The 57,671-nt window shown below is 54.0% G+C and carries 45 protein-coding genes, 1 pseudogene and 2 CRISPR repeat arrays (1 of these 48 only partly in view); of the genes and pseudogenes, 35 read left to right on the top strand and 11 right to left on the bottom strand.

Going from position 1 to position 57,671, the window contains the following annotated elements; all coding sequences use genetic code 11:
* From BM063_RS00480 to BM063_RS00455, 7 genes are all read left to right on the top strand, one after another.
* A protein-coding gene (locus BM063_RS00480; RefSeq protein WP_092035366.1) for a fumarylacetoacetate hydrolase family protein crosses the window boundary here: on the top strand, positions 1-365 show its 3' portion. It extends 523 nt beyond the left edge of the window; the window shows 365 of its 888 coding nt (coding positions 524-888); its start codon lies beyond the left edge, outside the window; it ends in the stop codon at positions 363-365.
* 21 nt (positions 366-386) lie between these two features.
* Positions 387-701: a UxaA family hydrolase gene (locus BM063_RS00475; RefSeq protein ID WP_092035365.1), complete on the top strand. Its 315-nt coding sequence runs from the start codon at positions 387-389 to the stop codon at positions 699-701.
* A gap of 4 nt (positions 702-705) precedes the next feature.
* Entirely contained in the window at positions 706-1,854 is a 1,149-nt protein-coding gene (locus tag BM063_RS00470; RefSeq protein WP_177198909.1) for a UxaA family hydrolase, read from the top strand.
* A 69-nt stretch (positions 1,855-1,923) separates the two neighbouring features.
* Positions 1,924-3,384, top strand: coding sequence for an alpha-ketoglutaric semialdehyde dehydrogenase GucD (gene gucD / locus BM063_RS00465; RefSeq protein ID WP_092035363.1), 1,461 nt, complete (start codon positions 1,924-1,926; stop codon positions 3,382-3,384).
* Positions 3,385-4,096: 712 nt separating this feature from the next.
* A CRISPR array of direct repeats spans positions 4,097-4,424; the repeat unit is 37 nt; unit sequence GTCACAATAAGAACACCTCAATAAAGAGGATTGAAAC.
* 169 nt (positions 4,425-4,593) lie between these two features.
* A complete protein-coding gene (locus BM063_RS17470) occupies positions 4,594-4,740 on the top strand; it encodes a hypothetical protein (RefSeq protein WP_177198901.1) in 147 nt (48 codons plus the stop codon).
* 150 nt (positions 4,741-4,890) lie between these two features.
* Complete coding sequence (locus BM063_RS00460; RefSeq protein ID WP_092035362.1) at positions 4,891-6,057, top strand: Gfo/Idh/MocA family protein; 1,167 nt, start codon at positions 4,891-4,893, stop codon at positions 6,055-6,057.
* Positions 6,058-6,188: 131 nt separating this feature from the next.
* Positions 6,189-7,259, top strand: coding sequence for an AbrB family transcriptional regulator (locus BM063_RS00455; protein ID WP_177198900.1), 1,071 nt, complete (start codon positions 6,189-6,191; stop codon positions 7,257-7,259).
* Positions 7,260-7,276: 17 nt separating this feature from the next.
* On the opposite strand, the gene BM063_RS00450 is transcribed toward BM063_RS00455, so the two are convergent.
* Positions 7,277-7,804 (bottom strand): hemerythrin domain-containing protein, encoded by a 528-nt coding sequence (locus BM063_RS00450; RefSeq protein WP_092035360.1) that lies wholly within the window; start codon positions 7,802-7,804, stop codon positions 7,277-7,279.
* Positions 7,805-8,024: 220 nt separating this feature from the next.
* On the opposite strand from BM063_RS00450, the gene BM063_RS00445 reads away from it, so the two are divergent.
* The 16 genes from BM063_RS00445 to BM063_RS00365 all read left to right on the top strand — a co-directional run bounded on the left by BM063_RS00445 (position 8,025) and on the right by BM063_RS00365 (position 28,226).
* Positions 8,025-9,065, top strand: a complete 1,041-nt coding sequence (locus BM063_RS00445; RefSeq protein ID WP_092035359.1) for an oxidoreductase — start codon at positions 8,025-8,027, stop codon at positions 9,063-9,065.
* A 92-nt stretch (positions 9,066-9,157) separates the two neighbouring features.
* Positions 9,158-9,931, top strand: coding sequence for an HpcH/HpaI aldolase family protein (locus tag BM063_RS00440; protein WP_177198899.1), 774 nt, complete (start codon positions 9,158-9,160; stop codon positions 9,929-9,931).
* A gap of 607 nt (positions 9,932-10,538) precedes the next feature.
* Entirely contained in the window at positions 10,539-11,942 is a 1,404-nt protein-coding gene (locus BM063_RS00435) for an FAD-binding oxidoreductase (RefSeq protein ID WP_092035357.1), read from the top strand.
* Entirely contained in the window at positions 11,939-13,246 is a 1,308-nt protein-coding gene (locus BM063_RS00430; RefSeq protein ID WP_092035356.1) for a (Fe-S)-binding protein, read from the top strand. Before BM063_RS00435 ends, BM063_RS00430 begins: the two co-directional genes overlap by 4 nt.
* A 691-nt stretch (positions 13,247-13,937) precedes the next feature.
* Complete coding sequence (locus tag BM063_RS00420) at positions 13,938-14,624, top strand: hypothetical protein (protein WP_092035354.1); 687 nt, start codon at positions 13,938-13,940, stop codon at positions 14,622-14,624.
* Between the two features lie 1,015 nt (positions 14,625-15,639).
* Positions 15,640-16,680: a helix-turn-helix transcriptional regulator gene (locus tag BM063_RS00415; RefSeq protein ID WP_092035353.1), complete on the top strand. Its 1,041-nt coding sequence runs from the start codon at positions 15,640-15,642 to the stop codon at positions 16,678-16,680.
* A gap of 162 nt (positions 16,681-16,842) precedes the next feature.
* Positions 16,843-19,821 carry a type I-D CRISPR-associated protein Cas10d/Csc3 gene (cas10d, locus tag BM063_RS00410; protein ID WP_092035352.1) on the top strand — a complete coding sequence of 993 codons (2,979 nt, stop codon included), beginning with the start codon at positions 16,843-16,845 and terminating at the stop codon, positions 19,819-19,821.
* Positions 19,818-20,795: a type I-D CRISPR-associated protein Cas7/Csc2 gene (gene cas7d / locus BM063_RS00405; protein ID WP_092035351.1), complete on the top strand. Its 978-nt coding sequence runs from the start codon at positions 19,818-19,820 to the stop codon at positions 20,793-20,795. The genes cas10d and cas7d overlap by 4 nt, the downstream gene beginning before the upstream one ends.
* The gene (cas5d, locus tag BM063_RS00400) at positions 20,792-21,466 is read left to right on the top strand and encodes a type I-D CRISPR-associated protein Cas5/Csc1 (protein ID WP_092035350.1); all 675 of its coding nucleotides are present in this window, start codon (positions 20,792-20,794) and stop codon (positions 21,464-21,466) included. The genes cas7d and cas5d overlap by 4 nt, the downstream gene beginning before the upstream one ends.
* 4 nt (positions 21,467-21,470) lie before the next feature.
* Complete coding sequence (cas3, locus tag BM063_RS00395; protein ID WP_092035349.1) at positions 21,471-23,591, top strand: type I-D CRISPR-associated helicase Cas3'; 2,121 nt, start codon at positions 21,471-21,473, stop codon at positions 23,589-23,591.
* Position 23,592: 1 nt separating this feature from the next.
* Positions 23,593-24,192, top strand: coding sequence for a CRISPR-associated protein Cas4 (gene cas4 / locus BM063_RS00390; protein WP_092035348.1), 600 nt, complete (start codon positions 23,593-23,595; stop codon positions 24,190-24,192).
* Complete coding sequence (gene cas1 / locus BM063_RS00385; RefSeq protein ID WP_092035347.1) at positions 24,174-25,166, top strand: CRISPR-associated endonuclease Cas1; 993 nt, start codon at positions 24,174-24,176, stop codon at positions 25,164-25,166. The genes cas4 and cas1 overlap by 19 nt, the downstream gene beginning before the upstream one ends.
* A 17-nt stretch (positions 25,167-25,183) precedes the next feature.
* Entirely contained in the window at positions 25,184-25,459 is a 276-nt protein-coding gene (gene cas2, locus BM063_RS00380; RefSeq protein ID WP_177198898.1) for a CRISPR-associated endonuclease Cas2, read from the top strand.
* A 9-nt stretch (positions 25,460-25,468) separates the two neighbouring features.
* On the top strand, positions 25,469-26,233 hold the full coding sequence (gene cas6, locus BM063_RS00375) for a CRISPR system precrRNA processing endoribonuclease RAMP protein Cas6 (RefSeq protein WP_092035345.1): 765 nt from the start codon (positions 25,469-25,471) through the stop codon (positions 26,231-26,233).
* Between the two features lie 230 nt (positions 26,234-26,463).
* Complete coding sequence (locus tag BM063_RS00370; protein ID WP_092035344.1) at positions 26,464-27,057, top strand: NUDIX hydrolase; 594 nt, start codon at positions 26,464-26,466, stop codon at positions 27,055-27,057.
* A 950-nt stretch (positions 27,058-28,007) separates the two neighbouring features.
* Entirely contained in the window at positions 28,008-28,226 is a 219-nt protein-coding gene (locus BM063_RS00365) for a hypothetical protein (RefSeq protein ID WP_092035343.1), read from the top strand.
* Positions 28,227-28,427: 201 nt separating this feature from the next.
* On the opposite strand, the gene BM063_RS00360 is transcribed toward BM063_RS00365, so the two are convergent.
* Positions 28,428-28,769 carry a hypothetical protein gene (locus BM063_RS00360; RefSeq protein WP_143085182.1) on the bottom strand — a complete coding sequence of 114 codons (342 nt, stop codon included), beginning with the start codon at positions 28,767-28,769 and terminating at the stop codon, positions 28,428-28,430.
* Positions 28,770-30,060: 1,291 nt separating this feature from the next.
* Between BM063_RS00360 and BM063_RS00355 the strand changes: the two genes are divergently transcribed.
* Entirely contained in the window at positions 30,061-31,425 is a 1,365-nt protein-coding gene (locus BM063_RS00355) for an amidohydrolase family protein (protein ID WP_092035341.1), read from the top strand.
* Between the two features lie 381 nt (positions 31,426-31,806).
* Here the strand turns inward: BM063_RS00355 and cmr6 are convergent, their stop codons facing one another.
* The 8 genes from cmr6 to BM063_RS00315 all read right to left on the bottom strand — a co-directional run bounded on the left by cmr6 (position 31,807) and on the right by BM063_RS00315 (position 40,774).
* Positions 31,807-33,123: a type III-B CRISPR module RAMP protein Cmr6 gene (gene cmr6 / locus BM063_RS00350; RefSeq protein WP_092035340.1), complete on the bottom strand. Its 1,317-nt coding sequence runs from the start codon at positions 33,121-33,123 to the stop codon at positions 31,807-31,809.
* Positions 33,101-33,508 carry a type III-B CRISPR module-associated protein Cmr5 gene (cmr5, locus tag BM063_RS00345; protein ID WP_092035339.1) on the bottom strand — a complete coding sequence of 136 codons (408 nt, stop codon included), beginning with the start codon at positions 33,506-33,508 and terminating at the stop codon, positions 33,101-33,103. Before cmr5 ends, cmr6 begins: the two co-directional genes overlap by 23 nt.
* Before the next feature lie 15 nt (positions 33,509-33,523).
* Positions 33,524-34,465, bottom strand: a complete 942-nt coding sequence (cmr4, locus tag BM063_RS00340; RefSeq protein ID WP_092035441.1) for a type III-B CRISPR module RAMP protein Cmr4 — start codon at positions 34,463-34,465, stop codon at positions 33,524-33,526.
* 28 nt (positions 34,466-34,493) lie between these two features.
* A complete protein-coding gene (gene cmr3, locus BM063_RS00335) occupies positions 34,494-35,630 on the bottom strand; it encodes a type III-B CRISPR module-associated protein Cmr3 (RefSeq protein WP_092035338.1) in 1,137 nt (378 codons plus the stop codon).
* A complete protein-coding gene (cas10, locus tag BM063_RS00330) occupies positions 35,602-37,338 on the bottom strand; it encodes a type III-B CRISPR-associated protein Cas10/Cmr2 (protein WP_177198897.1) in 1,737 nt (578 codons plus the stop codon). Before cas10 ends, cmr3 begins: the two co-directional genes overlap by 29 nt.
* Positions 37,335-38,258 (bottom strand): type III-B CRISPR module RAMP protein Cmr1, encoded by a 924-nt coding sequence (cmr1, locus tag BM063_RS00325; RefSeq protein WP_092035336.1) that lies wholly within the window; start codon positions 38,256-38,258, stop codon positions 37,335-37,337. The genes cas10 and cmr1 overlap by 4 nt, the downstream gene beginning before the upstream one ends.
* The gene (csx2, locus tag BM063_RS00320; protein WP_092035335.1) at positions 38,255-39,607 is read right to left on the bottom strand and encodes a TIGR02221 family CRISPR-associated protein; all 1,353 of its coding nucleotides are present in this window, start codon (positions 39,605-39,607) and stop codon (positions 38,255-38,257) included. The genes cmr1 and csx2 overlap by 4 nt, the downstream gene beginning before the upstream one ends.
* A gap of 678 nt (positions 39,608-40,285) precedes the next feature.
* Positions 40,286-40,774: a DinB family protein gene (locus BM063_RS00315; RefSeq protein ID WP_092035334.1), complete on the bottom strand. Its 489-nt coding sequence runs from the start codon at positions 40,772-40,774 to the stop codon at positions 40,286-40,288.
* 573 nt (positions 40,775-41,347) lie between these two features.
* Positions 41,348-41,894: direct repeats of the CRISPR family, unit length 37 nt; unit sequence GTCACAAAAAGAACACCTCAGTAAAGAGGATTGAAAC.
* Between the two features lie 328 nt (positions 41,895-42,222).
* Between BM063_RS00315 and BM063_RS00310 the strand changes: the two genes are divergently transcribed.
* The 11 genes and pseudogenes from BM063_RS00310 to BM063_RS00260 all read left to right on the top strand — a co-directional run bounded on the left by BM063_RS00310 (position 42,223) and on the right by BM063_RS00260 (position 55,300).
* The gene (locus BM063_RS00310) at positions 42,223-42,627 is read left to right on the top strand and encodes a CDI toxin immunity protein (protein WP_092035333.1); all 405 of its coding nucleotides are present in this window, start codon (positions 42,223-42,225) and stop codon (positions 42,625-42,627) included.
* A 789-nt stretch (positions 42,628-43,416) separates the two neighbouring features.
* Entirely contained in the window at positions 43,417-44,625 is a 1,209-nt protein-coding gene (locus BM063_RS00305; protein ID WP_092035332.1) for a TcaA 3rd/4th domain-containing protein, read from the top strand.
* Between the two features lie 444 nt (positions 44,626-45,069).
* Entirely contained in the window at positions 45,070-47,745 is a 2,676-nt protein-coding gene (locus BM063_RS00300) for a sigma-54-dependent transcriptional regulator (protein WP_092035331.1), read from the top strand.
* A gap of 116 nt (positions 47,746-47,861) precedes the next feature.
* Positions 47,862-48,170, top strand: coding sequence for a PTS sugar transporter subunit IIB (locus BM063_RS00295; protein WP_425439099.1), 309 nt, complete (start codon positions 47,862-47,864; stop codon positions 48,168-48,170).
* A gap of 12 nt (positions 48,171-48,182) precedes the next feature.
* Positions 48,183-48,359 (top strand): hypothetical protein, encoded by a 177-nt coding sequence (locus tag BM063_RS17815; protein WP_218154389.1) that lies wholly within the window; start codon positions 48,183-48,185, stop codon positions 48,357-48,359.
* 23 nt (positions 48,360-48,382) lie between these two features.
* Positions 48,383-49,521, top strand: a pseudogene (locus tag BM063_RS00290) (PTS sugar transporter subunit IIC).
* 99 nt (positions 49,522-49,620) lie between these two features.
* Positions 49,621-49,950 (top strand): PTS lactose/cellobiose transporter subunit IIA, encoded by a 330-nt coding sequence (locus BM063_RS00285; RefSeq protein ID WP_092035329.1) that lies wholly within the window; start codon positions 49,621-49,623, stop codon positions 49,948-49,950.
* Entirely contained in the window at positions 49,947-51,284 is a 1,338-nt protein-coding gene (locus BM063_RS00280; protein WP_092035328.1) for a 6-phospho-beta-glucosidase, read from the top strand. Before BM063_RS00285 ends, BM063_RS00280 begins: the two co-directional genes overlap by 4 nt.
* 30 nt (positions 51,285-51,314) lie before the next feature.
* Positions 51,315-52,589, top strand: a complete 1,275-nt coding sequence (locus tag BM063_RS00275; RefSeq protein WP_092035327.1) for a PTS sugar transporter subunit IIC — start codon at positions 51,315-51,317, stop codon at positions 52,587-52,589.
* Positions 52,590-53,111: 522 nt separating this feature from the next.
* Positions 53,112-53,708, top strand: coding sequence for a TetR/AcrR family transcriptional regulator (locus tag BM063_RS00265; protein ID WP_092035325.1), 597 nt, complete (start codon positions 53,112-53,114; stop codon positions 53,706-53,708).
* Between the two features lie 248 nt (positions 53,709-53,956).
* Complete coding sequence (locus BM063_RS00260; protein ID WP_092035324.1) at positions 53,957-55,300, top strand: TcaA 3rd/4th domain-containing protein; 1,344 nt, start codon at positions 53,957-53,959, stop codon at positions 55,298-55,300.
* 296 nt (positions 55,301-55,596) lie between these two features.
* Here BM063_RS00260 and BM063_RS00255 read toward each other — a convergent pair whose 3' ends face one another.
* Entirely contained in the window at positions 55,597-56,976 is a 1,380-nt protein-coding gene (locus BM063_RS00255) for a tryptophanase (protein WP_092035323.1), read from the bottom strand.
* Between the last annotated feature and the right edge of the window lie 695 nt (positions 56,977-57,671).

Here is a 57,671-nt window from a genome sequence, read left to right as displayed (position 1 = left end):
AGAACCCTCTCTACCTGCCCCAGGCAAAAATATGGAGACATTCCTGCTCCATCGGGCCGTCGATCCGACTGGCGGAAACGGTGGAGGACCCGTATCGGTTCGAGATCTCCTGCCGCATCTATCGCGGCGGACGGAAAGTGTTTGAGGAGTCGGCGACCACGGGGCGGATGAAGCGGAAAATGGAGGAATTGGTGTCCTTCTTGATCCGGGACAACCCGATTTTTGACGGGACCGTGCTTTTGACCGGAACCTGCATTGTGCCTCCCGACAATTTCACCTTGCGGGAGGGAGACCGGATCGAGATCGAAATTTCCGGTATCGGAACCCTGATTAACTATGTCAAAGCACCGGTCCCGCAGTACTGACGGACGGGAGGGGAGATCCGGATGGAAGAGGGATACAGGGCGGTAATGTTGAACCCGGAAGATTCGGTGGCCGTCGCCCTGTCCCTGATTCCCGCAGGCGCCGCCGTGGAGGTCTCGTGCAGGGGAAGCCGGTTTACGGTGGTGTTGCGGGATGCCGTCGAATTCGGACATAAATTTGCCGTGGTGCCGATCCGAAAGGGGCAGGATGTGCGGAAGTACGGCGAGGTGATCGGCGCGGCCACCCGCAACATCCGGGTCGGGGAGCACGTCCACGTCCACAATGTGGAGGGAAAGAGGGGAAGGGGTGATCGGGTTGTGCGCGGAGAGTCTTCCTGAGCTGATGGGCTACCGGAGGCCTGATGGACGGATGGGCGTCCGCAACCACGTGCTGATCCTGCCCACCATCACCTGTGCGACGCAGGCTGCCCAACGGGTGACGGAGCTGGTTCACGGCACTGTCTCCTTTATTCACCAGCACGGCTGTGCCCAGGTGGGCGCCGATTATGAGCAAACCTTCCGTACCTATGTGGGGATGGGTACCCATCCCAACGTGTACGGCGTGGTGGTGATGGGGCTGGGGTGCGAAACCCACCAGGCTAGAAGCGTAGCCGACGAGATCGCGAAGAGCGGAAAACCGGTGGAAGTAGTCTCGATCCAGGATCACGGAGGGACGCTGGGGGCGATCGCGCAGGCGGCCCGGATCGCCTCCCGGATGGTGCAGGACGCTTCCGCCCTGACCCGGGAGCCCTTCGGCTTCGAGGAACTGATCGTGGGAACCGAGTGCGGCGGATCGGACGCCTGCTCGGGCCTGTCCGCCAACCCGGCCGTCGGGGTGGTCAGCGACATGATCGTAGACCGGGGTGGAACAGCCATCTTGGCGGAGACGACGGAGCTGATCGGCGCCGAACACCTGCTGGCCGAGCGGGCGGTGGACGATCGGGTGGCCAAGCGGGTGTATGAAGTCATCGAGGCGATGGAAAACCGGGCGATCGCGATGGGGGTCGATATCCGGACCGGCAATCCGAGCCCCGGCAACGTCCGCGGCGGCCTCACCACGCTGGAGGAAAAATCGCTGGGAGCGGCGGCGAAGGCGGGCACGCGCCCACTGCAGGAACTGGTGGAATACGCGCAGCGGCCGACGAAAAAAGGGCTGGTCTGGATGGACACGCCGGGCCACGATATCGAGCAGTTGACCGGCATGGTGGCCGGCGGCGCCCAGCTGGTCCTGTTCACCAGCGGCCGCGGGACGCCGACGGGATCGCCGATCGCGCCCGTGATCAAGATCGCCAGCAACACTCGGATGTTCGAGACGATGCAGGAGAACATGGACCTCAACGCTGGAACGGTCATCGACGGGACGGAGTCGGTGGAATCGGTGGGGAAGAGGATTTTTGAAGAAATCCTGCAGGTTTGCTCCGGCAAGCTGACCAAGTCGGAAATCCTGAGACAGCACGATTTCGGCATCTGGAGAATCGGCCCCACGTTTTGACGCCTGCGAAAGGCCGGGGTCGCAACGGATTTCCGGAAAAGATGAAAGGCGGGTGAAGCTTCCTTGACGATGACAACGGGGATTCAAACCTATCTCAACTATATCGGTGGAAAATGGGTTCCCGCTTCCACCGGAGAGGTGGAGGCATCCATCAATCCGGCGAATCGCCACGACGTGGTCGGTTATGTGCAGATTTCGGGCCGGGACGATCTGGAGAAGGCGGTGGCCGCCGCCAAAAACGCCTTGTCTTTTTGGCGGAAGCGGTCCGGACCGGAAAGGGGAGAATTTCTGCACCGCATGGCGAACATTCTGGAGCGCCGGGCGGATGAGATCGCGAAGACGATGACCCGGGAAATGGGCAAGACGCTTCCCGAAGCCAAGGGGGAGACGGCCCGTGGCGTCGCCCTTCTCCGATATTATGCGGGGGAAGGGATGCGGAAGGTGGGGGATGTGATCCCTTCCACCGACAGCGGGGGGCTGATGTTTACCACCCGTGTGCCCCTCGGCGTGGTTGGGGTGATCACCCCGTGGAATTTTCCTGTGGCGATCCCCCTTTGGAAAATGGCGCCGGCGCTGGCATACGGAAACACGGTGGTTTTCAAGCCGGCGGAGGAAGCGGCGGTCACCGCTACCAAGTTGGTGGAATGCATGGAGGAAGCGGGGCTGCCGGCCGGGGTGGTCAATCTGGTGATGGGCAGCGGCTTGGTTATTGGGCAGGGCATCGTGGACCATCCGGACATCAGCGGCATCACCTTCACCGGTTCCAATGAGGTGGGAAGGCGGGTCGGCCAAAGGGCGGTGGCCCGCGGCGCCAAATATCAGCTGGAGATGGGCGGGAAAAACCCGGTGATCGTCCTGGAAGACGCCGATTTGGACCGGGCGGTCGAGGCGACCGTCAGCGGCGGCCTGCGCACCTCCGGGCAAAAGTGCACGGCGACCAGCCGGGTGTTTGTGCAGGGCGCCGTGTACGATCCGTTCAAGGAGAAGCTGCTGAGCCGGGTGAAGGAGATCCAGGTGGGAGACGGGATGGATCCGAGAACCTGGATGGGACCGCTCGTCAGCGAGGAGCAGTTGCAAAGGGTTCTCTCCTACATCCGGAAGGGAGTGGAGGAGGGAGCAACTTTGCTCTGCGGCGGACGCAGACTGGAGGAAGGACATCTGAAGGACGGATTTTTTGTGGAACCGACCGTGTTTGAAGACGTGACGCCGGACATGACGATCGCCCGGGAGGAGATCTTCGGGCCGGTGTTGGCCCTGATCCGGGTGGAAACCCTGGAAGAAGCATTGAGGCTGGCAAACGATGTTCCCTATGGGCTGAGCGCCTCGATCTTTACGAGGGATATCGGCAATATGCTGTCCTTTATCGACGAAGTGGATGCAGGCCTGGTCCGGGTCAACGCGGAGACCGCCGGCGTCGAGCTGCAGGCCCCCTTCGGCGGCATGAAACAGTCCAGTTCTCATTCGCGGGAACAAGGGCGGGCTGCCATCGAATTTTTCACCTCGATCAAGACCGTGTTCGTCAAAGGGTAAACAGGGACATCGGCCCTATCCTCATGGAGGCGAACCGACTCATCATGCACGGCTCATCCGTCATTCCTTCCGGAAGGAAGAATGGGATGGGCCGCGGAGTGTCTTTGCCGTTGCAACCAAACGAAGCGGCACATGGCGGGGCATCGGTGGGATTTGGACAAAGCCGTAAGGGAAGTGCCTGGACCGTAACCAGATGACACGAAGGACATCTATTTCCAGTTACTTAGACGAATGCTGCCTGATGTAAGGGCTGATGCACGCAAGCTCACGTACCGTTTTTTCGCTTTGGATGCAAACAGGGGAGTCATCCCTGGTTTTTTTGTTCTTTCTCGTATCCGAAATGTAAAACCAAGTGCATGGGGAGCCGTTTTTTCAATTGACGGAATTGTCCTCGAGAGTTATAGTGTAAATACAGCGCATGGCGTTGTCGTCGGGTTACGGGCCTTCTCTTTAGAATAAAATTGTCTTGCTGTGGTGCCCCTATCATTTTATCCGGGGTTTTGACTATAAAAAAATGGATTTTGCGAACACCGGGAGCTTCGGTAAAAACCCCGGTGTTGTTCGCAAACGCGAAAACCCGCATCATATAAGGAAAAATAGCACTTTGATCATTCTTAAACAAGCGAGAAATCAACTAAATTATGGTTATTCGGAGGAGGTGTTCGCAAAACGGCGTAGAAGTCCAAGCATATCAAGGGATTCAGCGTCCGCTGTCACAATAAGAACACCTCAATAAAGAGGATTGAAACGGCAATGGCCAACATTCCGCCCTTTAACTGGATGGTCACAATAAGAACACCTCAATAAAGAGGATTGAAACGCTGATGGCGAAAAGCGCAAACCCGAATATTCCCGTCACAATAAGAACACCTCAATAAAGAGGATTGAAACATGGGAAGTCCTCGAAGAGAATGGGCTTCCCATAACTGTCACAATAAGAACACCTCAATAAAGAGGATTGAAACTGCTCCTGTGGGATTTCATACAGAGCCCAGACGTTGCTGTCACAATAAGAACACCTCAGTAAAGTGGATCTAAAATGAAAGAGGGCTGGGTATTACACCCGGCCTTCATCATGTCTGGTGGATTGATCTCGGTTTGTCTTTTTTGCAAACGGAACTGCAAACGAACTTCATATACACGAACATTGTTTTAAAGCCGTTTTAAAGATAAACACCGACTCTCCATGAGGAGACGGGGGAGAGGATTTTGGCGCTGGTCAATGTGTCCGATCAGAGGATTTCGTTGAAGGTGGACGCCTCCGGAACGGATGTGATCGGCAATCGGCATGTCGACGGCCAGGCGGATCTCGCCCCCTACCAGATCATGTGGATCCGGATGGAGGGAAGGGGTTGAGCGGGAGCGGCAGGCATGGGATCCGGACCTGTAGCAAAGAGGGGTTATTTGAAGTCTTGGGAAGGGAAAGTTTCTTGGTGGGAAAGGAAGTTTTCCCTTCCGTTCCGGTGAAATCATTCATCAGAACATTTCAAAAAGGGGAGAAGGGCATTGGGCATCAAAGTCGGGATTATCGGGACGGGTTTTTCCGCCAAGTCTCATTTGGAGGCGCTGAGGCGGTTGAATCAGGTGGAAGTGGTGGCGATCGCCTCAAGCCGTCAGGAACGGGCGGAACAGGTGGCAAAGGAATTCGGCATTCCCAAGGCGTACGGGGATGCCCGTCAGCTGATCCACGATCCGGAGGTGGAAGCGGTTCACAACTGCACCCCCAATCACCTTCATTTTCCGCTCAACCGCGAGGTGCTGGAGGCGGGCAAGCACCTTTTGTCGGAAAAACCTTTGGCGCTGAACAGCCGGGAATCCCGGCAGCTGATGGAATGGGCGCAGAAGAGCGAGGGAGTGAGCGGCGTCTGTTTCAACTACCGCCATTATCCGATGGTGGCCGAGGCCCGGGCCGCGATCGCCGGGGGCGAATGCGGCGAGGTTTATCTGGTTCAGGGAGGTTATCTGCAGGATTGGTTGCTTTACAACACGGATTATAACTGGCGGCTCGATCCGGAGCAGAGCGGAAGCACCCGCGCCGTCGCCGATATCGGATCCCACTGGTGCGACACGGTCCAGCATGTGCTGGGACGCCGGATCGTGGAGGTGTTCGCCGATTTGAAGACGGTGCATCCCGTCCGTTACAAGCCGAAGGGACCGGTGACCACCTTTGCGAAAAGCGAGGATGGGGACCGGGAGGAGGTTCCGATCCACACCGAGGATTGCGGTATCGTGATGGTTCATTTCGAGGGAGGAATCCAAGGGGTCTTCACCGTGTCCCAGGTGAGCGCCGGGCGAAAAAACCGCCTCTACTTCGAAATTTCCGCCGAAAAAGCGAGTTTGGCCTGGGACCAGGAGGAGCCGAACCGCCTGTGGATCGGAAAGCGGGATGAGGCCAACCGGGAGCTGCTCCGGGATCCGTCGATCCTTTCGGAGCCGGCCGCGTCGATGGCCCATTATCCCGGAGGACATCAGGAAGGGTGGCCGGACGGTTTGAAAAATCTGTTGATCGACTTCTATAAAGAAGTGAGAAGAAAGAAAGAGGGACGCGCGGCGGAGGAAGGAGGGCGATTCCCGTCCTTCGCGACTTTTGAAGACGGCCACCGGATCATGGTGTTGATCGACGCGATTCTGGAAAGCCACCGGACGAAGAGATGGGTGGAAGTGAAGGAGTGAAAGAAAGAGAAGACGCTTCCCGGGAAGCAAAGGCGGGCAAAGAGAAAGGACAGGTTGACTCCTTTTCCCGTCATCGATTAGGATGTGGGAAAAAGCACCCCGGTGATCCGATCCGAAGAAGGAATGGGAGAATGATCACTGCAAGGCGTCTTCTATTCACAGGAACAGTTGCCGCCATCGGCGGGGTTTCCTTTTTTTTGTTGGGACTTCCTCTTCCGTTTCTTTTGGGGTCCATGTTGGCGACGGCTCTCCTGCAAACCCTTCGTTCCGATACCTTGCCCGTTCCGCAGGGCGTCACCCAATTGGCCCAGGCCTTGATCGGCGTAAGCATCGGCTTTTCCTTTTCCCTCTCTTTTCATCAGTCGCTGATCGGCCTGGCGGTGCCGCTGATCGTTTATCTTCTGGCGATCATGGTCCTGGGGTTCGTATCGGGGTATTTGCTTTTCAAATTGTCCGATCTGGACGGAATGACCGCCCTTTTTTGCTGCGTTCCCGGAGGGGCTTCCGAAATGATCAGCTACTCGGAGGCGTACGGGGCGGATTCCCGGATCGTCGCCACTTACCATACGGCGCGGATCGTGCTCATCATCGTTTCCATGTCGTTTTTGGCCCCCTGGTTGGCGGGTGGCCCGGGCGGGGAGGCCATTTCCGGCGGAGCGGAACCCTCCATTGGGCTCGGGGCTTCCTGGACTCCGCTGCTTTTGTTGATCGGTACGCTCGCCTGGTGGCTGTCCACCCGGATCCGGTTCCGCGCCGCTTCCTTTTTGTTGGCCGTTTTGCTGGGGGTCATCGGCAACGGAGTGTGGTTTCATTTGGATAAGGCGCCGCTGTCGTATACCATGATCGGCCAGATGCTCCTGGGCGTCTCGGTCGGGTCGAAATTCGACCGCGCCACCTGGATCCGGATTGTCCGGTTGGGGAAGACGATGATGCTCGTCATGATATTTACGCTGCTGATCTCCCTGGGCCTCGGCTATCTGTTTTACCGGGTCACTTCCGTCGGATTGGTGACCAGCCTGTTGGCCACCATCCCCGGCGGTGCCGCAGAGATGGCCACCATCGCGCTCACCCTCGGCCGCGATGTGACACTGGTTGCCGCCATCCAAATGATCCGGCTGTTCACCATGTTTCTGGTCGCGCCCGGAATGACGATCTGGCTGGGGAGGCGCCTCGCCGCCAGGGGAACGGAAGGGAAGGGCTGACATCCGGCAACGCACATTTACAAGGGCCGATTGACGTCTCTGGCGATCGCCTTCTTCTCATCCTCGGTTAAAATCACGCTGAACAGGGGAAACAGGTAGTGGTCTTCCTTTTCAATGTGTTTTTTCAGCAGGTAGGCAAGCAGTCCCATTTTCTGAATCAGTTCCTGGGAGGGGTTTTCGGGATCGTGGCCTTCAAACATGTCCAACGCCTCCCTGTGATGTTTCCGGATGACGTCGTGTTCGCTTTTTAATTTGGCGATGGGTCCCACTTCCGTCTCCGGAATGTGGTTTTCCAGGCGGGAGAGAATGTACTTTTCTTCAAAAAGGAAGTGATGTTCCAACTCGTGACCGATTTGATTCAAAGCCTCCCGGTAGATTTCGGCGTCGTAACCCTCCCGGACCCGGTCCATCAACCGGCTCAGAGAGGCGTGCTCTTCGATGAAGGAATGCAACTCGGGAGCGACGATCGCCATGATTTTGTCCACTTCCTGCGCGCTCGTCCGCTTCCAGTCCGTAAGATCCAGTCTGGGTTGATATTTTGCCATTTCGATGCCTCCTCACGGCTTGCGGATTTCGTTGTCGGACGCGGGCAGCATCCGTGACGGGACGGCAGCGGTTGTGAAGCCCCGTTCATGGTCAGCATATCACACCTTTCATCGTTTCCAATCACAGAGAAACCAGCGATTTGTGACAAAGGGAGAACAATCTTTTCAAAATGGGATGAACGTCCGATGGCGCTGGAGAGAGAATGGGAGGAGATAAGGCATGACCATTCAGGTGGGCCTGATCGGCTACGGCATGTCCGGCGCGGTGTTTCACGCTCCGCTGATCCGGCATGTGGAGGGGATGGAACTGGCGGCGGTCGTCTCCAGCAAGCCCGATAAGGTGCTGCGGGATCATCCGGGGGTGGAGGTGCTCGCCACCTCGGAGGAATTGTTCGCCCGAAGGGATGTCTCCCTCGTCGTCGTCACGACTCCCAACACCCTCCATTACCCTTTGGCCAAGGCGGCCATCGCCGCCGGCAAGCACGTGGTCGTCGAGAAACCCTTTACCGTCACCTCCGAAGAGGCGGAAGAGCTGATCGATCTGGCGCGCAGGCAAGGGGTTTTGCTCAGCGTGTACCACAACCGGCGGTGGGACGGCGATTTTCTCACCGTGCGCCGCCTGGTGGAATCCGGTTGCCTGGGTGAACTTTCCCTGTACGAATCCCACTACGACCGTTACCGTCCGAAAGTCCGCGACCGCTGGCGGGAATGGGATCTGCCGGGCTCGGGGACCCTGTACGATCTGGGTTCTCATCTGATCGACCAGGCTTTGGTGTTGTTCGGCCCGCCCCGGAGGGTCTGGGCCGATTTGGAGGCGCAGCGCCCCGGGGCGAAGGCCGTCGACTATTTTCATCTGGTGTTGGACTACGGGCGGATGAAGGCGGTTTTGCATTCGGGTTCCCTGGTGCGCAGTCCGGGGCCGCGATTTCAAATTCACGGGGAGCGGGGGAGCTTTGTCAAATACGGGATGGATCCTCAGGAGGATCAGCTGAAGCGGGGAGCATCTCCCGCGGATCCGGGATACGGAAGGGACCGGGAGGAGAACCACGGGGAGATTAGCATCAATTGGAACGGACTTTCGGTAAGGGGGCGGGTGGAAACCCTGCCGGGAGATTACGCTTCCTTTTACGAGAAAATGGCGGAGGCGATTGCCTCGAACCGCCCGGTGCCCGTCGCCCCCGAAGATGCCCGGGACGTGATCCGGGTGATCGAATGCGCCATCCGCAGCGACCGGGAAAAGAAGGCGGTGGCGTTTGAGTGATCTGCAGCGGGCGCTTTCGCCCCGCCGCCCGAGGGATCTGAAAAGACCGATTTGGAGGAATGATTCAATCCGTGAGGGGAGGAGGGCGGAGAATGCTGAAGGAAAAATTGGCCTCGAAAGGTGCGGTTTTCGGCACCTGGATTCGGATTCCCCATCCGATGGTGGTGGAGGCGATCGCCGCCGCCGGGTTCGATTTTGTCCACCTCGATCAGGAGCACGGTCCGATCGGGACGGCGGAGCTGGACCAGTTGATCCTCGCCGCCAAGGCGAGCGGCATTCCGGCTGTTGTCCGGGTTCCCGGCAAGGACGGCACCCGGATCGGCCAGGCCTTGGATCTGGGAGCGGAGGGGGTGATCATCCCCCATGTGGCAAGCGGGGAGGATGTCAGGTCCGTCGTCCGGGCCGGCCGTTTTCATCCGAGGGGGATGAGGGGGGTGGCCGGCGGGTGCCGGGCGGACGGCTACGGAACGCTCCCCTTTGCCGAGGTGTCCGAAGCGGCAGACCGGCGATTGATCCTCGTCCAGATCGAATCCAAAGAGGCGGTGGAGCGGCTGGACGAAATCCTGGACGCCTCCGGCGATTCGGTGGATGTCTACTACATCGGGCCCGCCGACCTGTCCCAGTCCCTGGGCATCCCCTGCCAGTTTGACCATCCTCTCCTTGGCGAAACCATCCGCCGAATCACTGAGCGCCTTCGCGCCCGCGGGAAGACGGTGGGGATTCATGCTCCCACGGCGGACCACGTCGTGGAATACGCCGAGATGGGAATCCGGTACATCACCTGTTCCATGGACATCGTCCTGCTCGCTTCCAGGGCCCAAGCGTTGGCCGCCGAGTGGCGGGAGGCGCTGAAGGGTCTCCGCTGAATCCGTTGTGACCTGTCCGTCTTGCATACGAGGCGCCGCCTGGAAAGGGGCGGTGGCGATCTGCTCTCCGGTTTGCTCCAGGGCATCGGGAATCGTTTTTTCTCGATGCTCTCCAATTTTTCCGGCAGGAATTGAATCGGAAGGGAGCGACGTTCGTCGAAGAGCGATCCGGTTTTGTCGGGCGGTTCTTTTGACAAGGGATTCCGCCGAGTTCGATCCGCTCGGGAGACCATTTGTTGTCCAAAAAGGGTTCGATCAGACGGATGCTTTCTTCTTGCTTCCGCAAGGCCCATCGTACCGGGAAGGCAGTGACGCCCATGAGAAAGGCCCATCGCAGAGCGTTACTCCTTCATCCCTCGCAGGGAAAACCCCCAACCGGTTTGTCGGATCGCCCGGTGCGGCTTTTCCGATGAGGAGATCCGGCCCGCAACCCCCGGTTGCCGCTGGACATCGACTGAAAAGTGACAGCCCGGGGAGGGAATCGGTTGGCTCCCCCCTCCGGTTTTTTCCGCGATGTTTCGGCGAGTTCCAGGGTGGGAAGGGGATTTACGCCGCGGGGTTTTCTTCCGGGGCCTTGTTCGGATATCTGTTTCGAGGAGGTTTGCGGATGGATCCGAAAATCCTTCGGGAAATCGAGGCGATTTTTCCTGGGGACCGAATCCTGACCGGATTGGGTGACCGGTACACCTACGGCTTTGATGCCTCCTTCGGGCAGTATTTGCCGGAGTTGGTGGTGCAGCCTCAAACGGCGGAGCAGATCGCCCGGCTGGTCCGTCTGGCCAATAAGCACCTGATTCCCCTCTATCCCCGCGGTTCGGCCACCTCCTTGAGCGGAGGCCCCCTTCCGGTCAAGGGCGGCATCGTGATCGACATGTCGCAATATCCCAAGCGCTTGGAAGTGGATCGGGAGAATTTGCTGGCGGTCGTGACCCCGAGCGTGATCACGGCGGAGATTCACCGGGAGGCGGAGGCGGTTGGCCTCTTCTATCCGCCGGATCCGAGCAGCTCCCACGTTTCCACCATCGGGGGCAACCTGCTGGAAAATTCCAGCGGTCCCCGGGGGCTGAAGTACGGAACGACCAAGGAGTATGTGATCGGAATGGAAGTGGTGACGCCGACGGGGGAGGTGATCCGGGTCGGGGGAAAGACGGTCAAAAACGTCACGGGCTACGATTTGACCCGGTTGATCGTCGGTTCGGAGGGAACCCTGGGCATCGTCACCGAGGCGATCCTCCGGCTGATTCCCAAGCCTCCCGCCCGCAGGACGTTGTTGGCTCATTTTCCGCGGCTGAAGGATGCCGGCTGCGCCGTCACCCGGATTTTGTCCTCGGGCATCCTGCCGGCGGCGATGGAATTGATGGACAATGCCTGCATCCGCGCGGTGGAAAGTTACCGCCCCCACGGATTGCCCACCGATGCGGAAGCGATTCTGATCATCGAGGTGGACGGGCATCCTTTGGCGGTGGATGAGGAGATTCATCGCTGTAAGGAGCTGTGCCTCCTGCAGGGAGCAGGGGGGTGCAGGGTGGCGGAGAGTGAGGAAGAGCGGGAGAAGATCTGGATGTCGAGGAAGATGGTCTCCCCGGCGATCACCCGATTGGGTCCGACGAAGATCTCCGAGGACGCCACGGTCCCCCGCGAGAAAATTCCGGAGATGATGGAGCATCTGAAGCGGATCCGGGAGAAGTACCGGCTGCAGCTGGTGGTGTTCGGACACGCGGGGGACGGAAACCTGCATCCCAACATCATCACCGATGAGCGGAACCGGGAGGAGATGGAACGGGTGGAAAAGGCGGTGGGAGAAATCTTCGAAGCGGCCGTTTCCCTGGGGGGAACCCTGTCCGGGGAGCACGGGATCGGGATCTTGAAGGCCCCCTACATGGAGATGGAGCTGGGGCGGGAAGGCGTGATGATGATGAAAAAGATCAAAGAGGCCTGGGACCCGAACAACATCCTCAATCCGGGCAAAATATTTCCCGCCCCGGGTCAGACCAAGGTGGTCCTGCGATGAGGGGAAGGGATCTGCTTAAGGAAAAGGCGTGGGATTCCGCCCTCCGGTGCGTGCAATGCGGATATTGCCTACCGGTCTGTCCCACTTATCAATCGATGGGGAAGGAGTCGGCTTCCCCCCGGGGAAGAATCAACCTGGTCAAGTTGGCCGCCGAAGGAAAAACGGACGTGATCCGGGATCTGGCGGAGCCGATCGACCTGTGCCTGGGGTGTCGGGCCTGCGAAGCCGCCTGTCCGGTGGGGGTACCCTACGGGCAGATCCTGGAGGAGGCGAAGGAGGCAGTGGCCGAGGAGCGAAGGGGTGCGCCCTCCCCGCTGGGGGAGAGGATGAAGGAGGCGCTGCTCCGCCATCTCCTTCCCCATCCGGGAAGGTTGCGGATGGCGGGGACGCTGTTGTGGCTGTCTCAAAAAACCGGCCTGCAATCCCTAATGCTGCGTTCGGGATTTTTGCGGCGGAGGTCCGTCGCCTTCCATCAGCTGGGGAAGGTGCTGCCCCGGGTGGAGGCGCCTTATTCGCGGCTTCGGCGGGGTGCGCTCCTGCCTGCCCAGGGGCGGAAAAAGGGACGGGCGGCCCTTTTTTCAGGGTGCATCATGGATGAAGTCTTTCACGGGATCAACCGCTTGACTGTCGAACTGCTTCGGCAAACGGGGTGGGAGGTGATCATCCCGGAGAACCAGCGCTGTTGCGGGGCCCTGCACGCCCACCAGGGAATGCGGGAGGAGGCCAAACAGCTGGCGAAGGCCAACATCCGCGTCTTTGAAGCGTCGGGGGCGGAGATTTATGTCAGCAACGCCGGCGGATGCGGGGCGATGCTCCGGGAATACGACCGCCTTTTCCAGGATGAGCCAAAGTGGCGGGAGCGCGCCGCCCGTTTGGCGGAAAGAACCCGGGATATTTCGGAGGTGCTGGTCCGGTTCGGCCTGCCCGCCTTTCGGAGGGAGTGGGAAGGGGTCATCGTCTACCAGGATTCCTGCCACCTGCGCCATGTCCAGAAGGTGGTCGAGGAACCCAGGGAACTGCTTCGCTCCATTCCGGGGGCCGTCTATGTGGAGATGGAGGGGGCCGACCGCTGCTGCGGGTCCGGCGGCATCTACAATCTCCTTCACTTTGAAGAGTCCATGAAGATCCTGGACGACAAGATGAAAGAGGCGGCGAAAACCGGCGCCGCCACCATCGTCACCGCCAATCCCGGCTGTCACCTGCAGATGAGGCTGGGGGTGGAGCGGATGGGAGAGGCCGGCCGCATTCGCGTTTTGCATCTGGTTGAGGTGCTGGCGGAGGTGTGTCTGGAACAAAATACTTGACCGAAAAGGGATCATGACCCGGTCCAAAGACTTGGCATAGAAATCGCAACATTACAGGCGGTGGAGCTGTGCAAAGTCCCATTGCATCCCCGGATAGTTGAATGGGGTTGGGAGCCCGTCCAGCGGGCGGGGATGTCTGTGGGCGCGGCGATCCTGACCGCCGTTCTCTTCGGGATCTGCATCACCCGGCGGAAATGGGCCATGCTGGTTCCGGGCGCGACCGGCATGTCATGATCATCCCGAGCATCGCCCTGTCCGGGATACGATCCCGATGTTTTTTCATCAACCGGAAACCAGATTTGTCCCGGCCTTCACGACGGCGGTCTTATACTTCCCCAGTTGCCCGTCATCCGGAACACACACATGGCTGTGAAAGGCGTGGCCCCGGTCCGCGATCGACCGGGATGGGGATGGCACTTCTTCAGAGGAATCGGCATATGCCCATCGTCCCACCCATGATTATGGACGGGGTGCGGACCGCCGTCGTTCACAACCGCATGTCCCGCGATGCCGCCTACATCGACGCCGGCGGATGGAGGAATACAACTCCCGCGGCATTTCAACATTTATGGGATTATCACAAACAAACGGTACAAAGGTGGGAATGGCGGTATTCCGCTCGCATCCAAGCAACCGGGAACCGGTTCAGTAAGCCAGAAGGAAGTGTGAGCCATTGCAGGAGGAGGATCCTATGAAGAAAAAGTTTATTCCTTTGGTCGTGGGGGCCGCCATCATCGGTACAACTATTGCATTTGCAAGCACTCAAACAGAGTCAGACACAAAAGAACAGGAGGAGAAGATAGAATCGGCTCTTGTTAACCAGTTAGACAAAGTAAAAGGCATAGGCGAAAAATGGATTAGTAGAGTTGACAACAATAAAGAAGTATATGCCCAAATCACTCTGAATAAGAAAATGACCGCTAAAGAGGTCGTCGATTTTGCAAAAAAGAATGATTTGGAGATCAAGGGTTGGAGTTACATGATCGACATTGGAGACCACACTGCAGTTGGTGCATATTCTCTTAATCCGAAGGAATCCATGATAGAGTCAGAGAAAAGATTCATCCAAATAATGAAATCAACTCTGAGCAGACAAATTGAGGTATTGAAGGAATTTGAAAAAAACGAGGGATTGTCTGAGAAGGCAAGAAACAATGCTCTGGCCAAACGCCGGGCGATTGAAATGAAATTAGAAGAGCTTTCAAATCATGATACCCGAATTATTTACGGGATAAAGGTTAAAGGAAGGGCTGGAACTATAGAAAATTTGCTTAAAAATAATCAAATCCATTCCGTAAAACAATCCAGTGAAGAAGACGAAAATACAGCACTCTTCAGAAGTGTTCCGGAAAACTGGTTGAAAGAAGCTGTGAAATAATGGCCAAGAAGACCATATTGCTCATGATGGTGAACAGTTTATTCTGCAGATCACTGTCAGGGTATGAATTGATTGCTTATGTATAGGCACAAAGAATTCTGCTCGTGTTATTTCAGCGTATAAGCATGTAAATGCATCTATAGGCCTTGTTCCAAGCGGCGTTGAGAATCTAAGTTTTTTACGGATATGACGGATTAGTGGCAGGGAGCATTTTCAGAAAAAGTCCATCTTGGTACATTCATTTTTTCAATTGACGAAATTGTTTCCGGAAGTTATAGTGAAAATGCAACATTATTGATTTAGGGACTTGTAGTTAATGACAAAATTGATTTTCCGAACACCGGGAGCTTTGGCAAAAACCCCGGAGATGTTCGGAAACGTGCAAACCCGTGTCAGACAAGGGAAAACAGCACTTTGATCATTTTTGAACAAGAATAGCATTTCCTAAAAAATGGTCATTTTAAGGAGGTGTTCGGAAAATCGCTTAGGAAACCAGTTCTACCAAGAAACTCCGCGCCCGCCGTCACAATGAAAACACCTCAATAAAGAGGATTGAAACGTACGTCCGGAAATTGAACTCACTCGCCTTGCTCTGTCACAATGAAAACACCTCAATAAAGAGGATTGAAACATGAACGAAATAAAAGCGCTGGCTATAGCGCTCCAGGTCACAATGAAAACACCTCAATAAAGAGGATTGAAACTTGGAAAAAAAGCATCCAACGCGCTTTGAATTTCTGCGTCACAATGGAAACACCTAAAGGGATTGCAACACAGGTTTACGGTATCCAGACAGCGAGCCATTTTACCGTCACAATTAAAAATTCCTTAGTGAAGAAGATTGAAGGTGACTAATGTTGCACCATCTTCGTTTGCAAAATGTTACTATATGAGAACACTTTGATCATGTGAAAGCCGGTTACACCCTGTCGATATGAGAACACTTCGGCAAGAGGATGGCTTCGTCGAGGTCGACCGTTGCCGTCAGTAGATTGCTCCAGCGAGGAGATGGCGGATGTCAAAGGTACACCGTGCCCATGTGAGGCATCGTGAGCGTTTGTTGTCGATGTTGGCCGAGATGTTGCTGGATTCCCGACGGCATTGGATCCGGGATGCGGCGGAAAGGTACGGGGTGTCCCAGGAGAAAATACGCAGAGATATCAAATATCTCGAAAAAATGTTTAATCAACGGAATCAAAGGGAGTATATTATCCGGGGACATGGCTATTATCAGGGCAATTTTGCCCGGGCGGTGGCGAATTTGTCGCCGGAGGTGCGGCTGTATCTCTTTCTGGCCCTGAGGCAGGTGCAGCCCCTGTTGAAGGGCGAAGGGGAACGGGCGTATCAGGAGTTGTTGGAGCATACCTATTCGGTGTTGCGGGAGGAGGATGTGCGCCGCCTGAAGGAATGGTCCGGTTTTTATTTTGTAAGCGAGTATGGCTTCCCGAGGAACCGCACCCATTTTTATCGTGCCCTGCAGGATGTGTTTGAGGCGATCCGATATGATCAAATTTTGCAATTTGAGCACAGAGGGGGGCGCAAATATTTTGATCCTTACGGTGTTTATTATGCGAAACATCTTTTTTATCTGATCGGAAAAATAGTCAAATGGCCGGATGGGCCGGATCTTCCGCTGATTCATCTCCGGTTGGATCGAATCCGCGATATTTCGCGCATCTCTCGTCCGTCTTCTTTGGGAAGAAGAAAGAAAGCGGATATATGGGAATACAAACGGAATCACGCCGAAAAATATATCAAGCAGATGTTGGAGGCGGAGCACAGTAAAGTTAAGCAGGATTATGTGATAAGGATCTATGATCCGAACGTCTTTGAAAGGATACGGGAAAAGCAGTGGCATCCGGACCAAAGAATCCGGGAAATTCGAGAAAGGGGAGCGGTGGGGGAGATCGTGTTTCCCAAGATTACCAGCTGGATGGAGATCAAGAAATGGGTGCTGGGATGGGGAAGTGCCGTCGAATTGGTGAAACCGGCGGAGAAACGAAGGGAATTGCGGGATGAGATACAAACGATGTTTTATAAGCGGTACCAAAGTTAACCTAAAGGTGCCGCTTTTCTCGTTTTTGGCAACAAGGATTTCTATCGGAAGCAGTAATAAATCGGAACTCTTTACGATTCCGATTTTTTTGTTTATACGATTTTTGATGATTGTCTTCCAAATAATGTCCGTACGATAATGAACTCGGGGAGGTGAAAGGGGTTGGATTTGAAGTCTTTCAGCGAGCGCTTGCTCTTGGAGTTTCAAAAAATGGATCTGTCCGAGAGAATTGCCAAGTCGTATAACTGGGCGAACCAGTCCAAGTCGTACAGGCAGGGACGCAATCTACTGGACCAGTCCATGTGGGATCACATCCGCACCGGGGTGGAGGCCTGTCTGGCTCTGCTGAGCCACCTTGAATCGATCGGCTTTGAGCCCCCCGAAGAGGAACTAAAAATCGCCCTGGTCGCCTTTGTGCTGCACGATCTGCACAAAGATTCGGCTGTTGAAAAAAAGGGATCCAGCGAGTACGCCCTGTCGCTGGAAGAGCTGGAGCGGGTCGCAGGGGAGCTCAGCCGGGCGGTGGGGGAGGATCTGCCTCCCGCTGCGTTTCTGCGGGCGGCGGGGGTTTCCAATTTTTCTCCCAAATTGGGGGACTTGGGATCCTTGTCCAATCGATATTCCTGGACCGGCATTCGGGATTGGGTGAAACTGATGGATCAGACCGCATCCATCATCGGCATCGCCGAGTGCATGGAACACCGGACGATTTATTCCCTCGAGGAAAAACTCCGGAGGGTTTTGCCTCCCAAGTTGACGGAACACCTGCGGATCGTCTGCCATCGCGTCCAAGAGATGCGCGGCATGATCACCACGCAATTGCACAACGGGATGGCTCTTCTGATGAAACGGTACGGCTATTACCCCTGGCTCCGTTTCGGGGACGGCACGCTGTACATCACCTTCGACGGGAGAGAATTGCCGGACAAGGATTCGCTGATGGCAGAGTTGACGCACCTGTTTTTCCGTTCCATCAGAGAGGCGGATCAGGTGGATTGGGAAAAGTTGTTCAATCGGCCCACCTTGCAGTGTCAACCCTTGGCGTTTTTGGTAAATCAGACACCCGGGGAATTTGCGTGGATGTTTCATGAGCTGTTTATGAAATCTTCTTCAGGAAGTAAGACATTCCCCGAGAAGAATTTCAAGGAGAGCCAACTTGCCGCCTACAAAGCGAGGAATCTGGACGAACTTTACCGGATTTTCGGGGTCGATTCCTCCTTCGACGAGGAGTTTCGTGAAAAGTGGTTCTACACTTCCCGGTATTTGGCAGCACTTCAGCGTCTGGTTCAGCGGCTGGAGAAAATTTCGGCGGTGGACGCGCTGCTTCAATTGGCAAATTTTCTCGGACTACCGGCTGAGGACATTGCAAACCGGGTTCCGGATCCGCTGCACACCAACAACAAACGGTTCGACGGAGCAATTTGGTTGGCTTATCGTTTTCTTCAGGAGACCGAAGTGGACGGAAAACCGGCCCGCCATCTGCCGATTGAGGATTGGCGGGTGACCGTGCGAAAAAAAGCGGCGGATTTTCTCGAGGGAAAGATCACGCCCGAAAAGATGATGGAAATTGTCGATGAGGAATTGAAGATTGGAGACGATCTTCAGAACTATTTCCGGGAACAGCTCATTGTTTCCTGGGAGACCGTCCGCAACTTAAACCTTCTGGATATGAAGGAGTTGCTCAAGAAGAAGACACGGTCGCAAAAGCGCATCTGCAATCTTTGTAACCGTAAAATCTTGTCGGGAAGCGAACCCAAGGTGAAGGCGCAGGTGATCCAGGACAACGTCAATGTGTTCAGCAACCGGATTCTGCCGAAAGGATGGGATCCCGGTAAGAGGGGGGATGTGGCGGCTCTGCATTGGTGCGGCGTCTGCTTTTTTGAGTTTATTCTGCGGCAAGTGTTTTCCATGGACAGTTTTTCGGGAGGGGATCAGTCGCGGCAGATTAACTTGTTTGCCTTTCCCTCCTTTCAGATCACCGAAGAGAGGTTGCTGGATCTGCAGTATGATCTGAAGAACTTCTTCGGCACCATTTATGTCCACCGTCGCGGGGAGATCAATCACGTTTGGCAGGATCCTTGGGTGGAGGAGAAACAGGAGAAGCTTCGGAAGCATCTGCGTGATCATTTCCAATTGTACAAGGATTATTTTGAACAGGAAATGGAAGAACGGGGGCGTCCTCCCAAGAACGGAGACGTGCTGAAAGCCAGTCCGCCCGGTAACGTGTTATTGTTCACCTACGACTACTACAACAATTCTTCGGATCGAACGCGGGAGGAGATTTGGTTGAAGGCCCTGTCGGCGGCACTTTCCCTTCACAAATTGTATGGCTTTCGCCTCTGGGTGACGGAGAAGCCCTTCTTGATGATGTCGGATGTGCGGGAGGTGCGACATGCGATCCATCTGGACGCCCCTCCCTACAAAGTGGCCCGGCTGTTGGAGGGGCCTGAGCGGCGCGGAACGACGGATTTTGTCGTGCCGATCGGACAAGTGAACGATCTGCTGAAACGCCTGGCCTGTGTCTGGGAAATTCATCAAACGGTGAACCCCCTCGATTTTTCCAAACCGACGGACAAAAACGTATCTATCATTTTACACCAACTGGATGTGCATCCGATGGCCGGTGCCCATTTCTTCAAGCGGCACTTGACGGAACATGCCTATGCGGCCGACCCCTTTGTGCGGGCCTGCCGCGCAATCGATCAAATGCGGGGAGGGATGGAAGTGAGTCTGGCCCGGGAAATCGCCTTGGCTTCGCTCAAGTTGTACAAGCCCGACATTTCGCAGGAAGGTAGGGCCCACCGCTATGAAAACCTGTTCCGTCTGGTCGTCAAGGGCATCAAGGAGAGGAGGGAGAAAAGCGAGATCTGCGGGCTGCTTTTCAAACGGCTGGAACGGTTGGCCAAACAGTCGTCGAAGAGAGAGTATGTGCGAGTTGAAGAAAAGGCTGTGCAGGAGTTTGTGGATCTCATTTATGACCGGTTTTACATGGATGCGTGCGGCGGCAACATCGCCAAGCTGAACCAAAGGCAAAACCAGTTGGCCGACGGGATTTTTTTTGAGACCCATCTCGAACGGCTCAAGGAGATTCGGGAAAGACAGGCGGCGAAAAACCAAACCGATAGGAGGGAAACGGTATGAGCCAAACGATCAGCTGGCAGGAATCCCCGGTGAAAAAACGTCTCGAGGCGCATCTTCCCTCAGAAATTCCGATTTATCCGATGCGACGGTACGTTTCCGTGGTGATCCTGAGGGAGTTTGACTCGACGGCCGTATTGACGACCGAAGGGCAGACCATGGATGTGGAGATGGTGCGAAGCGGCAGGAAATATTCGGAGCCGATTTCCCGGGTGCTTCTGCAAAAGCGCAAGCAAATCGCACCGGAGCGGCGGACCGGCCGGGCCTTCAACCGGGATCGGGGTCTCGGGGAAAAATGTGTTTTCTTGAACGATATGTGCGGAGTGTGCCCTGATTGCCTGATTTACGGGTTTGCGGCAACCAAAAAGGAAGGTGCTCACCGTTCCCGGGTGTTGACGGATTCCGGCTTTGCGATCCGTCCCTATGAGGCCATGCAGCGTTCGATCACCCTCAACGCCATCGATGATTCCACCCGGGGAGGGGTTTCCGGCAGCGCCTTCGCCGAGCGGGAACACATCCGGCCCCAGGTCTTTTTCCCCACCGTTGAAACGGCGGTGGACGTGACGCCTGCCGAGTTTCTTTACGTGCTGCGCAACATTCTGACCACGACCCGTTACGGCGCCGAAAGCAACCGGCAGGGCTTTGTCAACAATCACGTGGTGGCTCTGATATTTGGACAAAACGAACTGATTTCCAATCTGTCCCTGACCCAGGGGGTGTACGACCGGCTGCGGGAAAAAGGAGGGGAGAGGTTCCATGAGTTTCCGCTGGAGCGGTCCGATGTGCAGGCGGCGGTGATGGATGTGCTGGAGGAGGAGGCGAAACGCTCGTATCTTCCCGTTGATGTGTGTGCCGGGGAGGAGTTGGCGGCGTTTCTCGACGGTGTCCGCGAGCTGTGGCGCAACGAGGAGGCGAATGAGGAGTGGCTGCAAGAGCTGGAAAACGATCAAAAGGCTTATCTCGCAAAATTAAAGTGAAACGGTTTGCGTACCGGATTCGGATCGAGCTGGAGGATTATCTGTTCTTTGCCAGCATGGAGAAGGGGAAGGTCGCCGAGACCGCTCCCCTTATCCACAATTACGCCCTGGCCTACGCCTTGTCCTGGGCGATTTCCCCCTACTATCAGGAACAACAGGCTCCGGGATATGAGAAACAACTGCAGCCGCTGAATGAGGAAGGGATTTACATTTTTCCCGCGTCTCCTCTTAAGGTGACGCATCGGCTTATGCAGTACAACACGACACCGGAGGCCCTGTGGATGGTGCGTCACCAGAGCCTGGGTTATCCCAACTGGGGATTTATCAAATGCCTGCGGCCGGGTTCCTGTTTTGAGACCTACGCCTTGAGCCACAATCCCCTTTCGTTTCCCCCGCGCGTCCGGCTCGGGAAATGGATGAGCCAGGCACGGCTGGAAGCGGAGGAGGTCGCCTTGGAGCGGGGGAAGGGCAAAAGTTCCTCCATAATGGTCAATGTGCAGGATCTGCCGCAACTTCCCGTCACCTTCACCTCCATGTACAATATTTTGCCCACTCGATTGGTGAAGGAAGCGGAATGGGGAGAAGCGGTGGAGGGATACCGGATCAAAAAGATGGAGGGGCAGCAGGTAGAGGAAGAGTTTTTGCCGGAATCCGCTTTCTGGTGGAGGTGAGGGGATGATCCGCCTGTTGGAGGAGAGGGGGAAAACCTACGATCTGCCCTTTGTCGGTAACCTTCGCCCCTACGCCCATCAAGCGGTGCAACTCAAATTGGTGGAGCGGGCGCTCAAGGAAAATCGGCAGGTGGTCCTCTGGAACCGGGCGCGGACCGGTGCGGGAAAAACCTTGGCCAATTTCGGATACTTGACAAAGGCTTCATGGGTACGGGCGCTCGGGGTATATCCGGTCAACGAACTCGTCAAGGATCAATTTCAATCCCTCAAAAAGGGATTGCCTCTGAAAGATTGGGACGAGATTGCCCTATGGACCGCGGAAGAATTGCGAAAAAGTCGTTTGCCCGGAGAAAGCAAACTTGAACAGTTGCAGCGATTGTCCACCCGATATCACCGGGCGATTTTGACCAATCCGGACCACTTGGTGCTGGTGGCCCAGGAGCGCCTGTACACTCCCCGGAAGGAAGGGTATGATCCCCGCCTGGGAAAGGCGGTGGAGGTTTTTTACCGCCTCGGCGAATATGTGTTGCAGGCCTTTGATGAATTTCACCTTTACAATATCGCCCAGGTGAATGTGCTGGCCCAATGGATCGCCCTCATGGCGGCCTCCTTCCCGAAAAAAGGCATGGTTTTCCTTTTGTCATCGGCGACGCCCCGGCCGGAGGTGTTCCGTCTGATCGAAGGAACCGGCCTGCCGATTTGGAATGTGCAGGAAGAGGCCCGGTGCTGGCTGGAGGAGGAGAAACCCTCCGTGTACGAGGAGCGAATCTTCCTGGAGCCGGTCCATCTCCACGTCGTTTCCGCTTATCTGCCGGCCTGGAACACCGGTGAGCGCATTTTGGAGAGGTGGGATGAGATCGAGGATTATTTGTCGGAATGGCCGAAAGCCAAGGGATTGATCATTCTCGATTCCATCCACGAGGCCCAGCAGTTGGCGGCGGCGCTCCGGGAAAAGGGATACGATGTGGGGGAGGTGCACGGTTTGTCTGACCGCAGCCGGAGCCGGGAGGCCCTGGCCAAGCCCATTACCGTGGCCACCGCCACGGTGGAGGTGGGGGTGGATTTTCAGGGGGAGATCTGGAAGGATTTTCTCGTGTTCGAAGCGCGCAACGCCGGCAGCTTCATGCAGCGCTTAGGCCGGATTGGCCGGGGGAGCAGGTCCAATCCAGAGCCGCCCCTTCACGTGTGGGCTTACGTGCCGGGACATGTGGCCGGACAGATTCAGGATCGGGGAAATGCGGAGATGACCCGATCGGAATTGGAAGAGATCGTCACAAGAGCGTATCGATATTATCAGGATTTTTCCCCTTACATTGAAAAGGTTGGGGGCATGAACCTGGTCCACGGGTATCATCTTCAGAAAAAGCATCACGTGGACCGGGAGCAGTCCCCCGCCCTTAAGCAGATCCGAATCCTTTGCGAGCGCATGTATGGTTTGGGTTTTGAGGAGCAGGAGAGGCAATATCGGGAGTGGAAGCAAAAGAAACTGCTGGAGCCGGTGTTGAGCTTCCGCGGGCAAAATGAGTTGGAATTTCAGCTTTACAGATGGGGAGAAGAGGAATCCGAGACTTTCCATCCTGATCTTTGGTTTTGGGATGAAACGGCTCCCGACAGCCCACTCAAACGTTATGATTTCCACTTCGTTCTCCGTCGGCGACGGGTGCGGTTTGTGGATCGGGAAGAGATGGTCCGTCGGGTGAAGGAGCATCTGTCCGGACCGGAGCAGGAAGAATACCTTGAGGCGCTTTCCCGGGACCGTGTGCTGGGGTATGCGGTGGCTGTGGGGGTACGGGACAAGCCGGCGAAATTGGTCTGGCGGCTTCCCGCCAAAGCGGGGCGTTGCGCCGAAGAGCTGGTACGCCTGGATCGCCTGCGACTGGAATCGGACGACTCCGGGCTGAATGAACAGTTGAATCTGTTGTTCCAATCCATTAGGCGCACTTCCTGGATTGTATACATCATCAAACGGTCCGTCGGCGAATTGACCGATCTCCTGCGCCTGCCGCCGATGTTCCGGCTGTATCCTGCCAAATCCCTGCAGGGGGCGGATTGGAGTATCGCCTTCAATTCGGAGGCGTTTCAGCTGTGGAGCGTGTGGGAAACCGTCCGGAGCGAGGTGTTGTGACATGGATGTCTTGGTGGAGGCCCATGCCATTAATGCCTATGCCTACTGTCCCCGGCGTTGTTACTACGAATATGTGGAAGGCGTGTTTTACCACAACGCGTACACTATCCACGGAAAACTGCTCCACGAACGCGTCGACCGCTTCGGAAGGGAACTGCGGGGGGAACGGCAAATTCACCGTTCCCTCCACTTGCGATCGGAACGGCTGTGGATTTCGGTGCGGTGCGATGTGATCGAGGAGGCGGACGGGATGATTTACCCCGTCGAATACAAGCGGGGAAGTCAGGCAGGATGGGAGAACAATCACCTGCAGCTTTGCGCCCAGGGAATGGCTTTGGAGGAGCGGATCGAAAAGGCCGTCCCCTTTGGCTACCTTTTTTACTACGGCTCCTTTCGGCGCGAAAAGGTGATGTTGGATGAGGAGCTAAGGGAACGGACCCGGCAAACCATCGAAGCCATCCGGAGCCTTTATGAACTGGAGCGGCCGCCTGCCGGAATCGACGAAGGACATCGGTGCCAAAAGTGCAGCATGGTGGACTATTGCTTGCCGCAGGAACGAGGCCGCCTGAAGGGGAGGGTGGCATGGGAACGTTTTATTTGAGCGAGCCTCATTGCTTTGTCCGGAAGGAATCGGAACGACTCAAAATATATAAAAACCGTTCCCTGCTCAAGGAAGTTCGGGTTCAGGAATATTCCCGCTTTTTCATTCATGAATCTTCGACCTTGACCACCGATGCCCTGATGCTCATGGCCGAAAAGGGGATTGATGTGGTGTATTTTTCGGGAAACCGCATGATCGGCCGGTTTGTCGGGCCGGAAAATCGAAATGTCCGGTTAAGAATCGCCCAGGTCCAGGCTCATTTGTCGGAAGAGACGAGCTTGCGGATTGCGCGGAATCTGGTTTTGGCCAAATTGAAAAACACCCGGACCAGTCTGCAGCGTTTTGCCAGGCGCAAGGAGCTGGACTTCGAGTCTGTGATTGGATCTTTAAAACAAGCGATGGAACAGGCGTTGCAGGCGAAAGATTTGGATGAATTGCGGGGTATCGAGGGGATGGCCGCCAAACGCTATTTTGAAGCATTTCCGGAGTTGATCCGGGAAAGCGGCTTTGATTTTCACGGTCGCAGCCGGCGCCCGGCCAAAGATCCCGTCAACGCCCTGCTGAATTACGGCTACGCCCTGTTGCGGGCGGAAATCACGGGTGCTCTGCAGGCGGCGGGCCTGGATCCGTATATCGGCTTTCTCCATCGCGAACGGTACGGCCGGGAATCTTTGTCCTTTGATTTGATGGAAGAGTTTCGCTCCATTTTGGTGGACAATCTGGTCGTCAAGGTGATTAACCAGGGGATGATTCAGCCTACGGATTTCACCTTCGAACTGGGGGAGCCGCGCCTCAAGGATTCCGCCCGAAAGCGCTTTTTACAGGCCTTTGACCGCCGCAGGAAGGATGAGGTGTTTCATCGGCTGTTGCAGCGGAAGATGAGCTATCGGGAAATATTCCACAAACAGGCGATCCTGCTCGCCAAATTCCTCAAAGGGGAAATGGAAGATTACTATCCCTTCCTGGCCAAGTGAGGATAGGAGGCGGTGACGTGAAACGGGTGGTTTGTTATGATGTTGTCGACGACCGCAGGAGAAATCGGATCTTCAAATTGCTGAAGGATTACGGCCGGCGGGTTCAATATTCCGTGTTTGAAGTGGAATGCGATGAAAAGAGCTGGATTCAGCTGCAGTTTCGCCTGTTCGACCTGATGTCGGAGGAGGATTCCCTCTGCGTGTATACGCTGTGTCGGTCCTGTGCAGATCGCGCCTTTTACAGGGGAAATTTCACCCAGTGGCTGATGGAGGAACAAAATCCGATTTTATAGGGGGATTGTATGTACCGGTTATGTTTGAAAGTGGATTCTCCCGCGCCCTTTCGGGGAAACCCGGTCGGAGTGTTGTCCCGGAGATTTCATGCCTTTGTGTTGAAGGCCCTGCAGCGGGAGTCGCCGGAATTGTCGAAGGAACTTCACGATCGTAGGGATCGGCAGGTTTTTTCCACCCATTTGATGCTCAAGAAGGGGGAAATCCGGATCCACACGCCGGACCGGGAGGTTGTCTCCTGCCTTCAGCGCCATTTTTTGCGGGAGGCGGAGATCGATTTGTTGGACTGGAGAGGCACCGTGCGGGAGGTGCATTGCCAGACCTTCGATCCGGCATGGATCGATGAGCGGTTTTCGGCCGCCTTTACTCTGCATTTCTTGACTCCGACCACCTTTTATCAGCGGAATAACTACTATCCGCTGCCGGAGTTGAAGCGCCTGTTTTCCAGTGCCGCCAAGGCCGGCGAAATTGTCACCGGGCGGCGCGTTGAATGGGAGACGCTCGAGCCGCTGATTTATCCCGTTCGGATCGAGGATCTCCATGTGAGGACCGAGCGGGTGCGTTTCGGAGAATTTAACATCATCGGCTTCAAGGGAAGGATGGCCATGAGTCTGAAGGCCCTGCCGGAGGAGTCGCAGCGCATGATGTGGCGGCTGCTTGCCTACGGCTCCCTGATGGGCTTTGGATACAAAACGGCCTGGGGTCTGGGACAAACCCTCCTCGATCCCCTGGAGGACGCCCGTGCTTTTTTCCAAACACCGAAAGCTCCGGCTTAACCAGCAGAGGCGTTCGCGGACGCGCATGCCCGCATGAAAACAGGGAATATGCGTTTGGAGGGCGAGCAGGAAAAAGAACAGCGGTTCGAAAAGGGGCAAATGGCGGAGAAATATAGGAATGGAAGAAGATGGCTGATCTGCCCGCAATATGATAAGCGTTTTCTTATATCCACAGGTTAAGAGTTTTTTGTTATGGAACAACAAATCCATGGTCAGGGAGATTTGAACGGATGAATAAAGATCTTTATTTCAAATATGAATGGAAATATAAGAAAGAGGACCTGAAATTTTGTCCGCGATGCGGGCATCGTTTATCATTGGAAGATCTGCACATACCCAACCAGCCCCAGCTATTGTGTCACCATTGTCATTTTATTTTCTATTTGGATCCGAAGTTGGCCGTGACAGCGGTGGTATTCAATAAGAATAAAAACAAAGTATTGCTTCTTCAGCGAAATGAGGATCCCGGGAAAGGTTTGTGGGCTTTTCCGGGGGGATATGTGGAGCGCGGTCAGGATCCTTTTGAAACGATTAAAAACGAGGTGAGAGAGGAAACGGGACTTGTTGTGGAAGTCGGTGAGATTATCGGTACTTTTTCTTTTCCTGAAGATGGGTTGATCCAATTAGCCTATGAAGCGATCGCTGATCGCGAGGAAGTTCATGTCAACTTGGAAAGTAAAAAAGGCCGATTTTTCGCATTTGACGAGATTCCCTGGGATGAGCTCGCATTTTCCACAACGGAGGAGCTGTTGTGTTCATATGTAAAAAAAGCAAACTTGGAAATAGGTACAAGGGTGGGACAACCATTTCTCAGAAACACCTGAGAAACTGACAAAAAGAGGCTCTCGCCATTTTAATTCGATTTGTTTCCGAGGGTTACGAATGACGCGATTGATTCTTTGTTAGCACCGGGAGCTTCGGCTCAGATTTGGGGGTTGTTCACACATTGAAAAATCCGTGTTCCATAAGGGAAGACGTCGTTTTGCGCATTGCACCGCTTGTGGTCCGTAGTTCTGGTTCCACTTCCTGTCTATTTGAAGAAAAAGAAAGGGCGATCAATTGGTTAGTTGGTAGGGTTTGCCGCCTTCTACGCCCTGGTTTGATGACCTTGACCTAAGATATACCATCCCGCTTTTTGGTCTTGATTCAGAAATGATCGAATTACCTGCCGATATAAACTTCGGGATATGTCCGTTGTCGGTCATCCTTGGAAATGTTGGCCCTGGGATTCCGTTTGGATTCGGGCTATCGTTTCTTGGATGATTTATTACGTTTTCAATAGAGCTTCGGCTGGTGATTTCCTGCTGTACAGATTCTCTTACAGAACCGTTTATCGGCGATGTGATATTAAACCTTTCGGGGATAATGATTGGATTTGCGCTGTTTTTTGCTTTTTTTGGGTGTATTGCAGATTTAGTGATATGCAATGCTAGAGAAGGGTGTTGCCCGGAACAAGCCGGGAAAATACAGGAGGGATAAAGAAAAAACCACGACCCGCTTTTCCTCTCGGAAGGGTTGTGTCACAATAGTTGGGTGAGAATATCTCTTTGTCGGTCAAGCTGTTTGCGTCAGCATCAGGAGCGAGATTCATGGAGAGGGGTTGATCACTATCGCCACCGCTTTTGCTGTTTTTATGATTATCTGGCTATTTTTTTGATATTCCTTTTCAGGACCCTTTTGCGAAAATACGGAAACTCCTGTCTGGGTGCCATTTTGTTTTTATTCCTGTTTATGCTGCCCATCGGCATCGTTATATTGGATGGCAAGCGGTTGGATGCTGGAACCGGAAACGGATTGGATGGTCAATGTCTATATCAATCTTTTCCTGATAGCAGTAGGAGCCATTGTCTTATTGCCGGGTCTTGTCTTGTATTTCATCGCGTGGAAATCACAGGATCAAACGCGGAAAAGCAGGTCTGAAAATATCTTGCTGTTCGGCGGAACTGGCATCACTCTCGGATTTATATTGTTGATGAAGACCTTGTCGGAATAAAATGCAAGGGGGCAGCGTGAGCTGTCTCCTTGGCCGATTTCAACATTGGTTTTGACCAATGAAAGCGGTGAGAAATGGAATCGTCCTTCTCCGTGATTCAAAATGAAAAAAGAGCCGATTTCAAAATCCGTGCCGGATTGAAATGGCTCTATCCCCTGTTGGAGATGAAAAAACTTTTGAGTAATAGTCAGGCTGAAGACATCAGACCTTGTGGGATGCGACGCTGATATAATCCACAAACAATGTGCCCTTGGCCAGCAAGAAAACGACAGAAAGCATCGCCGTTCCCCGGGGAGGCGTCGGCACGATGGAGAAGTAGGGGTACCAGCTTTTGGTTTGGCGGGGAGGTCTGACAAGCAAGGGGGTGGAGTTGAGGATCCGGCGGTTTTTATCCAGATAAGCGACGGTTGCATAAATTTCCGCCCTGCTTGATGGGGGCGTCACGTTGAGAAGGCGAAAGTAGAGGTAATAGGCGCACCCCCGTTCAAAAGGACCGGAAACCGTTTGTTTCAACGCGGCGGGTAATCTTGGCGATGCGCTCATGAAAAGGGAATAATCCCCCGGGCGTAACGGGTTTTTCATCCGGCGAATCCGGGACCCCGTCCAAGGGGCGATTCCCCTTGTGAATCCCCCGTTTTTGAGCAAATTCCTACCGGAACAAGCCATGTTCCTTCCCCTTTCCTATTCAGTTCCTATATTTTATGGTTCAAACATGTCGCCTGTATAAGCACATGTAGGGGCACACACAAATAAGTCATTAAAATACTCCATTGAAGAGGACATTAGAATTGAACAGTAAGTCATCTCGTATTTAACAACGAGTGGTACTGTAAGAACAAAGGGGGCGATAAATTGTAAAAAGCAAGGCCTTAGACAGGTGTTAATGACAATTGGTCGTAGTTGCTCAGACGTTTTTCAATTGGCGAAATGATCTTCAAGGATTATAGTAAAAATGTAAACGCGTGATTCAGGATTTAATATTAACTATAAGGGATGAAACAGGCCTTAGTTCCAAATTGTTTTTCAGCTTTATTTGTAGGTTCCTCAAGGGGAATTGATTTTGCGAACACCGGGAGCTTCGGCGCAACCCCGGGGGATGTTCGCAAATTCGAAAACCCGCGTCAAATAAGGAAAAACAGCGATTTTCGATTTTAGGTGCAGGCGCCGGATCACCTAAAAAATGGATAAATGAAGGAGGTGTTCGCAAAATGGTGCAGAGATCCAGGCATATCAAGGGATTTAGCACCCGCCGTCACAAAAAGAACACCTCAATAAAGAGGATTGAAACTGGCAATGGCTGTTGAAAACGCGATCTTGAACGGTACGGTCACAAAAAGAACACCTCAATAAAGAGGATTGAAACCCTTGGTCGTATCAATCGGGGAGGTGATGAAGTCCCGGTCACAAAAAGAACACCTCAATAAAGAGGATTGAAACGCCGTGCTTCCGTCCACTCCCTCTGGCCCGCCATTGAGGGGTCACAAAAAGAACACCTCAATAAAGAGGATTGAAATTGCCTTGCCAGCGGGTCGTCGCCTGATGTTACACCACCCTTAGCGTTACAAAAAGAACACCGTAAAGAGAGTGAATTCAAAGGATTTCAAGCTCCGGGACATGGTGGTGTCAAAGGACGCCTCAATTTAGGCCGTCCCAGAAGTAAACGGCATTTCTTTTCGAGTACGCCTCACGGGAGGCGCAAACAATTTTTCAGCCCTTTTCCGTATGTAAAGATCCGTCTCGGATGGAGTGCAGAAAGGGGTTTATTTTTTATGATGTCTGATATATTTTAAAATTGAAAGCAAACCCTCCTCACCGATGGAAAGGGGCTGGAAGCATGTCGAACAGAAAGCTTTTTAAGGGCGGCTGTGTGCTCACGCTCGACAAGTCCCTGGGGGATTTTAAAAAAGCGGATGTGTTGGTGGAAAAAAGTAAAATCGTCGAGGTGAAACCCTCCATCGAAGGTGTGGAGGACTGTGAAGTGATCGATGCCTCCAACATGATTGTGATGCCCGGTTTTGTGGATACGCACCGGCATACTTGGGAATCGGTGGTGCGGAATGTCGGTGCGGATTGGTCGTTGACCAAATATTTGAACAGCATCTATTTCGGCAACATCGGTGCGAAATTGCGTCCGGAGGACGGGTATATTGCCAATCTGTTGGGGGCGCTCGAAGCTTTGGATGCGGGTGTGACCACACTGTTGGACTGGTCGATGGTTATCTCGCAGGAGCACACCGACGAGTTGATCAGGGGGTTGAAAGAATCCGGGATTCGGGCGGTTTTTGCCCACGGAATTCCCGGTGACAGGGATTATTGGTCCAGGGACAGCCGGCTGAATCACACCGAGGACAGCAAGCGGATCAGAAGCCGATATTTTTCCTCCGATGACCAGCTCCTGACGATGGCTCTGGCCATCCGGGGGCCGGAGTTCAGTTCGTGGAGTGCGACCGTTCACGATATTCAACTGGCGCGGGAGCTCGATGTGCTTTGCAGCATGCATCTCGGTTTTGGGACCTGGGGGCCCGTCGATCGTTCCATTGAAAAAATCCGGCGGGAAAAGCTGCTGGGGCCGGATTTGAATTTTGTTCACAGCAACACGATTCGGGAGGAAGAATTCAAGGCCATAGCGGATGCGGGGGCTTCCGTGACCGTGACACCTGAAATCGAAATGATGATGGGACATGGCTATCCGGCCACGGGATTGATTCTGGCAAACGGCGGAAGGCCCGCGCTGGGCGTTGATGTGGTGACGTCCACGGGTGGAGACATGTTTGCCCAAATGAAGTTTGCGTTGCAGGCGGAGCGGGCCCGCGTGAATGCCCGGTTGTTGATGGAAGGGGAGATGCCTGAGCGATTGTCTCTCTCGGCGAGAGATGTGCTGGAGTTTGCCACGATCGAGGGGGCCAGGGCGTTGAAGCTGGATCACAAGATCGGCTCTCTCACCCCCGGAAAAGAGGCGGATATCATCATGATTCGCGCCACGGATTTAAACCTTTTCCCCATGAATGATCCGGTGGGAGCGGTGGTGCAGTGTGCCCACGCCGGCAATGTGGATTCGGTTTTTGTCGCCGGGAGGGCGGTGAAACGAGGCGGGAAGATGCTTTACAAAAATATGGATCGCGTGCTCCGATTAGCCCGGGAAGCAAGGGATCACATCTTTTCTCAGTATGGGAATCCGGACGGCTTGTGGCTTTTATAGGGATTTTGGAATTGTCCTGGCTGGAAGCATTCTATGGGGGTACGTTTGGCGGCTGAAGCCGCGGGAAAGCTCGGATTGGCAGCGACGTGTTCTCGGCGCATATGGACCGTAATGGAGGAAGGCGTGGCCAGGATCTGAGGGCAAGAACCTCCGGCAGGCAAACGTGAGTACACCCCCGTTTCGCGGAAGGAGAAAGGAGGCATTCGTCCGACGGGGCGCTGAAATCGACGGACTGAAGTCCAAAAAAATCTGTGACCTCCGAAACTGGAGGTCCACAGATGGCAAAGGATTATCGTTGACGGGACCGGTGTGTCCCGTTTTTTTGGATTTGCATCACGCAAGCGGGGAAGTGCCATCCACCTGTTCCTGAGATCCGGCTTGTCAGGATTCGCCCAGCAGCCGCAGGAGGGTTTGAACCTTTTCATACTGCTTTTTCTTCTTTTTCTTCACATTCCAGTCACCGGTTTCTTCCCAGTATTTTCTCAATTCCTTTGCGGGCTCCAAGTTGCCCTGTTCGGCTTGCGCCACCACCCGTTCGAACAGCTCTCCTTTGCTCTTTTCCCGATCCTCCTCTTTTTCCTTGGACAATTGTCTAATTTCATAGAGCAGCCTTTCCTCTTCGGGCATTTCCGCCCATTTCTTCGCCCAAGCTTCCTGCCGCTTCCGTTCTTCCCTTTCCCGTCGTAGCGCCTCTTCTTGGGCCTTTTGTTTTTCCTCCCGATTTTTCAGCCTTTGGAATGCAACCTCCAGTATTTCCTCCGTTTTGTCCTGAAAGGATTCAAAACTGCCGTATCCGGAGGTGGTTTTGGCACCGATTCCCATCTCGGTCAGCGCCTGTTGCAGCCATGTTCCGGCCACCTCCAGCAATTCCTCGTCGGACAGGGAGGAGTTCCGATAGTTTTGGCCGGTTAGGGTGATGACAAATTCGAAATAGGGTGTCTCCACCCCGTAAAATTCGGTGGGGATCGGATTCATGTCATCTGTGGGCGGTTTTTTTTCTTGATAATAATCTTTGAAATGCACTGTCAGGACATCGGGCTTGAGACAGACGTCTTCACAGACGAAGGCGTCATGGAATTGGACGGCGCCGGAATGCTCCTGATCGCCGAAAATGTCGCGGATCGCACGGGCGTGATGCGCCTGCGCTTCCCCGGCTTCCCCCTTCAGGGCCGTCTCATACGTCTTCTCGCTCCCCTGGAAAAAAGCTTCAAGGGCCCAGTGGCGGACCACGCCCTTAATGGAGGAGCCGGGGAGATAGGGAACGCCGTACACGGGGTGAATCGTCAGCGATGCTTCCCGGACGTGGGCGGCCCCCAGGCCGGGAAATGTTTTCCCCATCGGTCTGCCGTGCAGGATTTTGATTCGTTGGTCTCGACTTAGAAGGGCCAAGGCTTCCCGGCGCTGCTCTAGCACCTGACGATAAGTTTCCCGTTGCTCGTTGGAGAGGGCGATTTCTTTCTTCAGCAGGTATAGACGATCCTTCGATTCCTTTTTTTTATAGGTTTTTTGTTGACGATAGTGTACATCGTACCACAAATGGTCTATTTGCTTGTGGGGATCTCCTTTCTTTGATGACTGTCTTCTGCCGGAGGACTGATTGACTGCAAACAGGTTGCGGTAAATATTCGCCGTGTCACGCGGATGGAAAATCATCCATTTTTCTTTTTCATTCTTCTTATCGGGCTGATTCCTTGACATCGATCATTCCCTCCGCAAAACGGTGCATCCAGTTGAGAAGGGCCAGCACTTCCATTGTCACCAGACGGTATTCGGGGCTTTTCATGTTCACCAGGATTTCAATAAATTCTTTGCTTTTTTCTTTCTCATCGATCAACGATCCCATGCTTTTTTTGATCCACTCGGCGATTTGTTCGTAAATCACCCTGTAGGCCCCGTCCTTTGCGTAGTAGAAGGCGAGGGTTTCCCCCAGTCCGTTCACCTGCACCATGGCAGGCATTTTTTTCAGGTAGGAGCGGTATTCCCTCTGCTTTTGCGGGCTTTTTTCCGCGTCGACAAACCCTTTGACCTTTTCAAAGGCGTACGCGGCTCTTTCGTTGGCGATGGCCCTGACCTTGTCCCCCATAAAAGAATCCCTCCCTTACAACCAGATCCTTCGCAAGATGCCCCGTCCGATGGTTGAGTTTCCACCCAGTTGAAAGACGGAGGGAAAGTTGTCATCATTCATCAGATAGTTCAAAACGTCCTCGTCAGTTCGGAAAGAATCTCCGTCATTTTGGGTGGAATCTTCGTTTTTGATCCGGACGTGACCGGTGAACAGAAAGCTGTACAGCACCGATTCCGGCGGAAGGTTTTCCTCGTACCACAGGGCTTTGTTGACGACCGTTCCCTTTTCCGATTCGATTCGAATCCGGGCGTTTACTTCCGTGGACAGGGTGACGAAATCGCGGAAGGTGTCGTCATCCAGGATAACAAGGCGTTTTTCCAACTCCATATCGTGGAGAGACAAAAGTCGTTCCAGGGCTTGTCCCAGTTCGGAGGTCTCTTCCGCGGGGGTTACATCCAGGGTATATTCCCCCAGCACGATGGTAGGCTTGTCTTTCTGTCCGCCCAGTTGGATCAGCAATTTGCTGTCAGGGGCGACCGTATTGACGTCCGGTACCGGGAATTTTTCGTATGATCCGTTTCCGAAGAGTTCCAGTTCATAATTCCACCGATTCAGTACGTAGGGACAGGTGACCCAAGCGAAAACTCCTCGCATCGACTTCACCGGAAAGAGGAGTAGACGGGCATCGGCGAGGGAGATCGTCCCCGCTTGCAGTTCACGGGAACCGTCACCTTCGGTTTCGTTGGGATCGCTCCCGAAGATGAGTCGAAGTCGCCGTTTGGCTTCCTCGTCATCCCGGGCCTGATGGGAGCAAGCCGCACGGATCGCCCCTTTCAGGGATGAACTTTCGATTTTCGGAAAACCGGTATGCTGTTCCCGCTGGATCGGCAGATCGACCAATCCCACTTCACTGCCGCTTCCGGCGTGGACGGAGGAGACGGCGTAGAGCAGGAAAGGTTTGGCTTTGGTGAACATGTCTGACTCATCTCCTTTGCTGAATTGTTCATAGGGCGCCGCATACGGCGCATCCATACCCTTCGTGTTCCAGCTCATCGGTCAGTTTCATGGAGTGAACGGTCCGTACCAGTTGTTCCGCTTGTTCTTTATTGACTTTGACTATCAGCACCGATCCCGCAGGAACAGCATATTGCCGTTTCTTCGGACGGTTTTTCTTCATGTCCCAGCCCCCGATGACGAGAGGCCGTCCGACGGCGGCCGTCAAGAGTTTCACCCGGAGATTGTTGCCGAGGTCCAACTCCTGTGTCTCTCTGTCGTAACACGCCGGACGTGTGCCCTGTTTCCAGATGGCGGGGGTGAGCAGGATGATGCGGGCCCTTTCCCGTTCCCGGATCTGTTGAATCAGTTTCTCTTCTTCCTCTTTGGAATACAAAAGATGATCCCGCCTGAGGGTGGTGAGATGCCAGGGTCTTCCTTCGCCGCCCAACAGCACATAGCGGACATCGTCGAAGGAGGGGGCTTGATCGCAGAGGACGAGCAAGCCGGTGGTTCCTTTTCCCTGTTCCTCTTTGAACCGGTGCATCGGCAACTGATACAGCATCCCTTCCCTGACCCGCATCGTCAGGTTGTCCCGTGCGATTCCGATTTTCGGTTCCCTCGCAAGCCACCGGTCGACCCGGGCGATGGAGGGAATCTCCTGGTGGAAGGCCGCCCTTTCCCTCCACTCGTTTTCTCCCAGGTAGGCATCGGCGGGGGATGCGGATTTTTTATTCTCCGAGGCGTACAACCGCCATTCCGAGCCGTCCGACGCCCAATCCCCCTTTTCCTTTTCGTGGCAAAGAACCAACGGAAGGGCCTGTTCCCCCTTTTCCGTCTTTACCACCTGATAATCGAGAGGAAGGGGAAGCACGGCTCCCTGCGCGTCATAGAGCCAAACGGCGCGGATGGAGAAGTCCCCGGGTTTTTCCGGTGTACCCATCCACCGCTTGATTTCCGGGTCCTTTCCCTCGTAAAAGGTGTGAAAATCGCTGTGCCGGTGGATGTATCCGCTGCGCAGGGCACCGTACACCGTGCCGGGGCGGGGAGGGAACCATCCGGTCGCTTTGGAGACTTCACCCATGGAAAAGGGTTTGTGATCCCGGAAGAAGAAGGTGTCAACCGGCCTTAGCAGAAGCGCCCTCATGTTTTTTCACCCCCAGGATGCGGAGGATTTCCATCAATTGAATAAACTGAAAGCTGGCGGGAACCAACCGGTGCAGTATGACGAGGCTTTTCGCCAGGGATTCCGCCTTGGCCGATTGGTCCGATTCCTTCAATGCCCTGCGAAGCAACCGTTTCAGTTCCACTTCCAACAATTCCTCATTCCGGGGATCATCCTTTCCAAAGACGGCCAGCTTTCCTTCCTCCTGATTTGCTTCCCTGGGAAGCAGGGGCAGGAAGGATTGGGAGAAGGTGAACAGGAAAGTGGAGGAAACCTCGCTTTTGATGGAGTCGATCAGGTAATTGAGATGGGAGACGGTCCATTCTCCCGGATTTTGCGGATCTACAAGCCACGGCAAAACCACTTCCCGCTGTTCCCCGCTGCGGGCCAAATAGGCGAGGGCAAAGGCATCCTTGGAGGTTCCGTCCTCCCGCCGGAAGCTTTTGGCCTTCTTTTCCAGGCTCCGCACCCGGTTCAGCATGCGATACAGCGGATCCTTGCAGTAGGCGATGATGATGCCCATGGAGGCCGTCGCCTTTCTGTCCAAACCCCGTTTGGGATCACTGAAGGCTTTGCGCAATTCCCGGGCGAGGGAAAGCACGTTTTTAACCGGGGCAAAGGCAAGGACATCGTCTCCGCCGGCGTATACCAGTTCGCCTTCGTATTCCTGTACAATTTGCGGCACTGTTTGTTTTGCAAAACGACTGAGGCGCCGGCTGATTTCCCGGTAAGTGTCCAGCTGAGTCATGGCATGTCCGGGTGCATCCTCTTCATCGTTCCGGTCCGGCCTTTTCTCTCCGGAGACCCATTTGCCCATATCATCGCCGTCCATCATCAGAATGGCGTAATATTTTTCGTCTTGGGCGATCTCCAGGACGGAGGGAAACGGCTTTTTTCCGAACAACTCCCGCGATGCCCGTTTGCAGAGGCACAGGGCGCACAGGTACTCCCCGTCCTGAATCCGACCTTCCCCCTCCTGCTCTCCTTCGTATTTGAGGAAGGAACCTTTCCGTTTCTTCCAAGTTTTCTCGAGCTTTTGCCTCAGCTTGCCGATCGGGTCATTGTCATCCAGTTTTTCATTGCAAAGGGCATCCCGTTCTCCGCAAATGGTGCAGATCAACCCGTTTTGTCCGTGCGGGGGGTAGGTACGGTTGTTTTTGACCGCCGCCAACCGTCTTTCCACTTTGGACCGCGCCTCTTCGAAGGATCGATCGTCGGGCAGTTTCTCCAACGCCCAGAAAAATTCCAGGCTGGAATCTACTTGCCTTTCTGCCTGTTGATACATCTGTTGATATAATGGTTTATCTTCCGGCTTTATTGAGAAAACGTGGTTGATGGCTCCGCGGCACAGATCGATCAATTCCTTACGGACCGCTTCTTTGGTTTCCCGTGCCAGTTCGGCCACTTCACCGGCTTCCCCCGTGATCAGGGCGACAAAGCGGTTGGGGAGGGAGGCTGCGTCACGTTCCGTGACGGGTGCGCTTTTTTTCAGTTCATCCTCTGTCACCGCCGGATAGACCATCTCCACCTGCCGGTGTTGTTCCTCACCCTTTTGAAAGAGGAACTCGATCGCCTTCCGGGCCAAATGGGACAGGAGGTGGCTTCCGCTCCATAGATCTTCCGTTTTCCGCGCCGCAGCGATAAAGGATTGGACGGGTCCGATGCTGATGACGAGCAGTTGACGGTTCACACGTTCACCCCCAGTGTCTGGAGAAAGCGATTCCGTGCATCGAGGTAGTGGTCTTTTCCCATGTCGCGGGAAGTGACTTCGGTGATGACCGGCACGTAGCCCTGCCCCACCCGGCGCACCGTGCAGTGCAGGGGAGAAGCGAAGCGGGGGTCGGAGGATCCGAGAGGGCCTCCCCCCGAATTGGCGCGATGTCCCGCCCGGCTGATTCTTTCGCGGACCTTTTCCGCGGAAAGGCTCGGTTCTCCAACCCATACGGCGTTGATTTGCGGATGTATATTTTCCGGCTTTTCTTTCCGCCGCAGCAGGCATCCCGATTCCGGCGGGGGAAATTGAAAGGCGCCCTCCCGCTTCAACCGGGTGAGGAGATCGCGGAGGGTGTTCTGGATGTCGGAGCTTGTCCGCCACTGAAACCCTTCATATTGGACCGCTCCGGCCCCCCGCCTCGCCCGCTGGCCGAAGCCGCTCAGGAGGAGCATCCAACGCACGTACAGCGAATGCTCCTCCTTCAGGGTCAATCCATCCTCACCGGCGGATTCGGCATCCCTTTTCAGGTGCACCATGAAGAGGCGGAGGGATTGATGGGCGCCGATGGCGCGGCTATATCCTTTTTTACTGGAGCGATGGGGCAGAAGAGGGGACGAGTCCATTTTGGTTTCGGACAGCTCCAGCCGGAAACGGACGGGGGAGCGGCATCCCTGATCCCCCGTAATTCCGCCGAACTTGGCCGTTTCCCGTTTGATGAGTTTTTTCGAAGGAGAATCCTGCAGAGTGCGCCACCAATACCGGAGCACACCCTTGATGGAAGGGACCCGGACCTCCAGGTTCCTGCGATTTCCGTGCATAAAGAGAGGGGTCAGGGTTTCCAGGGTAAACCCTTCCGTTTCAATGGCCGACGCTGTGAGCAAATCCCGCTGCGTCATCGGGTGGACGCTCCTTCCTGCTTCTCTTGATAGAGCTGATCCATCTTTTCGAAGAAGGTGCGGAAGTCTTTGAGGTAGTTTTCGAGTTTCGGACGAAATCTCTGATGAGGAATGTTATCCCGATTTCTGCCGGCGTGGTTGATGCTGTTGCGATATCTGGTTAATCCTGCATAAGATTTTAAGAGATCCTTGTACGGGTTTAAGAAAGCGATGACCGTCTTCATAAAGGACTTTTCATCCTCTGTTCCTTCCCATTCTTCAGTGGTTTTTTCACTCAACCATACGCTTATGGCTGCAGATACCAATTTTCTTTTATTGACATCGTCTAATTCCATCCCCATCACTCGGCAGATTGCGGTAATAATCCCCTCCTGTAGCAAGGTGTATCCTTGTTGAATGAGACCGTTATCATGGCACCATTTTGCCGCCCAGTAATCATCCATGATTGGCCGATCTGTGAGGTATTCGATCTTTTCTTCCATTTTTCCAAACAGCTTTTCGAAGGGACGGAACCCTCGTATTTCCATGGTTTTCGCCTGTTCCAGCGCTTTTCTGAGATTATTCAGCTTTTGAGGAATTTCCGGAGCGCGGCATGTTTGCATTATTTGGTGAAATTCGTGGGCACAGTTGGCAAGTGTGCGCAGGGCGTTTGCTTCGGTTCGTCTCATGTCGTCGGAGGATTGTCCTGTTTGAAAGACACTAGCCACTTCTTGATTCGTAAGGGTTTTGATTACGGAGGCGTTACCCGTTTGTTTATAGCTGTCCACACCGTAAGCCCAATCGAGCAGGGAAATCATTTCCGTCATATCGATGATGGGAGCAGTGGGAGGCTGTCCCTTATCTCTCATTTCCCAACAACCATAGAGCAGATTTTTCAGTGAGGCGTTTTTCAGAATCCGCGCGTAGTTTAGGATAATCAAAGCCATGATGGGGAAGGAGCGGAAGCTGTGGGTGATATCGAAGATAATCTCGTCCCCTTCGTCGATCTCGTTGAGGATGATCTCAAATAACTCCCAATTGTGCTCTTCATCTTGTTGGCTGGGAATCCGGACTTTTCGGATTTGGTTTTGTTGAAGGAGTTTAGGGTTGATTTTTTTCCATGCGTTTTCCATTCCCTCTAATTTTTTGCCCTTATTTTTACCAGATTCGCCGATGCTGTCTTTCCAGTTTTTCGACTCTGCTTCTTCAGTCAGGAAGATGATGATTTGATCTTTATCAGTAAATTTTTCGCAAAATAGTTCGTAAATAGCCGTTTGGACGAAGCGGCTTTTTGTCGCTTTTCGGCCTCTGTAAGTGTAGATGCCTTCATCATACTCGCCATTTCCCAGAAAGGTGAGCAGTTTTTTCAATGTTGTCTCTCTCCTCCTCTATTTATAATTTCATTTTGGTTTCCGATTGATCTATCAAAAATATTTGATGGATATCAGCATGTGAAAACAAATAATAACCTGTGTCCGAATCAATAAGCTTTGATGCATCTCAGGGGATGGCCATCAATAAATCAATGAAATTTGATAAATAATCCTTTTAGTATCAGACATTTTTCGGATTCGACAAATCCTGAACATATCCTTCTGAAACCGGATCGAATCGACTGTTTTCGTTTTTTTGACACACTTTGAGTTAGTGGTTCATGTGGACAATTGCATTGAGTATGATCAGCCGTTTTTTCCACGGCACAATGGAAAATCGGCTTTTTAAAATAGGAGTGCACGCAAGGGTGAAAAATGCATGGCATAAGTGGAGGGGATGAAAACCGTTTTTTATTAGGCTTTGTCCTTTAAAAAAGTCCGTTCAAAGAGAATAACATTTCAGACTTTAAGGTTGGCGGAGCTTTCGAGTTAAAGAATTGAGTGAGAGAGGATGGGGAGCGGTATGGATCAAAAGTTCCCATTGGAGGAGATGTTGAAGGTCGGATGATCCGAGGCATACGTGATTTGGGGTAGTGACAGAGAGAGGCTCCGATCCGGAAGATCAACATCGGCTGACCAACGTTTGGCCAGCCGATGCTCCTGTGGGTTGACCATTCATCGGGACCATGTTCCTTGTAGACGACGAAGAAGAAGAATTTGGCCTGTATGGTAGCTGGTGTGTGCGAGCAGTCCATGAATTTCATACAGTACGGAAGGGCTGTTTGCTCCCTGGGTCGGACTCAGGAGCTGCTCAGGCCTGAGGCTTTTTACCACATCCGACAACTTTGCCATTGCCCGGGCGAGTTCTGTTTGAAGAGAAGACCAGGAAGCGTTATCCGGAGAGTCCGGGACCGGCCAGTCCGTTTCTGACCGATTGGATGGTTCCTCTCCCCGGCGGATCGCCTCAAACACTTCCGTCATCCGCATCGTCCAATAATGGATGTGGGCTGCTAATTCCCATATGCAAGGAATACCGGGAGAAGGTCGCCAAAGGGCCTGTTCCGCAGTCAAATCCGCAATTGACTGAACGACTGTTGTATACCAACCATTATTCTCACCACTGTTCAACCGTTTCAGATGGTCCGCAAGCATCAGCGGATCCATATTGTCCCACCTCGGACTCAATGATGTGGCCGGTTTAAGCAATACGACAGGTGCGTTCCATTTCCTCTTGTCAGCTTTTTTTCTTTGCAATTTTTTGGGAAAGTAGACATCGAAGTCCTTACGAAACAAAAGTGCAAGATCAATTGTTTTCCTAGGCAACTATCTGGTGGATGGCTGTTTGGGTTGGATGCCCTCAAACTGTCGTCGATTTCTAATGGGGCAATCGATCTGAATAATTGATGTGAAGGGGGAAAAGATGATTTTTAATTGACGAAATTGTAGTCAAGGATTATAGTAAAAGGTGCCCCTGTCGTCGCTTTTTTAGGTTGTGGGTTTCTCTGAAAGGGATTGTAATTTGATCCATCTGTCAATGGAGATGATTTTGCGAACACCGGGAGCTTCGGCGCAACCCCGGGGGTTGTTCGCAAACGCGCAAACCCGCATCAAATAAGGAAAATCAGCGTTTTTCGATTTTTGAATCAGGTGTCGGATTACCTAAAAAATGATTAAATGAAGAAGGTGTTCGCAAAACGGCGAACAGATCCAGGCATATCAAGGGATTTAGCGCCCGCTGTCACAAAAAGAACACCTCAGTAAAGAGGATTGAAACTTTTAGTCAAACCCTTATTCCCTTTCATTTATATGTGTCACAAAAAGAACACCTCAGTAAAGAGGATTGAAACGCCCCTCCTTCCACGATCTTATTATACCACATAAAAGTCACAAAAAGAACACCTCAGTAAAGAGGATTGAAACATTTTTACGCGATTGCTCACGAGGTTCCCCCTTCGTCACAAAAAGAACACCTCAGTAAAGAGGATTGAAACGATGCTGATGAAGGAACTCCGAACCTATAACTCCGTCGTCACAAAAAGAACACCTCAGTAAAGAGGATTGAAACGGTTCTGGGAAGGCGGGACGAGGGTCCATCAGTTCGTCACAAAAAGAACACCTCAGTAAAGAGGATTGAAACCCTCGTCGCCGTCACGCAACGGCGTGGTGAGCTTCGCCGTCACAAAAAGAACACCTCAGTAAAGAGGATTGAAACGGTTCTGGGAAGGCGGGACGAGGGTCCATCAGTTCGTCACAAAAAGAACACCTCAGTAAAGAGGATTGAAACTGGTGAAAGGCTAAAATCCCTTCGCTGATCAGCACCAAGTCAAGCACACCTTAATAAAAAACATTGAATCCGCCTTATATAACATGGGGTTAAATCAGTCAGGGGTGACGCTGACGTCACCCCTCTTGTTATGTTATGTTGCTGTTACTGACATGGATAGGTGGACTGGATGGGTTTCTTACCTTAAACACCATCTGGCAAACCGTTCCAGAATGCAGAGTCCGTTTTTTCCGGCGAATCACCCTCCGATGCCGCAGCATCCCTGATCTTGGCGGATGGTGGGGATTATCTCAGATGAAGCGCCCGCTTTGGAAGGGAGAAATAGACAATGACTCTTTTTGAAGAATGTATCGAGGCGTTAAAGAGAGAAGGAGAGGTAATGGTTTTATCTGAGGAGGAATCAAGGGAAGTAAAAAGGGAATTTAAAGAAAACGTTCCGTTGGATCGGTTTGTTGGCAGAGTGGATTTCAGTCAGGTATCGCGGAAGAAAGAGATTGTGATGGATGAGGACATATTGGAGGAGTTATATAAAAATAACGTCAATGTAAATGAGCCGGTGTATGTATTCTGGTTCAACGCGAGGTTGCCGGTAATACAAACCTCCATAAAAAACGTCATCCAGGTCGTGGAGGATGTCATATCCGTGGACTTCGACACCTGGATCTATTGCCCGAAGGAAAGGTACGTGGTGGAGTATTATCATGAAGGAGAAACTTTATTGGGTTTTTATTAATACCGTCCCAAAAAACGACAAACAGCCCTTTTCTCAGAATGTTTTCCTTTTTCGGCCCTTCCCTTTGTTTTGTCTCGCATCTGGGTGCAGACGACTTGGCTCGGTGCCGAAGGACCAACCGCGTGAAACGACCCAAGGTGCGCAAAGGTGGCGACCCGGGTGGTCCAGGGCATCGGCGGCCAACCCCGACTCGGGCATAAGCCAGGTGCCTGCCCCAATATGGGTTCCAGTCGCTACAGCCCCCGGTAGCTTGATTTTTTGTTCGCGATTAGATTCGGGAATCGAATTATTGGTATTACTTATTTTTAGTGTTACGAAATTTTTTGTTGAAATCCGTCCGACATTCACTTATTATTATTCCGAACCCTTACCGGGGTCAATTCTTGTGATTGCAAGGGGGTCTGAAATGGGAAGACTTTTTTTATTTGAAGGAGAATAAACAATTTTGACCCGTTTTGGTGGAGAGAAAACGGGCCAGGATGTGGCCGGAATGGGTTGCAGTGGTCGGACAGACGGAATGTTTTTTACTTGGGAATAGCGAGAGGAAGTAGCATGATGATTTGAACAAAACGCGGAAGCGGCAGGTGAAATCGTCGGAAAAACTTTCTATCAATGGACCTGGATCTTGAGGGAGGAAATATTGCGAGTGAATACGAATGATTTTAAATTGTCAAAAAAGAAGAAGGGCATTCAAAAAAGCACAAGGGGTTTGCCGTACTGGCCGTCATTGCGGTTCTGCTGATTGTCGGGACATCCATTGCGTTTGCCGCAGCCGATGGACCTGAGGATGTGGTCAGGAAGTTCAAGGAAGCGGTACATAACAACGATGTGGAGGCCCTGGAGGAGATTGTGTCGCCGGATGACGAACGGATGGAAATCGATCGCAAATACCTCGCCCATTTTCTTGAGCTTATGCATCGGGACAAGGGTTACCGGGAGGCGACCATGTCCCTGCTGCACTCCCAACTGGCATTATATCAATCGGATGGAAATGACTTTTACGGCACGGATGCCTTTGCCTGGGTGGATTATTACTTGAAGCGGGAGGAAGGGGTCCTGTTCGATTCCTATTCCATCGGCGTCCGCCCCTACTTTTTGCACATCAAGACAAATAAACCGGGCGGGACGGTGAAAGTGGACGGAGAGACGGTTCTCACTTCCGAAGAGGGAGACGCCAAGATGCTGGGGCCACTGATGCCCGGGGAATACGAGGTGGAAGGCACGAAGAAATATTCCTACGCGTTGGTGAGGGATGCCAAGAAGGTAAAACTGTTCGCCCGCGAGGATGGGCAGGCGGAAGTGCAGGTGGATTTGACCGGCACGTATATCCGGCTGCAGTCCGGCTTCAAGGATACCCGGGTGATTGTCAATGGAAAACCGATCAACAAAAGGGTCGAGGAAGTCAGCGAGTTCGGGCCGGTATCCCGGGACGGGTCGATCACCCTTCAGGGAGAGGGGACATTCCCCTGGGGCACGTCCAGAAGCGACAAAATCAAAGTGACCGAGAACACGTTGGCCGTGGATCTCACTCCCAAACCCTACGCGGACAAAAAAGGCAAGGACCGGATTGTAAAGACGGTCAACACCTTTTTCAAGGAATGGTTTACGGCAAAGCAAAAGCAGGACGCTTCCCTCCTGACCGTGGCGGGGCACGATCTGAAAAGGGAGCTGGTCAGGGACATCGAGACCAAAAAGTCTTTGGTGGCATCCTGGGGGAAAGAACCGTTCAGGGGTGTTGTCCTGGGAACGAGAATAGACTTAGACAAATTGCGGTTTGAATACACGGACGATCATTATGTGGTCCAAATCCCGGTGGAGTTGCATTCAAAACACAATGACAACATTCATGAGCGGATGGAAGAGGAGTTCGACGCGAAGTGGTTGGTGCTCCGTTATGATGAGGGCGGGAAAAGGTGGTTGGTTCACTCGGAGGAGATCCTGTTCGGAACATCGGAGTATTTCCAGGGAAAAAACACGGTCAAAACCGAATTCAAGTGAGCTTGCCGGGGAAACTTCCCCGGTTTTCTTCATTTGGATTGCTGATGGCCGGTGTCCGTATGCCGGCGTCGCACGAACGGGGCGGCAATGTGTCGTGCTTTTGTCAAGGGGGAAAACCCCGATCAAGAGACATGCGGCGGAAGGCCCGGCGCTTGAGGGTGCCCTTGCCTTGAGACCGCCGGAGCGGGAGGAAGAAAGGTTTTCTTCGCGGATTCTCCCCTGTGAACATCCGGGGTGATTCGCCGTCTGTCTTTTGCGCCGTCCTCCGCTTCCGCAACCGGCATCCACCCCGCTTCCGCTTCCGCGGCCTGCTTTATCCCTGTTCGGAGGGGAATATATATGTGGCGAGCAGCTTTCCTTTAAAATTCGGGAATGGAGAGGGAAGCTGCAGGGATTGTTGGAAGGAATGAAACGGGGAAAAAGCGGGGGCGCAGGGGTGAAATCATGAAACGAAAGGAATTTATATTCGAAAAATTAAGGGAAATGGACATGGGAACCGAGGGGATCAGCGCCGGCGAATTGGCGAAGCGGCTGGGTTTGAACCGGGCGAATGTCAGCAGGGAGCTCAACGCCCTGTGGAGGGAGGGAAAGGTTCGGAAGCAACCGGGAAGGCCGGTCCGATTTTCCGTCTCAGAGCCCCCCGTGGCGGACTGTCGGGCTTTTGCTTCTTCCACCATCCTGGACCGGTTGGCGGAGACCTGCGACAGCCTGAGGACGGCCTGTGAGCAGGGAAAGGCGGCCGTCCTGTATCCGGGAGGCATGCACATGCTGCTCCTCGGCGAGACGGGCGTGGGCAAGTCGATGTTCGCCGAATGTTTGCACCGGTATGCCGTGGAAGTGGGGAAGATGGCCGAAAACGCGCCCTTCGTACCCTTCAATTGCGCCGATTACGCAAACAATCCCCAGCTGTTGCTGGGCCAGTTGTTCGGAATTCAAAAGGGCGCCTTCACCGGCGCCCGGGAACAGCGGGGACTGCTGGAGATTGCGAACGGGGGGATTCTGTTTTTGGACGAGGTTCACCGTCTTCCCGGGGAAGGCCAGGAAATGCTGTTTACCTTTATCGATAAGGGATGTTTTCGGCGATTGGGGGAGACGGAGGCGGAGCGAACCGCCCGCGTCCTCCTGATCGCCGCGACGACGGAAAGCCCCGGCTCCAGCCTGTTGAAATCTTTCACCCGGCGCATCCCCATGGTGATCGAACTTCCCCCCCTGAGGGAGAGGAGCGCGGAAGAGCGTTACCGGCTCATTACGGGCTTTTTCAAGGAAGAGGCCCTCCGTTTGGGCCGGGAAATCAGTGTGTCGCCGGATGTGATTCGGGCGCTTCTTCATTACCCCTGTCCGAACAATGTGGGGCAACTGAAGGTCGACATTCAGCTTTTGTGCGCCAAGGCCTTTGCCGACCATGTCAGCGCAAAGAAAGAGCGGGTGCGGATCGATTTCCCGGACCTTCCGCCCCGGGTCAAGGAAGGGCTGATTTTGAGCACTTCCCGGAGGGAAGAGGTTTCCCTTCACGAGGGATGGTATGTGTTCCATCCCGGTGGAAGGGAAGAGGCCTTTGTAATTGCGCAGCCGGATCCGAAACAGACGGTGTACGAAAAGATTGAGAAGCGGTACCGCGAGTTGAAAGCGCGGGGGGTGGCTGACGACGAGCTCGATTTGCTGATGGAGATCGATATCGAAAACTATTTTACCCACTATTTGAAGCGGATGAGCCGGAGCGTGAAGGAAGGCGGTCCGGCAAGGATTGTCCGGCCGGAAATCCTGCAGCTGGCGGGAGAAATTTTGAAATATGCGGGGGAGAAGCTTGGCCGGAAATTTGACGAGGAAGTGCTGCAAAGCCTCGCGTTGCACATCCAAACCTCCGCCGACCGCATCCAAAAGGGCGGAAAGATCGTCCATCCCCGGTTGAACCAGGTGAGAAGAAAATATAAGGCAGCGTTTGTTGCGGCCATCGATTGCCTCAAAAAAATCGAAGATCGGTTGAACATCGATCTTCCCATTGATGAAGCGGGATTTCTGGCCCTGTTTTTTGTGCTGGATCCGCCGGAGGGCAAAGAGGCGGAACAGGTGCAGATCCTGGTGCTGGCCCATGGCGACGGGATTGCGTCGGCCATGGCCGGGGTGGCCAATCGGCTGCTCGGCACCCGCCATGCATCGGCCGTCGATATTCCCCTCACGATGTCTCCGGAAGAGGCCTATGAAAGGGTGAAGGAACAGATTCGGCAAACCGCGTCGGGGGTGCTGCTTCTCGTCGACATGGGTTCCCTGGTCCGGTTTGACGAAAAGTTGGCGGATGAACTGAACATCCCGGTGAAGACGATTCCGATGGTCAGCACCCTCCACGTGTTGGAAGCCACCCGCATGGCGATGTTGGGCTGTCCCCTCGAACAGATTTATGACGACTTGAAGCGGCTGACGCCCTATGACGCCGAGCTTGCGACAGTCGCTTCCAGGGACGATCCCCCGGTGAAGGGGGCCATCGTGACGGCCTGCGTGGCGGGAAATGCCGTTGCCATCCAAAAGGTCCTTGAAAAATACCTGCATTTCAACCGGCGGTGGCTGGATATCATTCCGCTTCAAGCGGCCGACCCCCGCGATCTGATGCGCCGGCTCTCCAGGATCGAACGGAAGAGGAACCTGCTCTGCGTTGTGAGCGACTGCTGCCTTGGAGGGGAAATCCCGCAATTTCGCGTGGACGAGGTGCTCAATCTGAAGGCCATTGACCAGATCCAATACTTCATCGACACCGAGGAGACCTATTTAAAGATGGCGGAAACGCTTCGAAATCATCTGCGGCGTGTGGCTCCGGCGCAGGTGGTTTCGGATGTGAGGCGGTGTTTGAACCGCGTCCAAGCGCGTCTTAAGATCTCCATTCCCACGGGGGATCTGGTGGGCGTTGTCCTGCATGCCTGCTGCATGGTGGACCGCCTGGTCTCCGGAGATGATTCCGTGTCGTTCAAGAACAAGCGGCAATACATCCGGGAGCGTTTCCCGGTCTATCAGACCGTCCGCGACGTGTTCAGGACTTTGGAGGAGATATACCGAATCAAGCTCTCTGACGATGAGATCTGTTACTTGATCAGCTTCCTGGACGGGGCAAAACGCACGCACACTCAGTGACACACTTTGACACACAAACACAGACGGGAAAAAAGGGAGGCTCAACGGGCCGCCCAACCCTTGGCATGGGAATTGCTTAAAGTAATTGGCAGCAACGCATTTCAGGGGGGATGTTTGTGAAAATCGTTTTGGTGTGTGCCGCAGGCATGTCCACGTCCCTGGTGGTCCAGCGGATGAAAAAAGAGGCGGCCGACCGGCAGCTGGACGTCGAAGTGATCGCCATACCGATGGAAGAGTTTGAAGAGCAGATTCAGGATGCTTCCGTTGTCCTGGTGGGGCCCCAGGTTCGCTTCAGACTGGCGGAATTCGAAAAAAAGGCGAAAGATTACGGCGTTCCGGTCGCCGTGATCGATCCCAGGGATTACGGCATGGTGAACGGCGCCAAGATCCTGGATACGGCTTTGTCTCTCATCGGCCAAAGATAGGAGGGATTTGGGGTGAGTCGGTTTTATCAGGTTCTTGAATCGAGATTGTTGCCGATTCTTGGCCGATTGGCGAGTCAAACTCATTTAACCGCAATACGTGACGGTTTAATCGCCATTATGCCTTTAACCATAATCGGGTCGTTGCCCCTGCTGATCGCCAATCTTTTGTACCCAAACCCGATAAAGTGACGGGGTTTTTCACCGCTTTTGCGATGAACTGGCATGAGTGGGTCAGTAATCCGGCCGTTCGGAAGATGATATTGACCCCCTATGAAATGACCTTCGGTCTCATTGGACTTTTCGCCTCAATGACCATTGCATACAGCCTTGCCCGAACCTACAAGATGAATGAAATTTCCGCTGTTGTGGTTGCCGGTGTCACCTTCTTATTGGTTGCTTCCCCAGCTGAGTCGTTCGTTCTTAACAGTGCGGAATTCAATGCGATGAAAACGGATTTTCTCGGCGGCAAGGGTTTGTTCACGGCCTTGTTGGTCGGCATTCTGACCGTGGAAATCACGCGGTTTCTCAGGAAGAGAAGATTGACCATCCGCATGCCGGAGGGGGTGCCTCCCGCGGTAGCTAATGCTTTCGATAACATGACGCCTCTGTTGATTAACATCGTTATTTTCTATACCTTCAGTCTAATTCTTCAGGGTTTGACCGGTTATCTGCTTCCAGAGTGGGTCATGAAAATCCTTGCACCGGCCATCGCGGCCGTTGATTCTCCCTTCGCGGTGTTTTTTGCGGCGGTGTTTGCCAATCTTCTCTGGTTTACCGGCATCCACGGTGCGGTAATCGTGAGTTCGGCCATTCTGGGCGCATTTTTTGAGCACAATATTGCTGCCAATGCTGCTGCGGTCGCTCAGGGAGAGGCACCTCCTTATATCTTCACAAAGATGTTTTGGGCGTTCTACATGGTGATTGGTGGATCCGGCGCCACCTTGCGCTTGTGCTCCTGTATTTGCGATCGAAGAGTACGCATCTTCGAAGTGTTGGGAGGGTTGCCTTGGTCCCGGCAATCTTTAACATCAATGAACCCGTGATTTTTGGCACACCGGTGGTGTTTAATCCCACACTGTTTTTCCCTTTTGTCTTCATTGAAGGCATCTTGGGGGTGATAGCGTATTATGCGACAAAATGGGGATTGGTCGGCGCCACTTTCGCCGAGGCGCCTTGGACCGCTCCGGCTCCTTTGGGCGCGTTTTATGCGGCGATGGATTTTCGGGCAGCTCTGCTGGTTTTCTTGCTGATCGGTCTGTCCGGTCTGCTGTGGTTTCCCTTTTTCAAACTTTATGAGCGCCAGCTGCTTCAGGAAAGTGGCCGCGAAGGGAAAACAAAAGGAGCTGCCTGAATGCCGTGGAAAGGTAAAGGGGTTTTGAAACTTCCCCGAATGATCGAGTTAACTGACTTGAAATGAAAAGAATTTTGCAAAGAGTAAGGAGAGAGACCGTTGGAGTTTTCCGAGGAAAACATCTTTCGCATCCTGCTGCACGGAGGAAATGCCCGGAGTTTGGCGATGGAGGCCGTCCATGACGCCAAAAGCGGGAATTGGCAGGCGGCGCGGCAGAAAATCCGACAGGCGGAAGCCGAGATTCGCAAGGCCCACCGGATTCAAACCAAATGGATCCAGCGGGAGGCCGGCGGAGAGCGGAAAGAGGTCACCCTGCTTCTGGTCCATGCGCAGGACCACCTGATGAATGCCATCACAGTCAAGGATCTTGCCGTCGAATTGATCGACTTGTACAAACGGATGACCCCTGCGGGAGGTGCGAAGAAGTGACGGGTTTGAAGATCGCGGTGATCGGCGGCGGTTCCAGCTACACGCCGGAGCTGGTGGAGGGGTTCATCAAGCGGTTTGAGGAGTTGCCGGTGCGTGAACTGTGGCTGGTGGATATCCCGGAAGGGGAGGAAAAGCTGCACATCGTGGGCGCCTTGGCCGAGCGGATGGTGAAGAAGGCCGGTGTGCCCATCCGCATCCATCGCACCTTGGACCGGAGGAAAGCCCTGAACGATGCGGATTTTGTGATCACCCAGATTCGCGTCGGCCGGATCGAGGCCCGCATCAAGGATGAAAAGATTCCCCTGAAATACGGCGTGATCGGCCAAGAGACCAACGGGCCGGGTGGTTTGTTCAAGGGGCTCCGGACGATTCCCGTCATCCTCGACATCGCCCGGGAAATGGAGGAGTTGTGCCCGGAGGCCTGGCTCATCAACTTTTCCAACCCCGTCGGAATGGTGACGGAGGCGGTGCTGCGCTACGGCAACATCCGGAAAACCGTCGGGCTGTGCAACGTGCCCATCGGGATGAAGATGGGAGTCGCCCGCTTGCTCGGAGTGGAGGCGGACCGCCTTCACATCGACTTTGCCGGTTTGAACCACATGGTGTTCGGTTTGGATGTCTACTTGGACGGTCAAAGGATCACCGGGCAGGTGCTGGAACGCATCACGAGCGGCGAACGATCCGGCGTCACCATGAAAAACATTGTCGATCTCGGCTGGGAGCCCGATTTTATCAAGGGGTTGGGGCTTTTGCCGTGTCCCTACCACAGATACTATTTTCAGACGAAAAAAATGCTGGAGGAGCAAAAGGAGGCGGTGAAAAAAGAGGGGACGCGCGCGGAGGTGGTGAAGCGGCTGGAGGAGGAGTTGTTCGAGCTGTATCGGGATCCGGACTTGGACATCAAACCGCCCCAATTGGAAAAGCGGGGAGGCGCCTATTACAGCGATGCGGCCTGCAGCCTGATCCATTCCATTCACACCGACAAGCGGGACATTCAGACGGTCAATGTACGGAATTGCGGGGCGATCGCCGGCATTTCTCCCGATTCGGCCGTGGAGGTCAATTGCGTGATCACCAAAGAGGGTCCGAAGCCGATCGCCGTCGGGGACCTGCCGGTGGCGGTGCGGGGGCTCGTGCAGCAGATCAAATCCTTTGAGCGGGTCGCGGCCGAGGCGGCGGTGACGGGAGATTATCACAAGGCCCTGGTGGCGATGACGATCAATCCCCTGGTTCCCTCGGATACCATCGCCAAACAAATCCTCGATGAAATGCTGGAAGCTCACCGGGAACATTTGCCGCAATTTTTCCAAAAGGGCCGGACCCGTGCCCGCTGAGGGATCAGCTTTCCAAAAGGAGGACGGCGTATGGAAAAAGCGGTTCAACTCCTGGATCGCTATTTTTCGGGACCCGCCGTGAAATTGGCTGAACAGCGCCATTTGCAGGCGGTCCGCAACGGAGTGATCTCCGCCCTGCCCTTCATTATCGTCGGGAGTTTCTTCCTGATTGTCGCGTTCCCGCCCGTGCCCGAGGGCTCCGCCATCGCCCGCTGGGCGGAGGAGCATGTGAGGGAGATCCTGATCCCGTACCGTTTGACCATGTTCATCATGTCCCTCTACATTGTGTACGGCATTGGATACAATCTGGCCAAAAGCTACCGGATCGATCCGCTGGCCGGCGCCCAGATTTCCGCCGCGGCGTTTCTGTTGACCATCGTCCCCCAGACCATCGATGGGGTCGGAGAAGTGTTGCCCATGACCAACCTGGGGGGACGGGGCCTGTTCGTGGCCATCCTGACTTCCATCGTGGCCGTCGAGATTCTCAGGTTCTGCAAGAGGAAAAACTGGACGATCAAGATGCCGGAACAGGTTCCGCCCGCGCTGATCCGGTCCTTTGAGGCCCTCATTCCCGTCGCCATCACCGTCCTTCTCATGACCCTGATCACGGTGGTGTTCCGGATCGATTTGCACGGGGTGATCGGCAAACTGGTCTCTCCGCTGGTGACGGTGGGGGACAGTCTGCCGGGTGTTTTGGTTCCCGTCTTTTTGATCACCTTTTTCTGGTCCCTCGGCATCCACGGGGATTCCATCGTCGGCACGATCGCCCGCCCCCTGTGGGAAGTGTTTCTGGCCAACAATGCCGAAGCCGTCGTCGCCGGCGAGGCGATTCCCCACGCGGCCCCCGAAACGTTCTTCCAGTGGTTCGTCTGGATCGGAGGATCCGGAGCCACCTTCGGATTGGTCATCTGCATGCTTTTTTTCGCGCGGACGAAATATTCCAAAACTCTGGGCAAAACCGCCCTCGCCCCCAGCATCTTTAACATCAATGAACCCGTCATCTTCGGCGTGCCTATCATGCTGAACCCGATCATGATCATTCCCTTCGTGGTCACGCCCCTGGTCACGTCCACCCTGTCCTATTTCGCCACGGTCCTCGGACTGGTCACCCCCACCTACATCATGCCGCCCTGGACACTGCCCGCTCCCATCGGCGCTTATTTGGCCACCGGGGGCGATTGGCGGGCGGTGGTGCTGGTCGTCGTCAATGTGGCCATCTCCTTTGTGATCTATTATCCCTTCTTCCGGATGCACGAGAGGAAACTGATCGAAGAGGAGGAGGCGGAGCAGCGGATCGGGGCGTGAGAAATGTCCGGGGAGGAGGCGAACTTCACGCGGGAGGTCTCAATGCGTTTCGCGCAGGCGGAAGCCGGAGGGGACGCTTCTCCGGATGTACTTAGGAAATCGCGGCGTTTTTGCGTTGGACCGGATGGATGCGGCGCGAAGGGAGGTTATCGATTGGCAGAAGAGACGGGGTGGCCGCCCTTTGCCTGCGTTCTCCGGGATTGCTGACGGGGTGATGGCATTTCATCCCGTCTTTTTCACTTTACCGGGCTCCTTTCAGCCGAAGGCGGAACGGCTCTATCCGCTTTCCGACGAAAATGGGAGGAAAGGAGCCCGAGGCGGATGATCCGGCTCGCCGAGCGGTTCGGCTCCTCGGTTTGAATGCCTTTTGATTTTTCTATTGGATTTGCAGCTGCGCAATTTCCCCTTGTTGGATTTATCAAGGGGCGATGTCCGGGAAGGTCGGGCGGATTTTTAATGGGCAAAATTTTGTGGTAATATCCAAGTGGGAAGTGATATCCTTCGCAGGAGAGGAGATTGCCTATGACGAAATACAAATCCGGCGAATGGACGAAGCAACAGATTATTGACGCCACGTTCCGCTTGATTGCGGATAAAGGATATGATGACATGTCGATTGAAGATATCATGAACGAAGTGGGAAAAACGAAGGGGGCGTTTTATTCCCATTTTCAGAGCAAAGAGGACTTGTTGTACGAATTGATGCGGACGAAATTGGACCGGAAATTCGACGAAATTGCTGAAAAGACGCTGAATAAGCTGAAGGAGGAGCCCTGTGACGTCCGGGAGATTCTCCTTCAATTGCTGGAGATGGTGTATCAGGGTTCCACGGGTTCGGATCCGGTATGGTCCGCCACCTATTATCAATTTTTTTTAATGAGTCGGAAAAACCCGTTCATCCGGGAGTGGCTTCAAGAGCAGTATCGGGAATGGGAATCGTTTATGGCGACCGTAGTCCGGCGGGGGCAGGAGCTGGGGCAAATCCGTTCGGATATTGAGGCCCGGGTCATAGGCAATCTGTTGATTGCGGCGTTTCAGGGATACGAACTCCGTTTGATCGTTGATCCGAAAGCGGATCTGTTTGAAGAACGGAAGCTGGTGGAATCCTTTTTCCGGTGAGGAATCGGGGAATCCCCGACTTTTTTTTTGTGTTGTTCAAAGGAAGGATATTGCAATTTTTTGGATGATCATTTATTATAATGGTCAAAAACATACTGAATGGTTAGTTATTTTTCAGACAAATTTTGCGTAGGAGGTGCGGGCAAACTTCCTGTGACCCGGTCTTGAAGCGACAAATCCATGGGAAGTGCGGCCGGATGTAAGAAGATGTCAATCGCATATTGCATTTAAAGGAGGCGACATCGTCCGTGAATCCGCAAATCGATAAGGATCAATGGACGGAATCCCTGCAGGTGGCAAAGGGATGGGCCCTAAGGCGCAAGGGGATTGTCGCGTTGGTTGTGATTGCCGTTTTCGTGCTTGTTGGCATTTCGTTTGCTGCGACCGATGATCCTGAAGAAGTGGTTCGGAAGTTTGAAGAAGCGGTTTACAACAACGACGTGGATGCCCTGGAGGAGATCGTGTCGCCGGATGACGACCGGATGGAAATCGACCGCAGACACCTTGCCGATTTCCTCGAGCGAATACAGAAAAACGAGCGGACGATGGAAATGTATTTGTCCCTGTTGCGGTACCAATTGGCATCCTTCGAGGGGAATTATGCGCCTTATCCGGATAAATACAATCTTGAACAGATGGATTATTACCTGAAGTGGGAGGATGGCTTTTTGTTCGATTCCTATTCCATCGGCGTGCGCCCCTATTATATGCGCATCAAAGCGAGTGAAAAGGGCGGGACGGTGAAAGTGGATGGAGAAGAGGTCCTGACACCGGAAGAGGGGAACATCAAGGTGGTGGGACCGTTGATGCCCGGGCGCTACAAGGTGGAAGGCAGCAAGAAATATCCCTACGCCTTGGTGAAGGATACCCGGGAGGTGGCTCTCTTTGACGATACGGACGGGGAGGTGGAAGTGGAAGTCGATCTGACCGGGACCCATGTGGAGCTGTATTCCGCCTTCGGGGACACCCGGGTGATTGTCAACGGAAAACCGACAGACAAGACGGTGAAAGAGCTCAAAAAGTTTGGCCCGGTATCCCAGGACGGTTCAGTCACCCTCCAGGGGGAGCGAAAATTTCCGTGGGGAGTGTCCAGAAGCGATAAAAAGAAGGTGGAACAGTATACGGCCAGCGTGGATCTCACTCCCAAGCCCTTTGCCGATAAAAAGGGTCAGGAGCAGATCATCAGCACGATCAATGCCCATTTTAAGCAGTGGGGACAGGCGGTGGCGAAGGGAGACCCCTCTGTCTATACGGTCGGGGATGACGGGATGAAGAAGGAGCTGATCGAGGCGATCGAGGAGATTCGCCAGGGATACAAGGAGGAATCCTTGGGAACGAGAATCGATTTAGACAACATCAAATTCACCTATGAAAACGATCACTATGTCCTCAGTATTCCTGTGGAATATCATTATAGGCACAACGACAACTTTGATGAAAGAATGCAAGAGGAAATCGTGTCGAGAATGGTGACGCTTCGGTATGACGAGAAGGGCAAGCGCTGGTGGGTCCATTCGAGCACACACTTATATACCTGGCAGGCGGAAGACTATTTCAAGGGCAAAGGCGTGGTAAAAAGCGAGTTCAAATAAACGTTTCCGGGGAACATTCCCCGGTTGTTTGTTTTTTTGGAGGGCCTTTTCCCGGTCGGCATCGCGTCGATTGCTCCCGCCGGCGGCTCGTTTTGACACCGATGCGCAGGCGAGTCGATCCTGTGAGCGGACACCTTCCTTTTCGCGGGAGGGGAAGGATGAAGGGGATGCGGCGGTACGGTTTGCGGTTCGGCGGATGGTGGGGGTGGACGGATCTTGTTGCGACCGGACGGAACGCGGTCCGATGGGGATGGGCTGCATGCGGAAATTCCTTCATCCTCCCTCACCACGGTGGCTTATTGGGCCGGTTTCAATCGTGCCGTAAAGTGGCGCAACACTTTCGGTTCATAGGTGAACTCCAGCCCGACCAATTGGTCGGCCCGCTCTTTGATGGCGATCAAGCCGTCGGCGACGAAATCCATGTGGTTGTAGGTGTAGACCCGGCGCGGAATGGCCAGGCGAACCAGTTCCAACGGGCTTTTCAGCTGTTCTCCCGTCTCGGGATCCCTTCCCAACATCAGCGAGCCGATTTCCACACTGCGCACACCGCATTCCAGGTAAAGTTCATTGGCCAGCACCTGTCCCGGAAACTGGTGCGTCGGGATGTGGGGGAGAAGTTTTCCGGCGTCGACAAACACGGCGTGCCCGCCGGGCGGCGTCTGGATCGGGATTCCACCATCCAGCAATCTCTGTCCCAAATACTCCACCTGATGGATGCGGGATCTGAGAAATTCCTCGTTGATTCCCTCCTTCAGTCCGCGCGCCAGCGCCTCCAAATCCCGGCCGGCCAGACCGCCGTAGGTGGGGAAGCCTTCGTAGGGGACCGCCATGGAACGGGCCTGTTCGTACAATTTCTTCTGGTCCTTGTTGAAGGCCAAAATCCCTCCGATGTTGACCAGTCCGTCCTTTTTGGCGCTCATGGTAAAGGCGTCGGCGTAGGAAAACATCTCCCGGACGATTTCCCGGATGCTTTTGTTTTCGTATCCCGGTTCGCGCTGTTTGATGAAATAAGCGTTTTCCGCATAGCGCGCGGCGTCCATGATCAGGGGAATGCCGTACTTTTTGGCGATTTCCGAGGCTTCCCGGATGTTTTCCATGGACACCGGCTGTCCGCCCGCGCTGTTGTTCGTGACGGTGCAGATGATCATCGCGATGTTTTCCGGCCCCTTCTCCCGGATGGTCGCTTCCAGCTTCTCCAGGTCGAAGTTGCCCTTGAAGTCGTAGGGGGTCGTCGTATCCAGCGCCTCTTTGGTCACCACATCGATCGGCTTGCCGCATGCCAAATCGACGTGGGCACGGGTGGTGTCAAAGTGCCAGTTGCTCAGCACATACTGTCCCTTTTTGATGAGAAGGGGGAACAGCACCTGCTCGGCTCCCCGGCCTTGATGGGTCGGAATGACATACGGATAACCGAAGATGTCTTCGACCGTTTCCCTCAGGTGAAAATAGTTCCGGCTGCCCGAATAGGATTCGTCGCCGAGCATCAATCCCGCCCATTGCCAATCGCTCATCGCGCCGGTTCCGCTGTCCGTCAACAGGTCGATGTAGACGTCTTCCGATTTCAGGTTAAAAAGGTTGTAACCGGCTTCCTTCAGGGCTTTTTCTCTTTCTTCTCTTGAAATCATGCGGAGCGGTTCCACCATCTTGATCTTGTACGGTTCAGGCAGGCGTTTCATCCATTTTCCACTCCTTGCACGAAATTTGTTATCGCTTTCATAAGTGGTGATGTGTGAGCGCCTGGAGCATCCCGGCAAGACTTGTGCCCGACGGCTCTTGCGCGGCATCCCTTTGGCCGTTGGTTTTAAGGTGTTTCCCACAGTCAGGGTACCCGAACCGCAGACGTCAGTCAAATGGCGTGCCCTTTATGGGGAAGAAGGAGGAACTGCCTGTCCATCGATCTTTTACAGACGTCTTGGAAATGGCGCATCGACCCACTTCTTGATTGATGTGGGGCGGAGGCCGCATAGAGAGGGAAAGTAAGAAACTTTGCGATGTGGTTGTGCTCCGGCCGACCGGTCCGCACCCGCTTCGGCAGGGTTTTGCTGCGCGGAATATCAACTGCCTCTTTCCTCGAAGGCGTGCCTCTAACGATTTCATCGAAACGGACAAAGGAAAAAACTTCCTAAATCAATGAAAAGGCTGGGCACAAAACCCAGCCTTTTCATTTTAAGCGGTGCATGGGGTGTTAATAGAGGTGTTTTGATTGTAACAGGGGGGATCGAACATGTGGAAGGGTCGTGGGTGTTTCAATCTTATTTTTATAGAGGTGTTGTGATTGTAAGGACCGACATGTTTCGGTCCATCGGGGTAAGCGACGCGCAGTTTCAATTCTCTTTATAGAGGTGTTCTGATTGTGACAACCCGCCGCATC

The sequence above is a fragment of the Planifilum fulgidum genome, from assembly GCF_900113175.1.
GTDB classification, from domain to species: domain Bacteria; phylum Bacillota; class Bacilli; order Thermoactinomycetales; family DSM-44946; genus Planifilum; species Planifilum fulgidum.
Note: the sequence above shows the minus strand (reverse complement) of the source record. Positions and strands in the feature narration are given on the sequence as shown.

What these genes read in the sequence shown, in the direction of transcription:
- BM063_RS00475 (WP_092035365.1), top strand. Translation starts at nt 387, where the DNA reads ATGGAAGAGGGATACAGGGCGGTAATGTTGAACCCGGAAGATTCGGTG.
- BM063_RS00470 (WP_177198909.1), top strand. Translation starts at nt 706, where the DNA reads ATGGGCTACCGGAGGCCTGATGGACGGATGGGCGTCCGCAACCACGTG.
- gucD (WP_092035363.1), top strand. Translation starts at nt 1,924, where the DNA reads ATGACAACGGGGATTCAAACCTATCTCAACTATATCGGTGGAAAATGG.
- BM063_RS00455 (WP_177198900.1), top strand. Translation starts at nt 6,189, where the DNA reads ATGATCACTGCAAGGCGTCTTCTATTCACAGGAACAGTTGCCGCCATC.
- BM063_RS00450 (WP_092035360.1), bottom strand. Translation starts at nt 7,804, where the DNA reads ATGGCAAAATATCAACCCAGACTGGATCTTACGGACTGGAAGCGGACG.
- BM063_RS00445 (WP_092035359.1), top strand. Translation starts at nt 8,025, where the DNA reads ATGACCATTCAGGTGGGCCTGATCGGCTACGGCATGTCCGGCGCGGTG.
- BM063_RS00440 (WP_177198899.1), top strand. Translation starts at nt 9,158, where the DNA reads ATGCTGAAGGAAAAATTGGCCTCGAAAGGTGCGGTTTTCGGCACCTGG.
- BM063_RS00435 (WP_092035357.1), top strand. Translation starts at nt 10,539, where the DNA reads ATGGATCCGAAAATCCTTCGGGAAATCGAGGCGATTTTTCCTGGGGAC.
- BM063_RS00430 (WP_092035356.1), top strand. Translation starts at nt 11,939, where the DNA reads ATGAGGGGAAGGGATCTGCTTAAGGAAAAGGCGTGGGATTCCGCCCTC.
- BM063_RS00420 (WP_092035354.1), top strand. Translation starts at nt 13,938, where the DNA reads ATGAAGAAAAAGTTTATTCCTTTGGTCGTGGGGGCCGCCATCATCGGT.
- BM063_RS00415 (WP_092035353.1), top strand. Translation starts at nt 15,640, where the DNA reads ATGTCAAAGGTACACCGTGCCCATGTGAGGCATCGTGAGCGTTTGTTG.
- cas7d (WP_092035351.1), top strand. Translation starts at nt 19,818, where the DNA reads ATGAGCCAAACGATCAGCTGGCAGGAATCCCCGGTGAAAAAACGTCTC.
- cas3 (WP_092035349.1), top strand. Translation starts at nt 21,471, where the DNA reads ATGATCCGCCTGTTGGAGGAGAGGGGGAAAACCTACGATCTGCCCTTT.
- cas4 (WP_092035348.1), top strand. Translation starts at nt 23,593, where the DNA reads ATGGATGTCTTGGTGGAGGCCCATGCCATTAATGCCTATGCCTACTGT.
- cas1 (WP_092035347.1), top strand. Translation starts at nt 24,174, where the DNA reads ATGGGAACGTTTTATTTGAGCGAGCCTCATTGCTTTGTCCGGAAGGAA.
- cas6 (WP_092035345.1), top strand. Translation starts at nt 25,469, where the DNA reads ATGTACCGGTTATGTTTGAAAGTGGATTCTCCCGCGCCCTTTCGGGGA.
- BM063_RS00370 (WP_092035344.1), top strand. Translation starts at nt 26,464, where the DNA reads ATGAATAAAGATCTTTATTTCAAATATGAATGGAAATATAAGAAAGAG.
- BM063_RS00365 (WP_092035343.1), top strand. Translation starts at nt 28,008, where the DNA reads ATGCTGGAACCGGAAACGGATTGGATGGTCAATGTCTATATCAATCTT.
- BM063_RS00360 (WP_143085182.1), bottom strand. Translation starts at nt 28,769, where the DNA reads ATGAGCGCATCGCCAAGATTACCCGCCGCGTTGAAACAAACGGTTTCC.
- BM063_RS00355 (WP_092035341.1), top strand. Translation starts at nt 30,061, where the DNA reads ATGTCGAACAGAAAGCTTTTTAAGGGCGGCTGTGTGCTCACGCTCGAC.
- cmr6 (WP_092035340.1), bottom strand. Translation starts at nt 33,123, where the DNA reads ATGTCAAGGAATCAGCCCGATAAGAAGAATGAAAAAGAAAAATGGATG.
- cmr5 (WP_092035339.1), bottom strand. Translation starts at nt 33,508, where the DNA reads ATGGGGGACAAGGTCAGGGCCATCGCCAACGAAAGAGCCGCGTACGCC.
- cmr4 (WP_092035441.1), bottom strand. Translation starts at nt 34,465, where the DNA reads ATGTTCACCAAAGCCAAACCTTTCCTGCTCTACGCCGTCTCCTCCGTC.
- cmr3 (WP_092035338.1), bottom strand. Translation starts at nt 35,630, where the DNA reads ATGAGGGCGCTTCTGCTAAGGCCGGTTGACACCTTCTTCTTCCGGGAT.
- cmr1 (WP_092035336.1), bottom strand. Translation starts at nt 38,258, where the DNA reads ATGACGCAGCGGGATTTGCTCACAGCGTCGGCCATTGAAACGGAAGGG.
- BM063_RS00315 (WP_092035334.1), bottom strand. Translation starts at nt 40,774, where the DNA reads ATGGATCCGCTGATGCTTGCGGACCATCTGAAACGGTTGAACAGTGGT.
- BM063_RS00310 (WP_092035333.1), top strand. Translation starts at nt 42,223, where the DNA reads ATGACTCTTTTTGAAGAATGTATCGAGGCGTTAAAGAGAGAAGGAGAG.
- BM063_RS00300 (WP_092035331.1), top strand. Translation starts at nt 45,070, where the DNA reads ATGAAACGAAAGGAATTTATATTCGAAAAATTAAGGGAAATGGACATG.
- BM063_RS00275 (WP_092035327.1), top strand. Translation starts at nt 51,315, where the DNA reads ATGGAAAAAGCGGTTCAACTCCTGGATCGCTATTTTTCGGGACCCGCC.
- BM063_RS00265 (WP_092035325.1), top strand. Translation starts at nt 53,112, where the DNA reads ATGACGAAATACAAATCCGGCGAATGGACGAAGCAACAGATTATTGAC.
- BM063_RS00255 (WP_092035323.1), bottom strand. Translation starts at nt 56,976, where the DNA reads ATGAAACGCCTGCCTGAACCGTACAAGATCAAGATGGTGGAACCGCTC.